Origin of the sequence: Furfurilactobacillus siliginis (assembly GCF_001437435.1) — a bacterium.
In the GTDB taxonomy this organism is placed as follows: domain Bacteria; phylum Bacillota; class Bacilli; order Lactobacillales; family Lactobacillaceae; genus Furfurilactobacillus; species Furfurilactobacillus siliginis.
The window spans coordinates 222624-280294 of record NZ_JQCB01000002.1 but is presented as its reverse complement, the minus strand read 5'-3'; the positions used below and the strand labels follow the sequence as shown (position 1 = coordinate 280294).

The 57671-nt window shown below is 45.3% G+C and carries 34 protein-coding genes (1 of these 34 only partly in view); 32 read left to right on the top strand and 2 right to left on the bottom strand.

Annotation, left to right across the window (positions count from 1 at the left end; genetic code table 11):
- From IV55_RS02655 to dtd, 12 genes are all read left to right on the top strand, one after another.
- Nucleotides 1–5306, top strand: the 3' portion of a protein-coding gene (locus IV55_RS02655; protein WP_057809066.1) for an MBG domain-containing protein. The gene continues 3094 nt to the left of window position 1, outside the view; the window shows 5306 of its 8400 coding nt (coding positions 3095–8400); its start codon lies off the left edge, out of view; its stop codon occupies nucleotides 5304–5306.
- Entirely contained in the window at nucleotides 5245–12012 is a 6768-nt protein-coding gene (locus IV55_RS02650; protein WP_162260725.1) for an MBG domain-containing protein, read from the top strand. The genes IV55_RS02655 and IV55_RS02650 overlap by 62 nt, the downstream gene beginning before the upstream one ends.
- Nucleotides 12013–12160: 148 nt before the next feature.
- Entirely contained in the window at nucleotides 12161–24124 is an 11964-nt protein-coding gene (locus tag IV55_RS02645; protein WP_057809062.1) for an MBG domain-containing protein, read from the top strand.
- A gap of 14 nt (nucleotides 24125–24138) precedes the next feature.
- A complete protein-coding gene (locus IV55_RS02640) occupies nucleotides 24139–24378 on the top strand; it encodes a hypothetical protein (RefSeq protein ID WP_057809060.1) in 240 nt (79 codons plus the stop codon).
- A gap of 230 nt (nucleotides 24379–24608) precedes the next feature.
- Nucleotides 24609–26450 carry a translation elongation factor 4 gene (gene lepA, locus IV55_RS02635; protein ID WP_057809057.1) on the top strand — a complete coding sequence of 614 codons (1842 nt, stop codon included), beginning with the start codon at nucleotides 24609–24611 and terminating at the stop codon, nucleotides 26448–26450.
- An 18-nt stretch (nucleotides 26451–26468) separates the two neighbouring features.
- The gene (locus IV55_RS02630; protein ID WP_225425818.1) at nucleotides 26469–26804 is read left to right on the top strand and encodes a hypothetical protein; all 336 of its coding nucleotides are present in this window, start codon (nucleotides 26469–26471) and stop codon (nucleotides 26802–26804) included.
- Nucleotides 26805–27059: 255 nt separating this feature from the next.
- Nucleotides 27060–28103, top strand: a complete 1044-nt coding sequence (locus IV55_RS02625; RefSeq protein WP_057809053.1) for a zinc-binding alcohol dehydrogenase family protein — start codon at nucleotides 27060–27062, stop codon at nucleotides 28101–28103.
- 1 nt (nucleotide 28104) lies between these two features.
- Complete coding sequence (gene prmA, locus IV55_RS02620; protein WP_057809051.1) at nucleotides 28105–29055, top strand: 50S ribosomal protein L11 methyltransferase; 951 nt, start codon at nucleotides 28105–28107, stop codon at nucleotides 29053–29055.
- Entirely contained in the window at nucleotides 29055–29816 is a 762-nt protein-coding gene (locus tag IV55_RS02615) for an RsmE family RNA methyltransferase (RefSeq protein ID WP_057809049.1), read from the top strand. Before prmA ends, IV55_RS02615 begins: the two co-directional genes overlap by 1 nt.
- A gap of 101 nt (nucleotides 29817–29917) precedes the next feature.
- Nucleotides 29918–30304 (top strand): hypothetical protein, encoded by a 387-nt coding sequence (locus IV55_RS02610; RefSeq protein WP_057809047.1) that lies wholly within the window; start codon nucleotides 29918–29920, stop codon nucleotides 30302–30304.
- Between the two features lie 486 nt (nucleotides 30305–30790).
- The gene (locus IV55_RS02605) at nucleotides 30791–33031 is read left to right on the top strand and encodes a RelA/SpoT family protein (protein WP_057809045.1); all 2241 of its coding nucleotides are present in this window, start codon (nucleotides 30791–30793) and stop codon (nucleotides 33029–33031) included.
- A gap of 14 nt (nucleotides 33032–33045) precedes the next feature.
- The gene (gene dtd, locus IV55_RS02600) at nucleotides 33046–33480 is read left to right on the top strand and encodes a D-aminoacyl-tRNA deacylase (RefSeq protein WP_057809043.1); all 435 of its coding nucleotides are present in this window, start codon (nucleotides 33046–33048) and stop codon (nucleotides 33478–33480) included.
- Between the two features lie 158 nt (nucleotides 33481–33638).
- On the opposite strand, the gene IV55_RS02595 is transcribed toward dtd, so the two are convergent.
- Nucleotides 33639–34523 (bottom strand): N-acetylmuramoyl-L-alanine amidase family protein, encoded by an 885-nt coding sequence (locus IV55_RS02595; protein WP_057809041.1) that lies wholly within the window; start codon nucleotides 34521–34523, stop codon nucleotides 33639–33641.
- Nucleotides 34524–34905: 382 nt separating this feature from the next.
- On the opposite strand from IV55_RS02595, the gene hisS reads away from it, so the two are divergent.
- The 6 genes from hisS to IV55_RS02565 all read left to right on the top strand — a co-directional run bounded on the left by hisS (nucleotide 34906) and on the right by IV55_RS02565 (nucleotide 42325).
- The gene (hisS, locus tag IV55_RS02590; protein WP_057809039.1) at nucleotides 34906–36201 is read left to right on the top strand and encodes a histidine--tRNA ligase; all 1296 of its coding nucleotides are present in this window, start codon (nucleotides 34906–34908) and stop codon (nucleotides 36199–36201) included.
- 20 nt (nucleotides 36202–36221) lie between these two features.
- The gene (aspS, locus tag IV55_RS02585; RefSeq protein WP_057809038.1) at nucleotides 36222–37991 is read left to right on the top strand and encodes an aspartate--tRNA ligase; all 1770 of its coding nucleotides are present in this window, start codon (nucleotides 36222–36224) and stop codon (nucleotides 37989–37991) included.
- A gap of 360 nt (nucleotides 37992–38351) precedes the next feature.
- A complete protein-coding gene (locus IV55_RS02580; RefSeq protein ID WP_057809036.1) occupies nucleotides 38352–38963 on the top strand; it encodes an NADPH-dependent FMN reductase in 612 nt (203 codons plus the stop codon).
- A gap of 23 nt (nucleotides 38964–38986) precedes the next feature.
- Nucleotides 38987–40330, top strand: a complete 1344-nt coding sequence (locus IV55_RS02575) for an NADPH-dependent oxidoreductase (protein ID WP_057809034.1) — start codon at nucleotides 38987–38989, stop codon at nucleotides 40328–40330.
- 268 nt (nucleotides 40331–40598) lie between these two features.
- On the top strand, nucleotides 40599–41648 hold the full coding sequence (locus tag IV55_RS02570; RefSeq protein WP_057809032.1) for an LLM class flavin-dependent oxidoreductase: 1050 nt from the start codon (nucleotides 40599–40601) through the stop codon (nucleotides 41646–41648).
- Entirely contained in the window at nucleotides 41648–42325 is a 678-nt protein-coding gene (locus IV55_RS02565; protein ID WP_057809030.1) for an NADPH-dependent F420 reductase, read from the top strand. Before IV55_RS02570 ends, IV55_RS02565 begins: the two co-directional genes overlap by 1 nt.
- Before the next feature lie 85 nt (nucleotides 42326–42410).
- On the opposite strand, the gene IV55_RS02560 is transcribed toward IV55_RS02565, so the two are convergent.
- Nucleotides 42411–43019, bottom strand: a complete 609-nt coding sequence (locus IV55_RS02560) for a hypothetical protein (RefSeq protein ID WP_057809028.1) — start codon at nucleotides 43017–43019, stop codon at nucleotides 42411–42413.
- Nucleotides 43020–43182: 163 nt separating this feature from the next.
- Here IV55_RS02560 and IV55_RS02555 point away from each other — a divergent pair, with 163 nt between their 5' ends.
- From IV55_RS02555 to rpoD, 14 genes are all read left to right on the top strand, one after another.
- Nucleotides 43183–44058 carry a YitT family protein gene (locus tag IV55_RS02555; RefSeq protein ID WP_057809026.1) on the top strand — a complete coding sequence of 292 codons (876 nt, stop codon included), beginning with the start codon at nucleotides 43183–43185 and terminating at the stop codon, nucleotides 44056–44058.
- 11 nt (nucleotides 44059–44069) lie between these two features.
- Nucleotides 44070–44999 carry a deoxyribonuclease IV gene (locus tag IV55_RS02550; RefSeq protein ID WP_057809024.1) on the top strand — a complete coding sequence of 310 codons (930 nt, stop codon included), beginning with the start codon at nucleotides 44070–44072 and terminating at the stop codon, nucleotides 44997–44999.
- 130 nt (nucleotides 45000–45129) lie between these two features.
- Nucleotides 45130–45318, top strand: coding sequence for a 30S ribosomal protein S21 (gene rpsU / locus IV55_RS02545; RefSeq protein ID WP_017261952.1), 189 nt, complete (start codon nucleotides 45130–45132; stop codon nucleotides 45316–45318).
- Nucleotides 45319–45479: 161 nt separating this feature from the next.
- Nucleotides 45480–45923 carry a GatB/YqeY domain-containing protein gene (locus IV55_RS02540; protein ID WP_057809022.1) on the top strand — a complete coding sequence of 148 codons (444 nt, stop codon included), beginning with the start codon at nucleotides 45480–45482 and terminating at the stop codon, nucleotides 45921–45923.
- Nucleotides 45924–46572: 649 nt separating this feature from the next.
- Entirely contained in the window at nucleotides 46573–47556 is a 984-nt protein-coding gene (locus IV55_RS02535) for a PhoH family protein (RefSeq protein ID WP_225425817.1), read from the top strand.
- Nucleotides 47557–47579: 23 nt separating this feature from the next.
- Nucleotides 47580–48062, top strand: a complete 483-nt coding sequence (gene ybeY, locus IV55_RS02530; protein ID WP_057809017.1) for an rRNA maturation RNase YbeY — start codon at nucleotides 47580–47582, stop codon at nucleotides 48060–48062.
- A complete protein-coding gene (locus tag IV55_RS02525) occupies nucleotides 48046–48441 on the top strand; it encodes a diacylglycerol kinase family protein (RefSeq protein WP_057809093.1) in 396 nt (131 codons plus the stop codon). Before ybeY ends, IV55_RS02525 begins: the two co-directional genes overlap by 17 nt.
- 22 nt (nucleotides 48442–48463) lie before the next feature.
- Nucleotides 48464–49402, top strand: a complete 939-nt coding sequence (gene era, locus IV55_RS02520; protein WP_057809015.1) for a GTPase Era — start codon at nucleotides 48464–48466, stop codon at nucleotides 49400–49402.
- Between the two features lie 69 nt (nucleotides 49403–49471).
- Nucleotides 49472–50320: a DNA repair protein RecO gene (gene recO, locus IV55_RS02515; protein ID WP_083483906.1), complete on the top strand. Its 849-nt coding sequence runs from the start codon at nucleotides 49472–49474 to the stop codon at nucleotides 50318–50320.
- 268 nt (nucleotides 50321–50588) lie between these two features.
- Nucleotides 50589–51563, top strand: coding sequence for a glycine--tRNA ligase subunit alpha (gene glyQ, locus IV55_RS02510; RefSeq protein WP_057809013.1), 975 nt, complete (start codon nucleotides 50589–50591; stop codon nucleotides 51561–51563).
- Entirely contained in the window at nucleotides 51563–53653 is a 2091-nt protein-coding gene (gene glyS, locus IV55_RS02505; RefSeq protein ID WP_057809012.1) for a glycine--tRNA ligase subunit beta, read from the top strand. Before glyQ ends, glyS begins: the two co-directional genes overlap by 1 nt.
- A gap of 416 nt (nucleotides 53654–54069) precedes the next feature.
- Nucleotides 54070–54432, top strand: a complete 363-nt coding sequence (locus IV55_RS02500; protein WP_057809010.1) for a DUF488 domain-containing protein — start codon at nucleotides 54070–54072, stop codon at nucleotides 54430–54432.
- Nucleotides 54433–54619: 187 nt separating this feature from the next.
- Nucleotides 54620–56455: a DNA primase gene (dnaG, locus tag IV55_RS02495; protein WP_057809008.1), complete on the top strand. Its 1836-nt coding sequence runs from the start codon at nucleotides 54620–54622 to the stop codon at nucleotides 56453–56455.
- Nucleotides 56456–56519: 64 nt separating this feature from the next.
- Complete coding sequence (gene rpoD / locus IV55_RS02490) at nucleotides 56520–57653, top strand: RNA polymerase sigma factor RpoD (RefSeq protein WP_057809006.1); 1134 nt, start codon at nucleotides 56520–56522, stop codon at nucleotides 57651–57653.
- The last annotated feature ends 18 nt before the right edge of the window (nucleotides 57654–57671 follow it).

Below are 57671 nucleotides of genomic sequence, written 5' to 3'. Positions count from 1 at the left end.
CTAACTACACGGTTACGTCCACCGATGGTAAGTTAACCATTACGGCACAACCACTAGCAGCGAATGTCACCATTAAGACGGCAACGAAGGTCTATGATGGCGATGTTACAACGGATCCAACGACCTTCACGGTTGAAGGACCAACTGGTGTGACCGACTTTGACACGACAGGTTTAACTGCCAGTGACTTTGATGTAACTGGTATCACCAGTCAAAATGTTGGTAACTACACCATTAAGTTGACCGCCGCTGGATTGGCGAAGTTGCAAGCTAACAATAAGAACTATTCATTTACAAGTGACAAGGTAACCAATGGATCATTTACCATTACCCAAGCACCTGTAACAATTACGGCACCAACACTAACTAAATCCTATGATGGTAAGCCTTATGATATTACTGCCGAAGCCTTGAAAGCGCAGGCAACGGTAGCTGGTAAACCTACTAAGGGTGATGCTTTGAACTTCACCTTGACGGATATCAGCAAGGATATTAACAAAGCTACTTACCCAATCGTCGTGACTGCGGCCGATGCGGACAACAGTAACTACAAGCTCACCAAGGTTGACGGTAACTTAATGATCGGGGTTCACCCATTAACACCTGCAACACCAAATACACCGGATACACCTGTCAATCCTAATGAACCTAACGAGAATCCACAGTTAGAGACTTCACTTGTCGTCTCAGGGAAGATGAAGACCTACGATGGCGATAAGTCTACGGATCCAACGACATTTAATGTGCTTGGTCCAAAGCAATACACTGACTTTACGATTCCTGCATTAACAGCTGACGACTTTGATGTATCTGGTATTACTAGCCAAGATGTTGGTTTGTACACGGTGAAGTTAAGTGCTAGCGGTTTGAAGAAGATTCAAGATGCTAACACCAACTATGATTTGAAGGCCGAAGATGTGCAAGATGGCCTGTTCAATATCGTTAAACGCGACATCGGCGCACAAGGGCCACATCTAACGAAAGTTTATGATGGCAAAGCTTATAGTGAACCAGATCCTAAGAATCCGAAGGCAATTATCACGTATGTAGGTGTTCCGAAGTTAGGAACGACGCCTGTTGTAACAATTGACGACTTCAGTGCTGATATCTATGCCGGCGGAACTTATGTCTTACCACTAACGGTCAGTGATAAAGGCATCGACAACAAGAACTACCACATTGTGCCAACTGATGGGTCGTTGACGATCACTGTTAAACCATTGGATCCAGCTACGCCAAACACACCGGATACACCAATTAACCCGAAGACACCAAATGATAACCCAGCATTAGAAACGGCTTTGGTTATCAAAGGGGCAACTAAGGTCTACGACGGCGATGTGACAAGTGATCCAACAACATTTACCGTGTTGAAACCAGCTAAGTATCCTGACTTTGTGCTACCTGAACTTGAAGCCACTGACTTTGATGTCACAGGTATCACGAGTCAAAATGTTGGCAACTACACCGTTAAGTTAACCACCGATGGCTTGAAGAAGATTCAAGATGCTAATAAGAACTACAGTTTGACTGCCGATGATATTCAAGATGGGTTATTCGTGATTACGAAGGCGCCAATTACTATGACGGCACCAACTTTGACCAAAGTCTTTGATGGCAAAGCCTATGATGACAGTCAAAATGCACAGCCACAAAATGTGGTCACTGTCACGGGTGTACCTGCAAAAGGGATCGCACCGGTTAAGTCATTAACGGACATTAGTAAAGATACTAATGTTGGTAACTACCCAATGACCGTTACTGCATCTGACGCTGACAATCCTAACTACACGATTACCAAGGGTGCCGGTTCATTGAAAATTTCAGTTAAGCCACTTGATCCAGCTACGCCAAACACACCGGATACACCAGTTAACCCGAAGACACCAAATGATAACCCAGCATTAGAAACGGCTTTGGTTATCAAAGGGGCAACCAAGGTCTACGACGGCGATGTGACAAGTGATCCAACCAAATTTACAGTGTTGAAACCAGCTAAGTATCCTGACTTTGTGCTACCTGAACTTGAAGCCACTGACTTTGATGTCACAGGTATCACGAGTCAAAACGTTGGTAACTACACCGTTAAGCTAACTGCTGATGGCTTGAAGAAGATTCAAGATGCTAATAAGAACTACAGCTTGACTGCCAATGATATTCAAGATGGGTTGTTCGTTATCACGAGAGCAACTGTTACCATCACGGCACCATCTGGTACCAAAGTTTATGACGGTAAGCCATTTACTGCTAAGGAATTAACCGAAACAGTCACTGGTCAGCCTGCTAAAGGTGACGCTGTGGTTTACACGATGGCCGATTTAAGTAGCACGGTTAACGTTGGTATATATACTGACACCATCACATTGCAGTTGGGCGATAACCTGAACTATGTAATTGTTCCAATTACGGGCACGTTCACCATCACTGCTAAACCATTGGATCCAGCAACGCCAAACACGCCAGATACACCGGTTAACCCGAAGACACCAAATGATAATCCACAATTGGAAACATCAGTTGTTATTCAAGGGGCAACTAAGGCCTACGACGGGGATGCAACGACTGATCCAACGACGTTTACGGTGCAAAAACCAAGTAAGTACACTGACTTCACGATTCCTACCTTTGACGCAAGTGACTTTGATGTTACTGGCATCACGAGTCAAGATGTTGGTAACTACACGGTTAAATTGAGTAAAGCTGGCTTTGAAAAGCTTCAAGCAGCCAACAAGAACTACGACTTTACTGCCGCAGATGTGCAAGACGGATTATTCGTCATTACCAAAGCACCCGTTACCATCACCGCACCATCTGGTAGCAAGGTTTACGATGGCAAACCTTACGTCAATCCGAAGTTTGTGGAAACTGTCACTGGTAAGCCAGCTAAGGGTGACAAGCTTGTTTACAGTCTTACTGACATCAGCAAGATCGTTGACAAGGGCACTTACCCAGTTGTCGTTACTGCAACAGATGATGCAAACAAGAACTACACGATCACGAAGGTTGATGGAACGCTAGCAATTGGTGTCCAACCATTGACGCCAGCCACGCCAAATACACCAACGAACCCGGTTGATCCGAAGACACCACATGATAATCCAGCATTGGAAACATCAGTTGTTGTTCAAGGGGCAACCAAGGTCTACGACGGTGATGTAACGACCGATCCGACGACGTTTACAGTATTGGCACCAAGCAAGTACAACGACTTTGTGGTTCCAACTTTGACGAAGGATGACTTCGATATTTCAGGAATTACCAGTCAAAATGTTGGCCGCTATGTCGTTACCTTAAACGAATCGGGTTTGCATAAGGTACAACTGGCAAATGCTAACTACCAAATTGCTGCCGAAGATATTCAAAACGGGCTGTTTACGATTACGCCAGCACCTGTTTCCATTACCGCACCATCTGGCAGTAAGGTTTACGATGGCAAGCCTTACACTGACGACAAGTTCACCGAAACAGTTACTGGTGTACCTGCCAAAGGGACCAAGCTTGATTACAGCATCACGGATACTGCTAAAGACATCAATGTTGGTTCATATGATGTGAAGGTTACGACACCAACTGATGGCAATGGTAACTACACATTGACCACCACGGACGGTAAGTTGACGATTACAGCGCAACCATTAGATCCATCGACACCAAATACACCAACGACGCCGGTTAATCCGAAGACACCAAATGAGAATCCACAATTGGATGCTTCAGTTGTTGTTCAAGGGGCAATCAAAGTCTACGACGGTGATGTGACAACGGATCCAACAACCTTCACGGTATTGAAACCAAGCAAGTTTACGGACTTTACCATTCCAACCTTTGAAGCAAGTGACTTTGATGTTACTGGTATTACCAGTCAAAACGTTGGCAATTACACGGTTAAATTGAGCAGTACTGGTCTAGAAAAGCTTCAAGCAGCTAACAAGAACTACGATTTTACCGCTGCTGATGTGCAAGATGGTTTGTTTGTCATCACTAAAGCACCAGTTACGATCACCGCACCATCAGGTCACAAAGCATATGACGGTAAGCCATATAGTGATCCGAAATTTGTTGCGACGACATCAACTGTACCTGCTAAGGGTGACAAGTTGGTTTACACCATCACTGATATGAGTAAAGACGTCGACAAGGGAACATATCCAGTTGAGGTCTTAACAAACGACAGCGATAACGGTAACTACGACATTACCAAGGTTGCCGGCAACCTTACGATTGGTGCGCTGCCATTGGATCCAGCTACACCAAACACGCCAACGACCCCAGTTAATCCAAAGACACCAAATGATAATCCACAATTGGAAACATCAGTTGTTGTTCAAGGGGCAACCAAGGTCTACGACGGTGATGTAACCACTGATCCAACGACGTTCACGGTCTTAGCACCTAGCAAGTATGCGGACTTTGTAATGCCGACCTTTGAAGCAAGTGACTTCGATGTAACCGGAATCACCAGTCAAAACGTGGGCAATTACACCGTTAAGTTAACGGATGCTGGTTTGCAAAAACTACAAGCTGCTAACAAGAACTACACGTTGACTGCTGACGATGTGCAAGATGGACTGTTCGTGATTACGAAGGCACCAATTACGCTAACCGCACCAACGTTAACGAAAGTCTTTGATGGTAAGCCATACGCTGAAGCTGATGCAGAACACCCATTGAATGTGATGAAGATCGACGGCGTACCGACGAAGGGTGTTACACCTGTTGCATCATTGACTGACATCAGCAAGGATTTCCATGCTGGTAAGTACGCAATTGATGTTGACGCCGATGATGCTGCTAATGAAAACTACAGCATCACGAAGGTTGCTGGTTCATTAACAATCTCACCACGGCCATTAACACCAGCAACGCCTAACACACCTGACAAGCCTGTTAATCCTGATAATCCAAGTAACAACCCACAATTGGTCAGTTCCATGGTTATTCAAGGGGCTAACAAGGTTTACGACGGCGATGTAGCGACTGATCCAACGACTTATAAAGTCTTGGTACCTACTAAGTACAATGATTTCATCATTCCGACATTAGATGCTAAGGACTTCAATCTGGATGGGATTACCAGCCAAAACGTCGGTAATTACCCAATTCGATTGAGCCAAGCAGGGATTGATGCCATTAAAGCTGCTAACCCCGACTACACATTTAATGCTAATGATATTCAGGATGCCTTATTTGTTATCACCAAGGCACCTGTAACGATTACCGCACCATCTGCTTCGAAGGCTTATGATGGTAAACCTTATGTTGATGCCAGCTTTGTTGGCACACACAGTATTACCAACGAAGGGTGATGCGCTGGTCTACACGATTACTGATATCAGCAAGGATGTTGATAAGGGCACTTACCCAGTTGAAGTTCTGACAAATGATGGCGATAACGGGAACTACGCAATTACGAAGGTTGCCGGAACGTTGACAATCGGTGCGCAACCATTGACACCGGCGACACCAAATACCCCAGATAAACCCGTTGATCCAAAGACGCCAAATGATAATCCACAATTGGAAACGTCAGTTGTTGTCAAAGGGGCAACCAAGGTCTATGACGGTGATGCAACCACTGATCCAACAACCTTTACCGTATTGGCACCGAAGAACTACAGCGACTTTGTCATTCCAGAATTAACGAAGGATGACTTTACCACTGAAATTACGAGTCAAAACGTTGGTAATTACACCGTTAAGTTGAACGCCGCCGGTTTAGCTAAGTTACAAGCAGCTAATAAGAACTACGACGTGCAAGGTGAAGACATTCAAGATGGTTTGTTTGTAATTACCAAAGCGCCAATTACCTTAACGGCACCAACTTTGACAAAGGTCTTTGATGGTAAGCCATATGCTGAAACCGATGCCGAACACCCATTGAATGTGGTGACGCCAAGTGGTGTTCCAGCAAAGGGTGTCGCACCAGTCGCATCATTGACTGACATCAGTAAGGACTTCCATGCTGGTAAGTACGCCATTGATGTCACAGCTGATGAAGCTGTGAATGCAAACTATGAGATTACCAAGGTGGCCGGTTCATTGACCATCACGCCACGGCCATTGAATCCAGCCACACCAAATACACCTGGTCAGCCAGCTAACCCTGACAACCCAAGTAATAACCCACAATTGGTTAGTTCCATGGTTATCTTCGGGGCAACCAAGGTCTATGACGGTGATGTTACAACCGACCCAACGACTTATGAAGTTAAAGCACCAAGCAAGTACGGCGATTTCATTATCCCTGCATTAACAGCCGATGCATTTAACTTGGATGGGATTACGAGCCAAAACGTTGGTAAGTACCCAGTTCGTTTGAGCCAGGCAGGGATTGATGCCATTAAGGCAGCTAATCCGGATTACACCTTCAATGCAAATGACATTCAGGATGCACTGTTTGTTATTACGAAGGCACCAGTGACGATCACCGCACCATCTGCTTCGAAGACTTATGATGGTAAACCTTATGTGAATGCAAACTTTGTCGGCACGAACACAACCTTGCCAGCTAAGGGCGACGCGTTGGTTTACACGATTACTGATATTAGTAAGGACGTCGACAAGGGGAGTTATCCAGTTGAAGTACTGACTAACGACACTGACAACGGTAACTACGAAATCAGTAAAGTTGCTGGAGCGCTGACGATTGGTGCACAACCATTGACGCCAGTTACACCAAACACGCCAACGACCCCAGTTAATCCAAAGACACCAAATGATAATCCACAATTGGAAACGTCAGTTGTTGTTCAAGGGACAACCAAGGTCTACGACGGCGATGCAACCACTGATCCAACGACGTTCACAGTCTTAGCACCAAGTAAGTATGCAGACTTTGTAATGCCGACCTTTGAAGCAAGCGACTTCGATGTAACTGGAATCAGCAGTCAAAACGTGGGCAATTACACCGTTAAGTTAACGGCAGCTGGTTTGCAAAAGCTGCAAGCTGCTAACAAGAACTACACGTTAACTGCTGACGATGTGCAAGATGGACTGTTCGTGATTACGAAGGCGCCGATTACTTTGACGGCACCAACCGTTACCAAGGTCTTTGATGGCAAGCCATTCACTGATACTGCTGCGCTAGTTGTTTCACCAACTGGTGTGCCAGCAAAGGGAATTGCCCCAGTTGCAACCTTGACTGACATCAGTAAAGACTTCCACGCCGGTAAATACGGTATCAATGTTGTCGCTGATGAAGCCGCCAATGTTAATTACACGATTACCACTGTTGCCGGTTCATTGACCATCACACCACGGCCATTGAACCCAGCCACACCAAACACGCCGGATCAACCTGCTAACCCAGATAATCCAAGTGACAATCCACAATTGCTGAATTCGATGGTTATCCAAGGCGCAACGAAGGTTTACGACGGGGATGTTGCAACTGATCCAACAACTTACAAAGTGACTGCACCAAGTAAGTACACGGACTTCATCATTCCAAGTTTGACAGCTGCCGACTTTAACCTGGACGGGATTACGAGCCAAAATGTTGGTAACTACCCAGTTCGTTTGAGTCAATCAGGAATTGACCGGATTAAGGCTGCCAACCCTGACTACACCTTTAATGCAGGCGATATTCAAGACGCATTGTTCGTTATTACAAAGGCACCAGTGACGATCACCGCACCACAACTTGCTAAGACTTATGATGGCAAAGCGTACAACGGTATCGTTCGTGCACAAACGTCAATCATGCCAGCCAAGGGCGAAGCATTAGTCTACAAGCTCACTGACATTAGTAAGATTACGGATCAAGGGACCTACACGATCGATGTCTTAACTGCACCAAGTGATAATTTGAACTATCAAATTACTGATGTACCTGGTCAGTTGGTTATCAGTCGCCATAGCTTGGTACCAGTTGATCCGAACAAGCCAAATAAACCGGTTAACCCGATTACGCCAGATAAGAATCCACAATTAGATGCTTCTGTCGTCGTCAGTGGTGCAACCAAGGTTTATGACGGGGATGCGGCAACTGATCCAACCACATTCACGGTATTGGCACCTAAGAACTACAGCGACTTTGTTCTGCCAACCTTCACGAAGGATGACTTTACAACTGAAATCACCAGTCAAGATGTTGGTAACTACACCGTTAAGTTAAACGAAGCTGGTTTAGCTAAACTGCAAGCTGCTAACAAGAACTATGACGTGAAGGGTGAAGATGTTCAGGATGGTCTGTTCGTCATCACGAAAGCGCCACTTACGTTAACGGCACCAACGTTGACCAAAGTGTACGATGGGCTTCCATATCAAGATAAAGCGAAAGAAGTTGTCGCAGTTGCTGGCAAGCCTGCTAAGGGGATTGCACCAGTTGCAACATTATCTGACATCAGTGCTTTGTATCACGCAGGTAAGTACGACATCAACGTATTAGCAACGGATGCTGCTAACAAGAACTATCAGTTGACGTTGGTTAACGGGTTATTGACTATTTCAGCTAAACCGTTAACACCTGCTGAACCAAACAAACCTGGTAAACCAGTCAATCCAATAACACCAGATAAGAATCCACAACTGGAAGCATCTGTTGTCGTTGAAGGGGCAACCAAGGTTTACGACGGCGATAAGGCAACTGATCCAACGATCTTTACCGTATTGGCACCTAAGGCTGACCGTGACTTTATGATTCCACAGTTAACGGCGAGTGACTTCACTACTGAAATTACGAGTCAAAATGTTGGGAACTACACGGTTAAGTTAAGTGCTACTGGTTTTGCTAAGTTACAAGCTGCTAACCGTGATTACGATCTTAAGGAAGCTGATGTTCAAGACGGCTTGTTCGTCATTACAAAGGCGCCTGTCACCGTAACAGCTGGCAGTGTCACGAAGACTTATGATGGGAAACCTTATGCAGATAAAATTGCGACATCTGTGAGTGGTCAGCCTAAGTTGGGTGACGCAGTGGTCTACACGTTAAGTGATTTAAGTTCCTTCATTAATAAAGGAACTTACGCAGTTAATGTCATGACTAAGGCAACCGACAACGGTAACTATGTCTTAACGACTGTTCCAGGTACGTTAACCATTACTGCCCAAGGTCTAACACCAGTTGTGCCAAACAAGCCTGGCAAGCCAGTTAACCCAGGCACGCCAACTAAGAATCCTCAATTGGAAACTTCCGTGGTCGTACAAGGGGCAACGAAGCTTTACGATGGCGATTCTGCTACGGATCCAACAACCTTTACAGTCTTAGCACCAAGCAAGTACCCAGATTTCGTTATTCCAACATTATTGAAGGATGACTTTGATACGACTGGGATTACCAGCCAAAACGTTGGTCAGTATGCGGTTACGTTGAGCAAGACTGGGTTAGCTAAGTTACAGGCAGCTAATAAGAACTACGACTTCACTAGTGAAGATGTTCAAAATGGCCTGTTCATTATCAATCCAGCGCCTGTCACAATCACGGCACCATCTGGTTCAAAGGCCTACGATGGACAACCATATCCAAGCGCTAAGTTAGTTGCCAATGAACAAGGTGTACCAGCCAAGGGCGACAAGCTTCAGTACACGTTGACGGATGTTAGTCATGACATCAACAAGGGGACGTATCCTGTTGAGGTTCTGACGAAGACTTCTGACAACTTGAACTATGTTGTGAAGACTGTTGCCGGAACTGTAACGATTACCGCTCAAGGCTTAACACCAGTTGTGCCAAACAAACCGGGCAAGCCAGTTAACCCAGGTACGCCAACCAAGAATCCTCAATTGGAAACTTCCGTTGTCGTACAAGGGGCAACCAAGGTTTATGACGGTGATAAGTTAACTGATCCAACAACGTTTACAGTCTTAGCACCAAGTAAGTACCCAGACTTTGTTGTGCCAACCTTGACAAAGGATGACTTTGATACGACTGGCATCACCAGCCAAAACGTTGGTCAATATGCGGTTACGTTGAGTAAGACTGGGTTAGCTAAGCTACAGGCAGCTAATAAGAACTACGACTTCACCAGTGAAGATGTTCAAAATGGGCTGTTTGTAATTACGCCAGCCACCATCACGATTGCGGCACCAACTTTGACGAAGACGTATGATGGACAACCATATGCCGGTACTAAACAGGCCACCTTAACAGGTATTCCTGCCAAGGGAACACAGCCGGTTTACACCATGACTGATATTAGTAGGGATAGTGCAATTGGAACGTATCCAATTACGATCACTGCCAATGCAACGGCTAATGGTAACTACGTTGTGAAGACTGCTAACGGCCAATTGACCATTACCGGTGATCAATATAGCTTGACTGCTAATTACGTTGACGGTGCTGGCAAGACAGTCGCACCAAGTGAAACAAAGACTGACTTGAACTTCGACGATGACTACACAACAACAGCCAAGGTTGTTTCCGGTTACGTCTTGATCAAGACACCAGCTAACGCGAAGGGTGTTATGCCAAAAGGTAATGTGACGGTTACTTATGTTTACGACAAGGTCGGTAATTACGTTGTGACACCACCAGCTGGTGGTAAAACGACCACGCCTTATCCAAACGATCCGCACAACCCAGGTAAGGTTGTGACACCAACGACACCGATTATTCCAGGTGTCCCAGGTTACACACCAAATGATCCAAATGGTAAGCCGTTGGTTCCCGTTGATCCGAAGAATCCGAATAAGGGTTACTTCCCACCAACACCAGGTAATCCAACGACTGACACGCACATCACGTACACGGCTGACAAACAGACGGTTGTTGTTCTGTTAGTTGATAGTAAGGGACAAGCAGTTGTGAACGCAGCTGGTCAATCTTCTTACACCTTAACTGGTAAGAGCGACACGGTCGTTGACTTCAGCACTGTTAACAAGTTGGTTAATGGGTACGTTGTTGCCAGCGATGGTACAACACAGTCATTGAAGTTCGATCATGACGATAACGTCAATCAAACGGTTCGCGTTGTTTACGACAAGGTTGGTAATTACATTGTGACGCCACCAACTGGTGGTCATCAGACAATTACCCCTTATCCAAACGATCCGAATAATCCGGGTAAGGTTGTGACACCAACGACACCGATTGTTCCAGGTGTCCCAGGTTACACACCAAATGATCCAAACGGAAAACCATTGGTTCCTGTTGATCCAAATGATCCAAACAAAGGTTACTTGCCACCTGTAGTTCCGGGTAATCCAACGACTGACACGCACATCACCTACACGGCTGATGATCAAACGGTCATTGTTAAGTTAGTTGATGTAAACGGCAGCTCAGTGACAAACGCAGCGGGCGTTGTCGGCTACAGTATTTCTGGTAAGACTGGTGCGAACGTCGACTTTACCCAAGTCAACAAGTTAGTTCCAGGGTATGTCCTAAAGACTGATGGCACGTTAACGGGGTTGAAGTTTGATAACGATGATAAGACGAACCAGGTTGTTACCATTACGTATGCCCGGGTCGGTAATTACATCGTGACGCCGCCAACCGGTGGTCAAACGAAGACACCATATCCAAATGATCCAAACAACCCAGCGAAGATTGTGACACCAACGACACCAATCGTGCCGAATGTGCCAGGATTTAAGCCTTACGGACCAGATGGGAAACCATTACAACCGGCTGATCCAAATGATCCAAACAAGGGTTACTTACCACCAGATGTTCCAAGTGATCCAACCATTGATACACACATTACGTATGTTCCAAATCCAAAGAAACCAGTAACACCTGTGACGCCGCCAGTTAAACCTGGTCAGCCAACGACACCGGTTGTTCCTAGCAAGCCAGTGACACCAACTGATACGAACCAACCGCATGTACCTGCCAATACACCGGTTGAAGTAAACACACCAGTTGTCACACCAAATGTTGGTCAACCACAACGATTGATGACGATCAGTCGACATGGTAAAGCAACACCAGTGGCCAAAGCTGTTGCACAAACATTGCCAGAGACAGGCGAACAAGATAGCCTTTCGATTGCAATTGCTGGCTTAGGCATGATGATTAGTGGGCTTGCATTCTTAGGACTCAGACGTAAGAAGCACGAACTAGACTAATTTGAATCACTAATTAGTCGATGATCACGCATGATGACAGGTCATGCGTGACCTACATAGGAATTCACTTAAAAAGTCCCATTGGGCACACATAATATAAATCATCAAAAAATAATTAATCAGTATTGTGAAGAGCAGGAGGGGTATTGTGAAGCGTTATAAATATGATGAAGTGAGTGACATGGCGCCAGATAAAACCCACTTTAAAATGTACAAAGCAGGGAAACAATGGTTGGTCGCAGGGCTATCCTCAATGACTGTTTTACTTGGGGGCTTAGGGCTATTTAGTCATGACACAGCCTTTGCGGATACCACTGAACCGACCACCAATAATCAAGACAGTGGTGCAGGTCAAACCATTACTGAACAAACCCATGTCTTGACGGCTGTTTCTGAAGCTAGCCAAGCTGCCAGTCAGGCAACTAGTGCAAAGACTGTGACCAGTGTGGCTGCAGTTAGTGCTGCAACACCTAGTTCACTGGCAGAAACAACGGCTCTAAGCGCTGCTAGTCAGGCCAATAGTGCACAATCGCAAGCACCCGTTATTAGTAACGCGGCTGTTACGGCTACCTCTGCTGTTGCACCAGATGCACAGGCAGAAGCTGCGACATTGGCAACCGTTGAACCAGAGCTACAACAACTTGAAGGTCGGGCAACCTCTGCCGTTCAGGCAATTCAAGAAGTTGCAGCTAAGGACCAACAACAAGCTGCGGCCAGTGATACCGATACGGTTGTTCCCGATGGCGCGATGGATGCTTTACAAACCCATGCTGTTCAAGAAACTAGCGATTTAGCGAATGCAGCTAGCCTAGTTCGTCAAGCGACTGCGAGTCAAAATTTAGCGAGTGCACAGCTACACCTGAGCACCGTGGCGAATATTACCAATAATTTGGTGGCTGAATTGACTGTGGCACAGCAGCTCTATGTGGAAGACCAAAAAGGTGTTTCCAATCGTTTAGTTGGTCAGTCACAGACAGCGTTGAACCAACTTGTTTTAGGTAGCAACAGTCATGCTTTTGTTGACGCCTACGGTGATTTAGTTATCAGCACTGCCGATGAGAGTAACTATCAGACGTTGCTCAAGCAAATTAATGGCCGTGGACTGATGGCTTCATTTAGAGCCGTGGTTGACCCAAGTACGTATAATGACGGGACCGGCTCGATATCTCCGGCTGCTGTATTATCTTCTGCTAGAATTGCTGCAAATGGTGTTTTACAGCAGGCTGGAATCACTGACATAAAAGCGGATTTGAGTAAATCTACGGCCCCGATATTTGGATCTTCTAATGTGACTTTTTATAATTTAGTGTTACCGTACGCACTGAATTTGCAGAAAGTTTACAACAATTCACAAAGCACGGCTCAAGAGATTATTAATGCAACGAATTTATTTGCTGCTGCCGTGAATATGCAGGCCGTTTTGACCAATGATTCCTTTAGCAATGGTAGCGATCAGTCTTCAACGAATAGTGATCCGAATAAAGCTAAGGTTCAGTCAAAGGCGATGATTGTTAACGTTGATATGCATGGTAACCCATTGATGGTGATTGCTGATGATAATAACGGTGTTTCAGCCGGAGCAATTATCAATCCAGCTGGGAATATGGTTAATCCAGTAACGGGTCAAGTTCAGAATGCAAGCTTCGAGACTAACGCTGGGGATGCATCGTGGAGTCAAGATGGTACCGCTGAATACGGTAAGGTCGGTGATGTAATTCCAAACACCACTGTCGGATTGAAAATTCCTGGCTACACTTTTGATCACACCGAATACTCAACAGGTAGTAATAAGTTTGTTTCACTAGTTGGCGGGCAAACGATGCAAGTTGTTTATAACTACTGGCGGTTTAACGGCGATAGTGTCAAACCAACGACTACTGCGTTGAAGGCAACGATCGGGAATGTTACGCGTGATTATGATGGTACTGATGGCTTTACATTACCAAGCGTGACGCTTAGTGGTTTGACCGGTGTTAAAGTGCCAACTAACTTTGCGAGTGGTGACTTTAACTGGGGCGGAGCTACTGCCAACGTTGGGACGCATACACTGACGCTTAGTGATAGTGGTCTTAAGAAAATCACTGACCTAAACCCGAATACGACGCTTGCACTAAGCGATGTTACAGCGGGGAAAGTGACCGTTAACCCAGTTAAGTTAACAGCCAAGATTGGCGATTTAAGTAAGACATATGATGCTAAAGGCAATACCGCAATTCCATCGGTGACATTGAGTGGGGTTGCTGGTTTGACACAGCCAACATTTGCATGGTCAGACTTTGAATTGTTTGATTCTAGTACTAAAGCAACTGAACCAAATAATAGTTCTGATGCAGGTCCTTACAGTATTCGTTTGAGTGCAGCTGGTCTTGCTAAAGTGGTTACTGCTAATCCGAATGCGACGTTAACAGCTGATAAAGTGACCGGTGGAACGTTGACCATTGCTAAAGCAACGATTACCGTTACGATGGACGATGCCTCAAAGAACGCTGGTGATCCAGACCCAGTCTTCACAAAAACTTTTACTGGTGTTCCGACCGGTGCCCCAGAGCCAGTCTTTAAACCTGCAACCGTAACCGGTGGTGGTGGGGTTAATACTGAAAAGCCAGGTGTGCCTGGCGTCATTTCAATCGCGTTAGATAATAGCAACCCAATTAATGCAAACTATGACTTGATAGTTATTACAGGTACCTTAACCGTTAAAGCAACGTCAATTGCTGTTGTTGCTGGTGGGAAGACTTACGATAATGATCCAAGTACAGATCCAACAGTGTTTAGCGTGACTGCACCGCCTGCTTATGGTATGACAATGCCGACTTGGGAAGCTAGCGACTTTGATACCAGCGGTATTACGAGTCAAGATGTCGGGAATTATACTGTAAAGTTATCTGATGCTGGTGTTAAAAAGCTAGCTAACGCCAACCCTGACTATGGAATTACTGCTGACAATGTTCAGTCTGGTATTTTCAATATTAGTCAGGCAAAAATTACGCTGACAATTCCAGATCAACAGAAGATATATAAACAGCCAGATCCTGTCCATTTCATCGTGAACTATGTCAAACCTGCTATGGGGCCAGATGTTGAATATACTGATGGTCGTGATGGTGGTGATGATGTTAATGGTGGAAAAGCTTACCAGATAAAAGCTGCTGGGAAAAAGGGCGCTAATGCTAACTATAACGTGATTCCCGCAACTGGTAATTTCTACATTTTACCATTGGCATTGAGCGCAACTGTGTCAGATTTGACCAAAGACGCTGATGGTACTACGGACTTTTCGACGATGCCAACGGTTACTTTATCAGCCGGGCAAACGACGCCTGGGTTGGTAAAGGGCGACTTTAATTGGGATCAGGTTAAGCCTGCTGCTGGAACGTACAGTGTTACATTAAGTGATGCTGGTATCACTAAAATCAAGGGCTGGGTTCGTGAAGACTACGATTTAAAGCTTGCTAATGTAACTGCTGGGAAAGTGACGATTAAGCCAGTTGTCGCACCAAAGGCACAATTGACCATTAGCATCCCCCAAATCAACAAAACCTATGATGGTACGATTCCGACTATTAATCCAACGATTACAGTAACGGACGTTAATGGGAAGACCATGTCAGTACCAACTGATTTAGCTGCTAGCGACTTTGATTTAAGCGCAGTTAAGGCTGATGCGGGTACGTACACAATTTCTTTGAAGTCATCTGGCCAGACGAAGGTTCAAAATGCGAATGCTAATAGCAACATTGCCACGGTGAATACCGGTTCTGTTGTGGTCAACAAAGCAAACGTCACATTGACGATTGCACCAAATCAAACTAAGACGTTTAACCAAACTGACTTTTCGTTGCAAGTAACAGATAACAAACCAGCTAACGGTGTCAAAGTTAACTGGACGGCTACAGGATTAGATCAGGCGACTACCGTTAATGGTGGCAGCCCTTACACAATTTCCGTTGCTGGTGTCGCTAACGGAAATCCAAACTATAACGTGACTGGTGCAACTGGTTCAATTACCGTGACACCATTAGCAATCAAAGCAACGGTCGGTAGTAATGCAGCTAAAGTTGCGGATGGGAATAAGACGTTTACGCAGATGCCAACGGTTACATTGAGTAACGGACTCACAGCACCGTCAACCCTCACAGTTAGTGACTTTGACTGGAGTAAGGTACAAGCTGCTGCCGGTTCCTACGACGTCACTCTGTTACAAACTGGAATTAATAAAATCAATACTGCTGTTGGCGGTAATTACACGTTAGCCTTGGCAAATGTGACCAAGGGAACAGCAACAGTTACGCCAGCACCTGAAAAGACACAATTAACGGTGACCATTATAACAACACCAAAGGCTTATGATGGCAAACCGACGATTACATTACCAACTGTTACAGTAGTTGACGCCGCTAATAAGGCGATGATCGTACCAACGTTAACGATGGACAGCTTTGATTTAAGTGCTGTTAAGGCTGATGCCGGTACGTATGCGGTTAAGTTATCATTGACTGGTCGGCAGACAATTATTGCGGCAAACGCAAACAGTGTGATCAAAGCTGCTGGCGACACAACAGTCACAGTGACACCGTTAGCAATCAAGGCAACTGTCGGTAATAACGTGACCAAAGTTGCCGATGGAACTAAGACGTTCACTGAGCTACCAGCTGTTACATTATCAAATGGTTTAACTGCACCTGGGTTACAAAATGCCGACTTCGACTGGAGCGGTGTAACGGCTGCCACGCAAGGTACTTATAACGTAACGTTGAACGATTCTGGTTTAACCAAGATCAATAAAGCTATCGGTGGTAATTATCATTTAACCTTGACCGATGTAGCGGCAGGTAAGGCGACAATTTCTGCTAAACCAATCGATACAGTTAAATTAACGGTGACGATTAAACCCGTCACTAAGGATTATGATGGCAAGACGGCCATTAAGACACCAACGGTTACGGTCGTTGATGCAAATGGTCAAAAGATGTCAGCACCACTTCTCACAAATGATGACTTTGATTTGACAGGTGTCGGAGCAAACGCTGGCACGTACAGCATTACCCTAAGGGATACTGGACGCACGAAGATCTTAGCCAACAACGCGAATAGTGTCATTGCAAATACGCAACCAATTACAGGCAGTGTTGTCGTAAATGCACTAGCAATCAAGGCAACGGTTGGTAGTAATGCATCTAAAATTGCGGACGGCACGACCACATTTACGCAGGTACCAACGGTTACGTTGAGTAATGGACTTATAGCACCATCAACTCTCACAGTCGATGACTTTGATTGGAGCAAGGTGCAAGCTGCTGTCGGTCCTTACGACGTTACTTTGAACCAAGGTGGTATTGATAAAATCAATACCGCAGTTGGCGGCAATTACACGTTGATCTTGGCAAATGTAACCAAAGGTACTGCGACGATTACAGCGGTTCCTGTGAAGACATTACAAGTAACGATTCAGGCACCTGATAAGACTTACGATGGTACAACAACGATTGCCGTTCCAACGGTTACGGTCAGCGATGCTGCTAAAGACACACTGATCGCACCGAAATTGACGCTAGCTGATTTTGATTTATCGAATGTGAAAGCAGATGCAGGCACTTACAGTATTTCTTTGAAGACAAGCGGTAAAGATAAGATCACTAATGCCAATGTGAATACCAAGATTACCGGTGACGTCACTGGCAATATCAAGATTAACCAAGCCACGGTAACTTTGAAGATTGACGATCAACACAAGTTATTTAATCAAACTGATTTCAAACTCGTTGTTACTGATGACAAGCCACAAGCTGGGGTAGCGGTTAACTATACGACGACCGGTGATGATGCAAATGCGGTCAACGGAGGCAAAGCCTACACGGTTACGGCCGATGGTACGACTAATCCGAACTACATCGTCAAGAGCGCAACCGGTAAACTGTTTGTTGATCCAATTAAGATCACGGCGACGCTTGGTCAAGTGACTAAGTTTGCAGATGGCAACATCGACTTTAAGGATGTCCCAACAGTGACCTTGTCAGATGGTCAAACAGTAGGCACGCTACCAAAGGCTGACTTTGACTGGCGCAACGTAAAACCTGCCGCCGGTTCTTATGACGTAACGCTAAATGGTGCCGGAATCGCTGCTGTTAATACTGCGGTTGGTGATAACTACTTGCTAACGGCTGCTAACGTTAAAGCAGGTAAGGCAACCATCAATGACGAAGCAAAATTAGCGGTCACCATGACTGATCTTTCAAAGACGTATGACGGCTCAACAACCTTTAGTGACCTTCCCAAGGTTACTGTTAAGGATGCCACTGGCAAAACGATGGTGACGCCTACGTTAACCAATGCTGATTTTGATATGACAGCGATTAAAGCTGACGCTGGCACATATACGATCAGTTTGAACGGTGCTGGACGTGCTGCCATTGAAGTAGCTAATCCAAACACGCAAGTAGATGCTGGCGCGATCACTAGCACGGCTAAGATTAGTCAGGCGACATTGAAAATCACTTTGAAGACAGACGGTAACAAGCTCGCCAATGCCGCTGACCCTGATTTCACGACTTATGTTTCTGATAACTGGAATGGTCAAGGAAACAAACCGGTTTACGTGGTCACACGTAATGATGCTGCTAACAATGCGGTCGGTTCTTACACGATTACAGCTGCTTTAGATGCTGCCAGTGCAAAGAACTATCAAATCGATGCAACTTCAACAACCTCAGCGCCGTTCACGATTAAAGCTGTCCCTGCGACACCAGTTAACGTCACCGTCGGAACTACGACTAAGACGTATGACGGCACAACTGATGGCTTTACGATACCAACAGTAACGTTGGCAGATGGCCGTGTTGCGACTGGTTTAACGCTAACTGACTTTGATTGGTCAGGAGTGAAAGCAGATGCCGGTAGCTATAACATCACCTTAAAGGACGCTGGTAAGCAACAAATCGAAGGCCAATTTGCCAACATCAAAGTGGCTGATGTAACGACTGGTTCAGCAGTGGTCAAGCAAGCAACTCTGGCGGTTAGCGTCAAAGCAGATAGTAAGCTTACCAACCAAGCTGATCCAGACTTTAGCAAGGATGTTTCAGATAACTGGAATGGTAAGGGGACCAAGCCAACCTATGTTGTTAGCCGTAACGATGCGAAGAACAATGCAGTTGGTAGTTATATGATTACAGCAACCCTTGATGCCGCTAGTGCGAAGAACTATCTGATTGATCCGGTCAAACCAGCAACGGCAGCCTTTATCATTAAGGATGTTCCAGTAACGGATATTGATTTAACACTTGGTCAGATTAGCAAAACCTATGATGGCGCAGTTCAAACAGGTTTCACAGCAATGCCAGTGGTTACTTTGGCAGATGGTCGTGTTGCAACTGGCCTAACAGCAGCTGACTTTGATTGGTCAGCCGTTAAAGCTGATGCTGGAACCTACACCATTACTTTAAATGACGCAGGTAAAGCCAACGTTGAAAAACAATTTGCTAATACCAAGGTCGCACAAATTAAGGCTGGAACGGTCGGCATTGATAAGGCGAAGTTGACTGCTACTGTGGCGTCTTCGCAGAAAGTCACCAATGAAGCAGACCCTGATTTTACCGGGGCTGTGACCGATAACTGGAATCAAAAGGGATCAAAACCTTCCTATATGATTACGCGCAGTGATGCAAGTAATAATACGGTTGGCAAATACACCTTGACGGCTGTGCTAGATGCCGCTAGTGCTAAGAACTATATTGCAGATGTGACATCTGGAACATTCGCGATTTTGCCACAAGCAGTTACTGCTTCATTGGGCAAGGTCACGAAGACTTATGATGGCACACAGACATTTAAGAATGTTCCTTCAGTGATGTTAAGTAACGGCGTCATCGTCAGTGGATTACCTGCTGCTGACTTTGACTGGACTGCAGTTAAAGCAGACGCTGGTGCGTACAAGGTTTCATTGAACGATGCCGGGAAACAACAGATCGTTAAGCAGTATCCGAATGTGACGATTGCAAGTGCCACAGATGGTATCGCAACGATTTCCAAAGCGAACGTTGCTATTTCATTGAAAGATGGTAGCAAGGTTTACGGTGATAAAAACGTTGAAAACTTGAGTCAATATGCAACAACTGACTGGTCAGATAAGGCAACGCAGCCAACCCTGTCAGTCACACGAGACGCTGGTGAAGATGCTGGTACCTATGTGATGACGGCAAGCTTATCAGCGGACAGTGCCAAAAACTTTACTGCTGCCGATCAAAAAGCAAAATTTGTGATCAGTCCAGTTGGTGTGACAGCCACTGTGGGCAAAGTAACAAAAGTTTACGACGGCAAGACGACAGGATTTACTTTGCCAACCGTATCCTTGAGTGATGGAACGAAAGCTACTGGCTTAGACTTGGCAGACTTTGATTGGTCAAAGGTGACGCGTGCTGACGCAGGTAACTATGCAGTTACGCTGTTAGATGCTGGTAAGCAAAAGCTAGCTGGGAATCATGTTGTTGCGACTGTAATCGCCGGCTTAGCAACGATTACTAAGGCACCTGTCTCCATCATAGTAAAGGGTGATAGCAAACTTGTTGGTCAAAGCGATCCAGATCTACAACAAGACATTATCGATAATAGTTGGACCAACACCACGGTTAAACCAGTGATCAACGTTACCCGTGCTGCTGGCGAAAATGCTGGGAGTTACGCTTTGAGCGCTAAGCTAGATGCTGACAGCGACAAGAATTACACGTTGACTGCCAATACGAATGCCACCTTTGTGATCAAGCCAGTCGCAGTTACCGCAACAGTTGAACCAATCAGTAAAGATTACGACGGAACAAACGCCTTTACGACTGTGCCAACCGTGACATTAGCTACAGGCTACGTCGTACCAACGCTGTCAGCTGCTGATTTTGACTGGTCACAAGTTGGCACGGCTGCTGGAACGTATCAAGTTAGTTTGAATGCGACTGGGCAAAACAAGTTGCTTGAAGCTAATCATGGCAACATTACTTTAGCCAAGACACCAACGACGACAGCGACGATCAATCAAGCTACCTTTAGCATTACCTTGAAAGACGACGGTAAAGTTGCTGGTCAAACTGACCCTGATTTAAACGCCGATGTTACGAAGAACACGTGGAATGGTAAGGGTGACATGCCGGTCATTACTGTGACTCGTGTATCCGGTGAAGATGCCAAGACGTATCAAATGACTGCAGCACTTGATCAAAAGAGTGCGGTTAATTACAAGCTGACCGGAGTAACTACCGCGGACTTCACGATTAGTCCAGTTCAGTTAACAGCAACGGTTAAGACAGTTACCAAACAATACGATGGCACCAAAGACTTTAAGACTTTGCCAGCAGTTACGTTGACTGGTAATGCGAAAGTGCCAACACTAACGGCAGCTGATTTTGATTGGTCAACCGTCAACACCACGGTTGGTTCTTACAACGTCACATTAAGTGAGGCTGGTAAACAAGCCATCACTACGGCCAATAAGAACAGTCAGCTTGCGTCAGTGATTGGCGGTAAAGTAACCATTACGAAAGCGCCTGTGATGGTGACGATTGATACGCCAACTGCTAAATATGCTGACGAAGCCGATCCTCAATTTACGGCCGCTGTAACTGGTGTCCCCAGTGGTGAAACCTTTAAGCCAACGATTGTTCGGACTAATACAAGTAACCAACCTGGTAGTTATGCCTTGCAGGCCAACTTTAATGCAGCTGACTATCCAAACTACGACATCACCGTGAAACCAGCTTCACTAGTTGTGAAAGCCTTGATCGACATCACGGCGACAGCGGATGCTGCTAAGTTATCAAAGACCTACGATGGTACTGTTGCTGGCTTCCCATTGCCAACTGTTACCTTGAGTGATGGTGCGGTTATGCCAGCGTTATCAGCGGATGACTTTGACTGGTCAAACGTCAAAGCAGCTGCTGGCAGCTATACGGTTACGTTAAATCAGTCTGGACTGAACGCAATTGCTCAGGCTAATGCGCACAGTCAGGTTGCTTTGAAGACAATCGGACAAGCGGTGATTAACAAGGCTGATGTGAACGTTCAAGTGGCTAGCGCAACGAAATTTGCAGATGAAACCGATCCTGATTTTACTGCCAAGATTACTGGTGTGCCGGCGGGTGAAACGTTTGTACCAACGATTACGCGGACTGACTCAAGTAACCAACCTGGGTCGTATGCGTTGACAGCTAACGTTGATCAATCAGCTTATCAAAACTACAACGTGACAGTTGAACCTGGTACGTTGACCGTTAAAGCACTGTTACCATTAACTGTTCAGTTAGGCGCATTATCGAAGACGTATGATGGCACGACTAACTTTGCTGATCCGACTGTCACAACGGCAATCGATATTGTAAGTGCCAAGTTAACCCATGACGATTTCGATTGGTCAGCGGTTAAGTCAGATGCTGGTCAGTACGTGATTAAGTTGAATGCTGCTGGTAAGGCAAAACTTGCCGCAGTCAATCCACATCATGATGTACGTGATGCAGCAGCGACGGTAACCATTGCCAAGGCTGATGTTTCAGTTGCCGCAGCAGATGTTACGAAATTTGTTGATGACACAACTGACCCAGATTTGACCTGGACGACCAGCGGTGTGCCAGCTGATGGCGTACCTGTGAAGGTTACAATCAGTCGACAAGCTGGTGAGACGACTGGTCAATACGCGATTAAGGTCGTTGCAGATGACAACAGCAACTACAACGTTAAAACGACAAATGGTACTTTCACCATCAAACCGTTGCAGCAGTTAGCTGTTTCCATGACACCTGTTGATAAGACTTACGACGGTTTAACGACGGCAACGATGCCAGTTGTTAGCGTTGATGGTCAAAAAGTTGCCTTGGCTGCAACAGACTTTGATTGGTCGGCAGTTAAGTCTGATGTTGGTCAGTACACAGTTTCCTTAACGGACGCTGCGCAACAGACATTGCTGGGCAAAAAATTACACACGAAGTTAGTCGGTTCGTTTGCCACAACGGTTAACGTGACGCCAGCGGCAGTTTCGATCACGCCACAAGTGGCCGCCAAAGAAATCGGCACCGCTGATCCACAATTTGAGGCAACACTTGTCGGTGTACCGCAAAATGGTCGTCAACTGAATTATCAAATCGTTCGTGAACCAGGCGAAGCTGTTGGTAAATACACATTGCGTGTGAAGGCTGCAGCTGATCAAAATGCCGATTATGTCATTACCACTGGCACAAATGAATTTACGATTACCCCGGAACCTGTTCGCCAAATTACCGCGACGGTTGGGGATGTTGCAAAGAACTATGACGGTTTGACAACTGGTTTTGATTTACCGAGTGTTAAATTGAGTGGCGATGCTGTTGTGCCAACTTTGACTGCTGAAGACTTTAACTGGTCAGGCGTTAAAGCTGATGCTGGCAAGTACGCGGTTTCTCTGAGTGATGCTGGTATTAAGGCAATTACTGCCGCTAACAAGAACATTAACTTACAAGTTAGTGCAGGCACTGCAACGGTTACACCAGTTAAAGTGAGTGTCACTGCTAATGACGTTGAGATGACGGCTGGCGATGCAGAGCCAACGTTGACGGCAACTGTTTTGGGGCAACCTGATGCTGGTGTTGCACCGGTATATACGTTGACGCAAAGTAGCCATGGTCAGGCTGGTACGTACACGATTAAAGTTGTTGCTGATTCGGCAGCTAACGCTAACTATCTACTAGCATTAGTTGATGGCACGTTGACGGTTAAACCTGCTAAGCAGACGACACCAACCACACCAACGAAGCCAACTGACAAACCAACAGCGCCGGACAACCATTCAAGTAAACCCGTGACGCAAGATGACCAAGAAGCAAAATCGAGCGTCGACGCAACTGGCAAGACGACATCCACGACCAGTCATTTAGTTGATCAGGGTGCAGCTGCACAAGCTGGGCAAACACAGACAACTAAACTGGCAGCTAGTCAGGCTGCGACAACATCTGCTGTTGCAAAGAAGACAACCTCAACAACAGCTAATGGGCAAAAGCAATTGCCACAAACTGATGAAGAAAGTGGTTTGTTAGCTGCAATCGGTACTGGTTTGTTTGGACTACTTGGTTTAGCCGGTATTCGTAAGCGCCACGATGACAATTAGGAGGAAACTGCAGAATGAACCCAAATGCAATTGATCTAAGTGACTTTACGCTTAAAGATCAAAAGGTGATTAAGGACGATGCTAAAGAACATATCGTCCGTGCTGAATTTAATGAAGGCTTGATTGTGATCACTTCTGAAGATAAGGCCAATAATGCACTGAAACTTCATGCTAACTTTGCGTGGAAGAAAGATGGCGACAGCTGGGTTCCTAATCTAGATGAAGCTAACAAAGCATTTACCGATGTTATCTAATCGATAGGTGTCGTCTTAAATAGGCGAAAAACAGAAGGTTCGATTCATGGGTTAATCATGAGTCGAACCTTTTGTGCATAAACAGCTACTTATCAATTGTTTGTTAGCCCATTCATTGCTATAATTAGTGTTTAGAATTTCACATGAACGACGTAAAGTGCGTCTGTCAGTGACGACAGTTGATCAGCTACAGCAAGGTTGCCTTGGGTAGCTGCAAAGGAGGAATTGCCATGGATCTTGCCCAGATGCAAGAGCGGCAACGGCACATTCGAAACTTTTCGATTGTGGCCCATATTGACCACGGTAAATCGACGTTGGCCGACCGGATTTTAGAGTTGACCGATACGATTTCTAAACGCGAAATGCAGGCGCAGGTCTTAGATGACATGCCTTTGGAACGCGAACGTGGTATTACGATTAAGTTAAATGCAGTTGAGTTACACTACCATGCTAAAGATGGCGAAACGTATATTTTCCATTTGATCGATACACCAGGACACGTGGACTTCTCCTATGAAGTCTCACGGTCGCTAGCGGCCTGTGAAGGTGCGTTATTGGTGGTTGATGCAGCTCAAGGTGTGGAAGCACAAACCTTGGCAAATACGTACTTAGCGATTGATAACAACCTGGCAATTTTACCAGTCATCAACAAGATTGATTTGCCATCGGCACAGCCTGAAGTGGTACGGCAAGAGATTGAAGAAGACATCGGGATTGATGCTTCTAATGCCGTGCTAGCTAGTGCCAAAAGTGGGATTGGGATTGAAGAGATTCTGGAACAGATCGTTAAAGATGTGCCGGCACCAACCGGAGATTTAGATAAACCACTTAAGGCACTGATTTTTGACTCCATCTATGATGATTACCGTGGGGTTGTATTGAGCCTGCGTATTATGGAAGGAACCGTTCAGCCTGGTGATCACATCAAGTTGATGAATTCAGGGACTGAATACGAAGTCACTGAAGTGGGCGTCAACTCACCTAAGCCAATCAAGCGTGATGTGCTGATGGCCGGGGATGTTGGTTATATCACCGCCTCAATCAAGGATATTGGTGATACGCGAGTGGGTGACACGGTGACTAATGCCGTACACCCAACACAGACGGCTTTGCCAGGTTACCGGACCATGAATCCGATGGTGTTTGCAGGGCTGTACCCAACCGATAACGCGAAGTATAACGATTTGCGTGAGGCACTGGAAAAATTGCAGTTAAACGATGCTGCACTGGTTTTTGAACCAGAAATGTCGCAAGCGTTAGGCTCAGGATTCCGTTGTGGCTTCTTAGGAATGCTGCATATGGATGTTGTGCAAGAACGGTTGGAGCGTGAATTTAACCTTGATTTGATTACGACGGCACCGTCCGTTACCTATCATGTTGACCTAACGGATGGTAGTAAGGTGATCGTGGAAAATCCGTCTGAAATGCCGGAACCGGTCGCCATTAAAGCCATTAATGAACCTTACGTGAAAGCGACAATTATGGTGCCAAATGACTATGTTGGTGCCGTGATGGAGCTTTGTCAGCGCAAACGTGGTGACTTTGATACGATGGAATATCTTGATGATAACCGGGTGAACGTGATATACTACATCCCATTATCTGAGATCATCTTTGATTTCTTTGACCGTTTGAAGAGCAGCACGCGCGGCTATGCATCGCTTGATTACGAGCTGGATGATTATCGTCCAGGGGACCTGGTTAAGATTGATATCTTATTAAATGGTGACAAGGTTGATGCGTTGAGTTTCATTGTTGCCCGCGAGTTTTCAGCTAATCGGGGACGCGTGATCGTTGGTCGTTTAAAGAACATCATTCCACGACAAAACTTTGAGATTCCGGTACAGGCAGCGATTGGTTCAAAGGTCGTCGCTCGTTCAGATATCAAGGCTTACCGAAAGGACGTGACGGCGCACCTGTATGGTGGTGACCGCACTCGTCGAATGAAGCTGTTAGAGAAACAAAAAGTCGGGAAGAAGCGCATGAAGGCCGTCGGAATTGTGGATGTACCACAAGATGCCTTCATGGCCGTGCTTCAGACTGACGAAGAAGAAAGTCACAAGACAAAATAAAGTATGGGAGGTGAGCGTGTGCTAGCACGGACCAAGACGTTTTTAAAAGCAAACCAATTTCATTATGAAAAGACGTATATTCGGCCGATGATGGTGCCGCAACATGTCTACGTCCTCCGGTTTGGCAAGAAGAAGTTAAATAATCGTTTAATTGCGAAGTACAGTCACAGTTTACTGGGACGGTTGAAGATCGACGAGTTTGACCTACGTTTGCACGGTCAACATAACCCACGGGTCTTCCAAACGGAAAATGAGTTATTGGACTACTTGGCCAGCCACGTCTTAACAGACGAAGGCCGGGAACGGTATGAACATGTGCGCAAGTCATTACAACATGAAGAAACGCACGAATAGGGTCGGCTGAAGATAGGTTGAAGACAAAGTGATTTTGTCTTTAGCCTATTTTTGATTTGGGGATTGAAATAGTGGAAATGCGATGAAACAGTCAAGTTGCTGTGCCGACGACGCCCGACCTACCGGGTTAGGCCACCCGTGCGGTCGAGCTAGGTCGTGCTCGCAACTTAACCGGCTGTTTAATCGCTCTGTTATAATTGGCATTTACGCGACTTGTCTGGGACAATAAGGGTATTACAAAACGGAGGTGGCATGATGAAAGTTATTAGATCATTTGCTGCAAGTGGCATTGAAGACGCACCAGCGATGGTGGATGCAACCATGGCGGCACCGATTGCAGGTGTACAAGATGTTGTCGTCAACGTGGTGGCAGTGTCGGTCAATCCAGTGGACACGAAGTTGCGCCAAAATGTAACCGATCCTGCTGGTAAGGTTTTTGGTTACGATGCGGTTGGAACAATCGCACAAGTTGGCCAGGACGTAACGGACTTTAAAGTCGGCGACCGGGTGTTTTATGCTGGTACCACCAAACGCGATGGGGCTAACGCTGAACAACAAGTTGTGGATGCACGTTTGATTGCTAAGGCACCAGCCACGTTAAGCGACGCTGAGGCGGCCGCAATGCCATTAACCTCGTTGTCGGCCGGTGAAGTACTGTTTGAAAAAATGGGCTTCCTATTTGGTGAAGGTGCCAATGAAGGACGTGAACTGTTGATTGTGAACGGTGCCGGTGGCGTTGGCTCCATGGCCATTCAATTGGCTAAATGGGCTGGCTTAACGGTGACAGCAACGGCTTCACGGCCAGAAACGATTGCTTGGGTTAAACAATTAGGCGCCGATCGCGTCTTTAACCACCGTGAGGACTTGATTGCGCAAGCAAAAGCTGCTGCTGTGGATGCGTTTGATGGTATTTTGATTTTGCATTCAACGGATCAATATTTCGCTGCCGCTGCACAATTGGTAACGGCCTTTGGTCATGTGGCGTCCATTGTTGAAAATGTTTCACCACTACCAATGGGATTACTGAAAAACAAAGCGGCTAGTTTTGACTGGGAGTACATGTTTGCTAAGTCTGATTATGCTGTTGATATGGCTGGACAAGGCGTCCTGCTGGCTGATATTGCGAAGCTGGTGGATGCAGGTGTCATCAAGACAACATTGACGAAAACGTTGGCTGATGGCATCAATGCGGATTCATTACGGGCTGCCCATCAACTTGTTGAAGCAAACAAAATGATTGGTAAGGTCGTTGTGACCGGACCCTTTAACGGAAATGTGAACGACCAAGGAGATAAGTAACGTGCAGTGGACTGAAATAGCAGTAACAACAACGAATGAAGCGGTGGAAGCCGTCAGTAATATTTTGATGGAAGCCGGCGCAACGGGAACGAAAATTGACGATGCCGCTGATTTTGCCGCATTACAACCAACGTTTCCAGGTGAATTGTTAGATAAAAGTAGTGTGCCGCATCAAGAAAGCGGTGCTGTGGTGACCGCGTATTATCCAGCGACGGTGGCAATCACGGAACTTGTGCCTGATATCACGCAACGAGTGCAAATGTTGACACAGTTTGGCCTTAACATCGGTAGCGGTGCCGTTTTGACCAAACCGGTAGCCGAGACGGATTGGGCAACCGCATGGAAAAAGTATTATCATCCGGTTCGCGTGACCCGATATCTGACGGTTGTTCCTAGCTGGGAAGATTATCAACCAACTGATGACGCCGAAAAGCTACTGGTGTTAGATCCTGGCATGGCATTTGGAACAGGCACACATCCGACCACGGCACTAATGCTGCAAGCACTAGAAATGACGGTGCGCGGTGGTGAAACGATTTTAGATGTTGGTACGGGCTCAGGGGTGTTGTCAATCGCGGCAAAGCAACTAGGTGCCGGGGACATTTATGCCTATGACGTGGATCAAATTGCCGTTGATGCAGCTAAAGCGAATCTTGATTTGAATCCAATTGCGAAAGATGTTCATGTAGCGCCAAATGATTTGCTGAAAGGAATTAATCAATCAGCGGATATTATCGTCGCGAACATCCTGGCAGAAATTTTAGTACCGTTGATTCCGCAAACGTGGCCGTTGTTACCTGAACATGGGCTGTTTTTAAGCAGCGGCATTATTGCTGATAAGTATCCATTGATTCGTGACAACTTAGTCAAAACGGGCTTTAAAATTATTCAAACGCTCAAGCGCGGTGATTGGTACGGGATTATTGCTGAAAAGCCGGGGGCTGATGACTGATGCAACACTACTTTTTACCTGCGGAATGGCAGCCTGGTGAGACATTTACATTGGTGCCCGCAACCTACAAACATTTTGTACAAGTTCTGCGCGCCGAGATTGGCACGCAAGCTGAGTTTGTGACGCCCGAACATGGATTACTAGTCGCGCATGTTGCAGAACTGGATAAAGATGCTAAAAAGGCGCTGATGCAAGTGGATGAGACGATTACAAAACCTGTGGAACTACCAGTACAAGCACGCATTGTTTGTGGTGTGCCCAAAGGCGACAAGGCTGAATTAATCGTTCAAAAGGCAACCGAACTAGGCGTCCATGAAGTTGTGTTTGTTAAAACGCAATGGGCAGTGGCTGATTGGCAGAAAAAGGCGGGCAAGAAAATTGCTCGTTTGCAGGACATTGCCTTAAATGCAGCGCAGCAATCTCATCGACTGCAAGTGCCCACAATAAGTTATGCAAGCAGTTTGAGCGAGATTGCCACCATGCCGACAACTGCAGGCATCGTGGCATGGGAAGAATCTGCGAAGCAGGGTGAACAGCATCAGTTAGCAACTACTTTTGCAGGCTTGTCAGCAGGCGATACGGTCACCGCTGTGTTCGGCCCTGAAGGTGGCTTGACGCCGGCAGAAGTGACGACATTGACGGATGCAGGCTATGTTGCAGCAGGTTTAGGACCACGAATTTTGCGAACGGAAACGGCGCCATTTTACTTTTTGGGTGCGCTTTCGTACGCATTAGAATTGCAGCCGTCCTTTGGTGAATAGTTAAAAAAAGTTAAGGTGACCAAAATAATCGTGACGCTGGTCGTTAAATTGGCTATAATTGACCGCATAATTAAATTTTGATGAAAAGGCGTGGCGATAACATGACATTTTTGAAAACACTCACCGGTTGGTGGTTATGGTTACTTGGCTTGTTCTTCGGTGCACTGTTGCCATGGATTGCCAACATGAGCAGTATGACGGTGTATCACAAAATTTTATGGGTTTTACTGATTATCAACGGCCTGTATGCGGCAATCAGTGGTCGGATAATTGGCAAAGAGGGTACGGGTGCTTGGCGATTACTGGTTTTCCCACTTGTCTTTGCGGTCGCAACGTTTTTACTGCGTGATGTTGCCCATCAATACGCCTATTATTTAGCCATCGGTTATCTATGTGTGAGTTACTTTGCTTACGGCCGGCAAGTTGGTTTAGCTGGTGAGCAACGTGGCACGAAGCAGTCGATTGTGGGTAAGAAAACGGCTGTGTAGTTGTTGTATCCGAAATTTGAGTAGTGTTACTAAACTAACGTCAAATTAAATACGTGCACAAAAATGTAAACCGACCATAGACCAGCTGAAGTAGTTAGCTGATCTATGGTCGGTTTTTTTCGTTGCTGATTACGTACATGGTTGAGGTTTATATCTCTATTCAGTCACCACGAATGTTACTTTACTTAACTGTTGTCGGTTCTTGCGTCGTTGACTGCGCGTGAACTTCGCACAGTCAACGCACTCCACCAACGCCAAGCCATTAGTGACAGAGGCCAGATGTAACACCGTTAGCGAAGGGCTGCGAAGAATTCGCAAAGCCCGTAGCGGTAAGGTGTCACATCTGGCCGACGGTGAGCGGAGCGAACTCACTAATGACTTGGCGTTGGTGGACACCGCTCCCTTGTTGTATAAGTCGGGACTATTGTTTAATTTATGTTTTCGGTTACAATAAAGTATCATAAAAGATTAATGAGGGGTGAGACGATGTCAAAGGAACACATTTGGACCGCCGATGAAGTGATGCACCAAGTTGGCACATACATGAATGCTGAACACGTGGCAAAAGTCCAAGAGGCTTATGACTTTGCTGCGCGTGTTCACGCGGAGCAAAAGCGTCAGTCTGGTGAACCTTACATTATGCACCCGATTCAAGTTGCGGCTATTTTGGCGGACTTGAAAATGGATCCAGAGACGGTTTCGGCTGGCTTTTTACATGATGTTGTTGAAGATACGGTGGCAACGCTTGATGATTTGCGCGATGAATTCGGTGATGACGTTGCTGAGATCGTCGATGGTGTCACCAAAATTGGGAAGATTAAATATCGTTCTAATAAGGAACAATTGGCTGAAAACCATCGTAAGCTACTGTTAGCTATGTCCCATGATATTCGGGTCATCATTGTGAAGCTGGCTGACCGGCTGCATAACATGCGCACATTGCAGCATTTGCGTCCTGATAAACAGCGGCGCATTGCCAATGAAACGCTTGAAATTTATGCACCGTTGGCTGACCGTTTAGGGATTAGCACCATTAAATGGGAGCTAGAGGATTTAAGTCTTCGTTATTTGAACCCAGAACAGTACTACCGCATCGTTCATTTAATGAACTCCAAGCGGAATCAACGGATTGAGATTATTAATGAAGCAATTGCTGATTTGAAGCAAGCAATTAGCGATCTCGATATTGAAACAGAAGTGTACGGACGGCCGAAGCACCTGTATTCTGTGTACCGGAAAATGGTTGATAAGCATAAGCAGTTTGACCAGATTTATGACTTGCTGGCGATTCGGGTCATCGTCAAGTCGATTCGGGATTGTTATGCCGTATTAGGAGCCATTCATACGCACTGGACCCCAATGCCCGGGCGGTTTAAGGACTATATTGCCATGCCTAAGGCAAACATGTACCAATCGCTGCATACAACAGTTATTGGACCTGAAGGGAAGCCTTTGGAGATTCAGATTCGGACGGAAGAAATGCATCGTGTCGCCGAATTTGGGGTTGCTGCCCACTGGGCTTATAAAGAAGGCCAAACCGGTGAGGTTGAAGAAACCAGTAATGGGGATCGGCTGAATTGGTTCAAACAGATTATCGAACTCCAGAATAACGCAACCAATGCCGATGACTTTATGGAAGGCGTTAAGGGCGATTTATTCACGGATTCTGTCTATGCATTTACACCTAAGGGCGATGTGCTCGAATTGCCTAAAGGCGCAGGCCCATTGGATATGGCGTACATTATCCATACCCAAGTGGGGAACCACACCACAGGAGCCAAGGTAAATGGCAAGATTGTGCCGCTTGATTCTGAAATCAAGACGGGTGATATCGTTGACATCATGACGTCGCAGAACTCCAGCGGCCCTAGTCGTGACTGGGTTAACCTGGTTCACACGCGTCGTGCTCGGAATAAGATCAAGCAGTATTTCAGAAAGCTTGATCGAGACGATAACATTGATGCCGGTAAAGATATTCTGGTTCATCAGCTGCATGAATTGAATTTTGATCCGAAGGAAATTTTAACGGATGCAAATATTGAAAATGTTGCTGAACGTATGAATTACCGTTCGGCCGATGACTTGTTGTCGGCAATTGGCTTTGGTGATGCGGCACCAATGGGCGTTGCGAACCGGTTGACCTCAGAAAAACGGGCAGCAAAAGAAGCTGAACGCCAAGCAGAGGCTGAACGTGAAATTTTGTCCGAGAATGGTGATAAACAAGACGAACCACAAGATGCGGCAACAGCGAAGGAAAACGCCAAACGGTCGTCTTCTGACGGGGTCATTATTGAAGGTGTCGACAACTTACTCGTTCGCTTGAGTCATTGTTGTTCACCAGTTCCAGGTGATGAAATCGTTGGTTACATTACCAAAGGTCGTGGTGTCTCAGTACACCGGAAAAATTGTCCTAACGTTCGTGCTGCCGAGGAACATGGTGAGCGGATCGTTGATGTCGAATGGGACGATCCTGAAAATAACCACACAAACTACAATGCCGATATTGAAGTGCGTGGGTATAATCGCAACGGCATGTTAAATGATGTTTTGCGGATGATTAACAACACCACTAAGAATCTTTCGTCTGTGACTGGTAAGGTTGATCATAATAAGATGGTCGTTATTTCAGCGACGATTGGTGTTCGTAACATGGAAGTGCTAGATCACATTATGGATAATTTGAAGAATGTGCCAGATGTTTATGAAGTGCTCCGGGCCATTCATTAGTTGGAGGATAGGTCATGCGTGTTTTATTACAACGAGTCAAGCAAGCTAGTGTGACCATTGAGCAACAAGTTGTTGGTGAAATTGATGATGGATTGTTGCTACTAGTTGGCATTGGACCTGATGATAACGAAGAAACGGTCGCTAAATTAGCGAAGAAAGTGTTGAACTGTCGAATCTTTAGTGACGAAGATGGCAAGATGAATCGCAGTGTCATTGACATCTCTGGACAGATTTTATCAGTCTCACAATTCACGCTTTATGCAGATACCAAAAAGGGAAATCGTCCCGGATTCAGTAATGCGGCAGCACCGGATCTTGCTAAACCACTATGGGAACATTTCAATAGGCTGTTAGCTGAGCAGGTTCCTGTGGCAACCGGTGAATTTGGTGCGGATATGCAGGTAGCATTGGTGAATGATGGACCAGTGACGCTGTGGTTTGAAGCTTAATGAGCGGTCAACGGCGACTGGAAGTTTGAATCACGTTTTCGTAGTTTAACAAGTATCAAAAAGGGTCTGGGACATTATGTCCACAGACCCTTTGTTGTCTTCTCAGTTTCAATAGCGGAAACGTGCGCCAAAAGTTAAGCCGTTCTAGGCCTTGCTCGCTACTTCCCGACTTTTGTTCCACTCTCGTCTTCTGCGAAGTAATTGTTTAATCCTTTAGTGACAGAATTTGCAACGCGTAATGGATAAGTAACGCCACTGATTGTTTTAAAATCATGACTGTCGTTGATGTAACCCATTTCCAAAAGGACTGCCGGACGTTGGTTATCTCGAATCACTTGGAAGTTACCGAACTCAATGCCTTTATTTGGCATCGGATAATTGTTCAGCTGCTTGTTTAATGACGTGGCTAAACCATAGGAAAGTTCTTTGTGATAATAATACGTGGTTAAACCAGACGACTGATTTTGTTCAGGTGAGGAGTCGAAGTGAATGCTGACAAAAGCATCGGCATCGATTTTGTTGGCCAACGCAGGTCGTGGTGCTAGGCCTACATAGGTATCATCATCGCGCGTCATTAGCACATGGGCACCATGCGCACGCAAATCAGCCGCGATGGCCTTGGTCACTTTTAACGTGTAGGTCTTTTCCATCTGACTTGGCTTGGTGGCGTCCAATGTGTGCAAGGCACCGGAATCATTACCGCCATGACCAGGGTCTAACACAATGGTGGCTTCTGATAGGTTCGTGGCGCGCTTTAAATTGGTTCGACGATTAACAAGCCAGCTGGCGACCCAACCGGTGTGTTCGTCATCATAACGTACGTGATACCACAGGTTCTTTTCGCCAATCTTAACCAGACGACTATTTAATTTTGCTTTATGCACGGTTTTTGACCGTAGCGTTGGCGCTGAGCGAATGTTCAATTGATCGACACTCACCTTGACGGTTTGTTCGCGGGTCAGCATGAACATCAAAATGCCCAGGGTCACCGTGACCGCGATGGTGATGATCAGTTGCAGCCAACGATGTTGCAAAAATTTCATCAATGCGTAATCCTTCTTAATAGTAAAGTAAGTCAATTATAGCAAACTAATTGAGTTCCAGTTGGGAAAATACCTGTTTCACCTTGACATATGGGGAAATCTAAACTAAGTTTTAAACACACACTAACAAAATAACAGCCAATGATGAAAGATTAGTAGTTACGTAATTGAGCACAGCGAGCAAGTGGTCGGTGGAAACTTGCGTCAAGAACGAACGAAGACACTTTCTAGGTGGATGAAAATCCCGTCGCAAATGACGTTACCCCTGAGAAACAAACAAGGTGGTACCGTGCGCAAAGCACCCTTAGAAAATTATTTTTTAAGGGTGCTTTTTCTTTTTTCATAATGTGTGATAACAGTGATTATATTTTGGAGGTAAACCATGAAGTATCAACGACCAAAAGGAACCGCCGACATTTTGCCTGGCGAATCAGAAAAGTGGAGCTACGTAGAGGACACCGCGCGGCTACTGTTTGATGATTATCAGTTCCACGAAATTCGGACACCATTATTTGAAAACTTCGAAGTGTTCTCTCGTTCTGCTGGTGACACCAGTGATGTTGTGACCAAGGAAATGTACGATTTTCATGATAAGGGTGATCGTCACATTGCCTTGCGTCCTGAAGGAACTGCCGGCGTTGTGCGGGCATACGTTGAAAATAAGTTATATGCGCCAGAGCAAGAAAAACCTTATAAGGTCTTTTACATGGGGCAAATGTACCGTTATGAACGGCCACAATCTGGCCGGATGCGTGAATTTCATCAGATTGGTGTTGAAGCCTTTGGTAGTGATTCACCAGCAGTCGATGTTGAAGTCATGGCAATGGCGATGGATTTCTTCAAACAGTTGGGCGTGACAAACTTAAAGTTGGCCATTAATTCCTTAGGCGACAAAGAAACACGTGCTGCTTATCATCAGGCGTTGGTTGATTATTTGGAACCACACATGGCTGAACTAAGTGAAGATTCACAGGCCCGTTTGCACAAGAACCCATTGCGGGTATTGGACAGTAAAGATAAACATGATCAAGAAATCGTTGCCGACGCACCGTCGATTTTAGATTTCTTAACGCCAACGGCTCAAAATCACTTGGATTCAGTTACCAGTATGTTAACAGCACTGGCCATTCCGTTTGAAGTGGATGCCACGATGGTTCGTGGGTTGGACTACTATAACCACACGATTTTTGAAATCGAAAGTCAGTCGCCTGCATTAGGTCGTGGCTGGACGACAATCTGTGGTGGTGGTCGCTACAATGGCCTAGTTGAAGAACTTGGTGGACCAGAAACACCTGGTTTTGGTTTCGGAATTGGGATGGAACGGCTGTTATTATTGCTGCAGGACCAAGATATCACTGCACCAATCGATAATCCGCTTGATGTCTATGTTGTTGGGATTGGTGAAGCCACTAATGTTGAAAGTTTGAAATTAGTTCAAGCTATTCGTGGTGCCGGCTTTAGTGCCGACCGTGACTATATGGATCGTAAGCCGAAAGCACAGTTTAAGACGGCTGACCGGCGGCATGCGCGGATGACCATGACGATTGGTGAGCAAGAATTAACTGATCAAACAGTCAATGTGAAAAACATGGCGACTGGTGATCAAACAACCGTTCCATTAAGTGAAGTATACACAGACTTTGCGGGAATGTTTGACAAGTATTTTGACGAAGACTAACGAGAGAAAGTAGGGATTTGATGGAACGCACACAATATGCAGGTTTAATTGACGAAAGTTATGAAGGCCAAACAGTAACGTTATTTGGTTGGGTCCAAAAGCGTCGTGATTTAGGTAAGTTGATTTTTATCGACTTACGTGATCGCGAAGGCTTAGTTCAGTTGGTTTTTAGTGCCACGAATAGTGAACGCGCATTGGCTGCTGCCGAAGACATGCGGAGTGAATATGTTATCAAAGTGAGTGGCTTAGTTAAGGCGCGCAGTGCTAAAGAAGTGAACCCTGACATGAAGACTGGGAAGGTTGAAGTGGAAGTCACAGACGCCGAAATCTTGAACAAGTCGAAAGTGCCACCGTTTGACATCAGTGATGGTGTGGAAGCAGCTGAAGACTTGAAGCTAAAGTATCGCTACCTAGATTTACGTCGCCCAGAAATGCAACGCGGCTTGATTTTACGTAGCAAGATTACACAAGCTGTGCACAGTTACTTTGACGAAAATGGTTTTATCGATATCGAAACACCAGATTTGACAAAATCAACGCCTGAAGGTGCTCGTGACTATCTGGTGCCAAGCCGGATCTATCCTGGACATTTCTATGCCTTGCCACAATCACCACAATTGTTCAAACAATTGTTGATGGGTGCTGGCTTTGATCGGTACTACCAATTGGCACGTTGTTTCCGTGATGAAGATTTGCGTGGGGATCGTCAACCTGAATTTACACAAATCGATATGGAAACGAGTTTCATGAGTCAACATGACATCATGGACATGACGGAAGGTTTGATTCAACGGGTCATGAAGAACACGTTGAACTACGACGTCACGCTGCCATTTGACCGGATCACATGGCAAGAATCCATGGACCGTTTCGGAACCGACCAACCAGACTTACGGTTTGGGATGGAATTAAAAGACTTGTCAGATGTTATGAAAGACAGTTCCTTTAAGGTATTCAGTGGCGCAATTGAAAACGGTGGTCAGGTTAAAGCGATTGCCGTTCCTGGTGGGGCAGATCATTATTCCCGTAAGCAAATCGATGCCTTTACCGAATACATCAAGCGGTTCGGTGCGAAGGGCTTGGCCTGGGTCAAAGTCGTTGATGGTGCTTTTAACGGACCAGTTGCGAAGTTCTTGGGTGACCAGTTTGATGATGTGACTGCTGCGACAGAAGCTCACGATGGCGACTTGATCCTGTTTGTTGCTGACCGGAGCAAAGTGGTTGCTGACAGCTTGGGCTACTTGCGGGTAACAATCGCCAAGGAATTGGACATGATCGATCCTGATAAATTTGCCTTCCTATGGGTTGTTGACTGGCCATTGTTTGAATTTGATGAAGGGGCAGAACGTTGGGTACCAGCGCATCACCCATTCACGATGCCAAATGAAGGAGACGAACACTTCTTAAACGAAGGTGAAGATCCATACAAGGCACACGCTCAAAGTTACGACATTATCTTGAATGGCCTGGAACTTGGTGGTGGTTCAATTCGTATCCACACCCGTGACCTACAAGAAAAGATGTTGAAGGCATTAGGCTTCACCCCTGAACGGGCCAATGCACAGTTTGGCTTCCTCTTGAATGCCTTAGAATTTGGTTTCCCACCGCATGGCGGTTTGGCCATTGGTTTGGATCGTTTCGCCCGCTTATTGGCTGGCTCAGAAAACATCCGTGAAGTGATCGCGTTCCCAAAGAACTCGAAAGCCACAGAACCAATGACAGAAGCCCCAAGCCCAGTTGCCGAAAAGCAATTGGAAGAACTGTATTTAGAAACAAAGGAAAAAGAATAGAAGTGCAAAAACACCCCGGGTAGATACCGAGCAAGAACAAGGACGGTGGTAGGAGCAAAGCTCCGGACAGCGGCCAGGTTCTGCACAGGTATTTGGGGTGTTTTTGCACGTTACCGCTATGTAACAGCAAAACTTCTCGATCCAAAACAAAAGGCGCATTCAGACTGTCAGTCCGAATGCGTCTTTTTCACTGCAATTTTTCAAATTGTGAAAATAATCACCACATATTCGCCATTTTACCAGACTTTCCTTTGCTAAATTGTGTGAAATTATTTACAATAAGTGAGTAGAAAGCGAATTGATGACTACATGCACCAGACCTTGCATCATTAAATCGATTCATGGAGAGGACAGACAAAAATGACGAAATTTATTGCGATTGTTGGAACAAACTCAGATCAGTCAACCAACCGTAAGTTGTTACAATTTATGCAACAACACTTTGCTGACAAAGCAGATATTGAGTTAGCTGAAATCAAAGGCTGGCCAATTTTTAACAAACCTGAGGACAAGCATGTTCCTGCCGAAGCATTGGCTTTAGCAGACAAGATTGACCAAGCAGACGGTGTGATTATCAGTACACCTGAGTACGATCACTCAGTCCCAGCATCACTGATGAACGCATTGGAATGGTTATCTTATGGGATTCATCCATTTGTTGACAAACCAGTGATGATCACAGGAACATCTTATGGGACATTGGGTTCGTCACGCGCCCAAGCACATTTGCGCATTATTTTGGATTCACCAGAATTGCGTGCGCGCATCATGCCAAGTTCAGAATTCCTTTTGGGTCATTCATTACAGGCGTTTGATGAAGATGGTGATTTAACGGATACAGAAAAGGTCGACAAGCTGGATGGCCTGTTCGCTGATTTTGAAACGTTCGTCGATTTAACCAAGCAGTTAAATAATGCTTCTGGTATTAATAAGCAGGAAGCAACCGATTTTTCCTGGGATAACCTAGGTTAATTTGTGGAAGGGAGTATACGTAAATGAAATTAGTTGGAATTGCAGGATCCACTGAGGATCATTCATATAACCGCACATTACTGAAGTTTATGGCGAGTCATTATGGTGAAGAAGCTGATATTGAATTATTAGACATCAATGATGTACCGATGTTCAATCAAAGTGACGATCAGACTGACAGTGACGCCGTTCAATATCTAAATCGTAAAATCTTGGCTGCTGATGGGGTCATTATTGCAACACCAGAACATAACCACACGTTAACTGCTAGCCTAAAGAGTGTGATCGAATGGTTGTCCTTTAACATTCATCCATTCAACGACAAGCCAGTCATGATCGTTGGTGCGTCATACTACGACCAAGGGTCATCACGTGCCCAATTAATGCTACGCCAGATTTTGGAATCACCTGGTGTGAACGCCATCGTGATGCCTGGTAACGAATTCTTATTGGCAAACGTTAAGGATGCCTTTGATGAAAACAACAACCTGAAAGACGCTCGGACGGTTGATTTCTTAGGTAGCACTTTACAAAAATTTGTGAAATTCGTGAAGGTCATCAACACCTTAAACGAACCAACAACCGCTGAAGAAGAGGATTTGTCCGCTTCGGGTAAGATTGATACAACTGTTGAAGGCGTGGACATGAACGCTGACGACTGGGTTGAACAAGCAGCTGCGAAGACCCATGCAGCTGAAGGTGACGATTACATCAAGTTGGACCGTGGTTTATTAACGGTTAACCAATTGAACATGTTCTTGAACACCATGCCAATGGAATTGACATATGCCGACAGCAACAACCAGTTCATCTACTACAACAAGATGCTGCCAACTGAAAAGATGTTAGCACCACGTCGTCCTGGTCAAACAGGGGATCCAATGTCTTCTGTTCACCCAGGCCGTGCCGTTAAACACGTAAAGCAAGTTATTAATGCTTTGCGGACTGGTAAGACTGACTTGGTTAAGATGCCAGTTCCTGGTAATACCCCTGACCGATTCATCATGCACTACTACAAAGCCATGCGTGATGCAGATAACCAATACAAGGGGATCAACGAATGGGTATTGGATTTAGCCCCAATCGTTAAATACTACTTGGAAGCAACTGGCCAACAATTAGTTGCTGATCCAAACGCTAAGGTTGACGCAACTTCTGGTGCATCTGCTAAGGGTGCTGAAAAGCCAGATGCTACGGCTAGCGCTTCTGTCGAAGAGGCTAAGCCCGAAGAAACTGCCACCGATGCAACCACGAGTGCCTCAGTTGATGAAGCTGACACACCAGCAACTCCAGCTGCACCCGTTGCACCAGCAGAACCGGAGCCAGCTGCTGAAGTGGACGGGACATCCGGTGCTTCTGAAAGCTAAAGTGAATTAAGACAGTGTGGGACAAAAGCCTTGTACAGCAACCTGGCTTTTGACACACGCTTTCACTATTTAAGCGCGTAAATCGAAAAAGCGTTTGAGACAAGATGACTTGTCCCAAACGCTTTTTTGATTAGTGCGGATTTTGCTTTGACGGTCACAGGTTCTGTGCTGCTCGCAGAAAAGTCAACACAAATACTTGCCTAATATTGACAAGTGGGGTACCTTATCATTAAATACTTACTAAAAGTAAGTGGACGGAGGAAAGCCCATGACAAACGTAGATGACTTGCAATTTGGTTTAGAGACATTTGGTGACATTTTAGGTGATGACAATGGTGGGACACTTTCTGGTGCTGCATCAATTCGACAAATTGTAAAAGAAGGTATTTTAGCGGATAAACTAGGCATCGATGTAATTGGGATTGGTGAACATCATCGTCCTGATTATAGTGTCTCTAGTCCAGAAACTGTGTTGGCTGCAATTGCCACGGCAACAGATAAAATTAAGTTGGCGACAGCTGTTACGGTATTAAGTTCTGATGACCCAGTGCGGGTTTATGAACGCTTTGCGACACTTGATGCCTTATCAAATGGGCGTGCACAGGTAATGCTAGGCCGTGGCTCATTTACAGAATCATTTCCTTTGTTTGGCTATGACTTGAAAAACTATGACGATTTATTTGAAGAAAAACTAGATCTTTATGAACAGCTTCGACAAGAAAAGCCAGTTACCTGGTCAGGCAACTTCCGTGCGTCATTAAAGGATGCAGATGTCTTTCCGAAGACGGAACATGGTTTATTGGATACGTATATTGGTATCGGTGGCTCACCTGAATCAATTATCCGGACAGCTCGTTATGGGTACAAGGTTGTTTTGGCGATTATCGGTGGTCAAGCGGACCGCTTTGCGCCATACATTAAACTATATAAGCAAGCAGCTGAAAAGTATAATAACCCGGTACTACCAATTACAGTGCATTCACATGGATTTATTGCTGATGATGAAAACGAAGCGATTGAGGTTGCTTTTAAGAATATCAAAGCCAACTTTGATCGTATTGGACAGACACGTGGCTGGGCACCAATGAGTCGCGAACAGTTTGATGGCGAAACTAAAACAGGCTCATTTTATGTTGGAGACCCTGAAACTGTTGCTAAACGGATTGCACGGACAATTAAAGTGCTGGATCTCGGCCGGTTTGACCTTGTTTACGGGGCTGGTAACCAAACAGCTGCGCAACGTGAACGCATGATCGAACTTTATGGATCAAAGGTTATTCCACGTGTCAAAGAAATTTTGGCGGAGGAGCAAGCATAATGACAGACATTAAACGGGTTGGTATCTTAGGTGCCGGCAAAGTTGGAATTGTGTTGGCAGAGCTTGCCTTGAAAGCCGGTTATGAAGTCCGCATCTCAGGTTCTGGTGAGATCGCTAAAATTGCCATGACCATCGATACATTGGTTCCCGGTGCCATTGCTGCAACCAATGAGGTGGTTGTCCAAAATAGTGATATTGTGTTGCTAGCCATGCCACTGAGTCGATTTAAAAACAATCTAGCAACATTGTTGGACGGTAAACTTGTCATTGATGCCATGAACTATTGGTGGGAAACAGATGGTATTCGTGAAGAAGTGCTGGATTCAACAACTTCCTCCAGTGAACAGGTGCAAGCGTATTTTAAAGGTGCGACCGTCGTTAAGACCTTTAATCATATGGGTTATCATAATTTGCAGGAGGATGCGCGACCTGCAGGTGATGCCAAACGTAAAGCGTTATTAGTAGCAGGGGATGATTCTGCAGCCGTGGCCACAGTCGCGAACTTTGTCGACACGATGGGCTTTGATACTTTGATTGCTTCCAACTTGGCAGCAGGGATTATGGCTGAACCAGGTGCTGATATGTTTGGTGCAAGCGTTGGGAAAGCAGTATTGCAACAGCTGGTTGATGATTTTCCTGAATCAACGTTAGGCAAACAGATTTCTGCACAAAAATAAGCTAGACCAAAAGCAGTGTCCAGGACAAGATGACTTGTCCTGGACACTGCTTTTGGTTTGCGCACTTTAAAATTGCGAGCTAGATTTAGGGGGTATATGTGACATCGCGGCGAACGTCGATGTGATGTTTAGTGACTTCTTTACCGCGCAAATGTTGGCCGGCTTCACCGAGTCGTTTAGTAACGGCGGCAGGCTGTTTAGACCAAGCGGCTTGCGTCAGGTGAACTGAGTAAGTACCTGGTTTCAATGGCTTGCCGGAAACTTTAAGCGCATGTGACTTAAAATGGCCATTGTTCACGGTCAAGTCATCACCGACAACAGTTTCATCTTGACTGACAGTGGCATTCAACTTCATGCCAGTTGGTAAATTCGTGCTGCCGTGCAATTGAACTTGACCATCATGGGTCACGGTTAGCTGCATTTTATTGTCAGCCGTAACCGGTTTGATTGCTTTAGGGTTGTCTGTTGTGAGCCACGTTTTGCCAACACCTGGGTTGCTCGATTGCGGCATTGAGCCGGCGATGCCCCAAACTGCGATACAGGCGATCGATAAACAAGTGGCTAAAATTAGTTTCGTTTTCTTTTGCCAAGGTCCAAAATGGTACAAAACGAAAATACCAGCCGGAAAGAAAATTAGGGTAAGTACGATTCCAAACCAGGGTTCTTTATAAAATTCATTTGCTTGAAAATTCATGACAACCTCCGCCTTCAATTGTTTTAGTATAGCATGTTTGAAAAATGCAAGCGCCACCAATGAGAAAAACAGCGTCATGACAGTCTGTTGGTAAAAGACTTTGTTATAATCAATGGAGAACAAAGTTATGTTAACCACGAATGACTAAAAGGACTTATCATACATGAATGATCTTCAGCAATTAATTGAAAAACATCAGTATACTGGACGCGTTGGGACAGCATTTATCTATTCGATTTGTGTGTCCATCGCCTTGAACTTCTTCTGGAATCCCGGACATATCTATTCGTCTGGGATTACCGGGGCGGCGCAGTTGGTACATACATTATCGAACCGTTACTTTGGCTTTGATTTAGGTATTGGCGAATTATTATTTCTATTAAATATTCCCTTATTTATCTTAGCCTGGGTAAAAATCAGTCATCGCTTCACATTCTTTACGGTTGTGGCTGTCGGTTTATCGACAATCATGATTCGGGTGCTGCACCCAGTAACGCTAACGACTGATCCCATCATCTGTGCAATTTTTGGTGGGGCTGTTAATGGTTTTGGAACTGGGCTTGCGTTGCGCTACGGCATTTCGACCGGTGGATTAGATATTTTGGGTATCGTTATTCGTCGGGCAACAGGTCGTAAGATTGGGCAAATTAACATGATGTTCAATGCTTTTATTATCATCGCGGCTGGATTCGTCTTTGGTTGGCCATACGCATTTTATTCTGCGATTGGGATCTTTGTGAACGCCCGGGTGATGGACATGGTCTACACGCGTCAGCAACGGATGCAGGTGATGATTATTACGGACCGTCCGAAAACAGTCATTGATTCTGTGCAGCATCACATTCGCCGTGGGATTACCATTGTGCATGGCGCAGAAGGTGCTTATAAACACAATAAAAAGGCTATCTTATTTACCGTCATTTCAGGATATGAAGTGGGTGAGCTACAGGAGGCCATCAATGAATCGGACCCTAACTCATTTGTTTCATTGAGTAATATCGTTAGAATTCTCGGAAACTTTTACGAGCCACGCTTATAGGAGGATAAAGCATGTTGATTGGATCACACGTAAGTATGAGTGGTAAGAAAATGTTACTCGGATCCGCTGAGGAAGCGGCTAGTTATAATTCTGAAACATTTATGATTTATACCGGTGCCCCACAAAACACGCGTCGTAAAGCAATCGACGAACTCAATATTGATGCTGGTCATGCATTTATGAAGGCACACAGCCTTGATCACATTGTGGTTCATGCACCATATATTGTGAACCTGGGGAACACTTACAAGCCTGAAAACTATGCCTTTGCTGTTGAATTTCTACGTGAGGAAGTTCGCCGTGCAGATGCATTAGGCGCAGAACAAATTGTGCTGCATCCAGGCGCTCATGTTGGAGCTGGCGCAGATGCGGCATTAGCATCAATTATCAAAGGGCTAAATGAAATTTTAACGCCTGAACAGCATGCCCAGATTGCCGTGGAAACCATGGCTGGCAAAGGGACTGAGGTTGGCACGACCTTTGAACAGTTAGCAACTATTATTGATGGTGTTACGTTAAATGATAAATTGTCTGTCTGTTTTGATACCTGTCATACAAGCGATGCAGGTTATGCGATTCGTGATGATTTTGATGGTGTGATGCAACATTTTGATGACGTTGTTGGCTTGGACCGAATTAAAGTGATCCATCTGAATGATTCTAAGAACGAACAAGGCGCACATAAAGATCGGCACGCGAACCTTGGCTATGGCACGATTGGTTTTGATCGACTCAATGCCATTGCACACGACGAGCGTTTTGCAACTGTTCCAAAAATCATGGAAACACCGTACGTGGCCGTTGATCCGGAAAATAATCCAAAGGACAAACGGAGTCCGTATGGATATGAAGTTGCCGAACTACACGCTGGCAAGTTTAATGATCATTTAACTGCTGATATTGCGGCAGAAAACGCGTTTGATGCATTTCTAAAAGACTAATGAACAACTTTTTGAATTTTTTTGGATGAGTAATTGACGACGGTTAGTTATTTCTGTATAATTCTTTAAGGACAGTTAGGTGCGAATCGTACAGAACCGTTACTAAACGCTCGAAGGGAGGGGATTTCAAATGGCAAAGACAGTTGTTCGCAAAAACGAATCCTTAGATGATGCTCTCCGGCGTTTCAAACGGACCGTTTCAAAGAACGGAACCCTTCAAGAATACCGTAAACGGGAATTCTATGAAAAGCCAAGCGTAAAACGTAAGCTTAAGTCAGAAGCTGCGCGGAAGCGTAAGAACAAGAAGAGCCGCTTCTAAAGTGAGTCTCTTTCGATAAAACTTAACTTCGTTTTTAGGCCACCATCAGGTTTCCTGATGGTGGCCTTTTTCTGTGATCAAACAAAAGTTGCAGGTCGCCATGAATGAGAATTTAGCGGTATACTAAAACCATTACGTATTCAAGAGAGGATGGATTTACTATGTCATTACTTACCCAATTGAACGAAGATTTAAAGACAGCCATGAAGGCGCGCAATAAGATGGATTTAACCGTTGTGCGGTCATTGAAGGCAGCTGTGATGAATGAACAGATCGAACTCGGCCATGATTTGACACCTGACGAAGAAGTCGCTGTTGTTTCTCGTGGCTTGAAGCAACGTCGTGAATCCCTATCAGAATTTGAAAATGCCGGTCGTGAAGATTTGATTGCAGATACGAAGGCCGAAATCGAAGTTGTTAGCCGGTACATGCCTGAACAGATGAGTGCAGAAGAAGTTACCAAGGTTGTCAAGGAAACTGCCGAGGCCGTTGGCGCAACCAGCAAAGGGGATTTCGGTAAGCTAATGGGTGCAGTGATGCCTAAGGTCAAAGGTAAAGCTGACGGTAAGCTAGTGAACCAAGCGGTCAAGGATCTCTTAGCCTAGCCAGGCTCTTTTGGGGCGGTGTCCGTCAGCGTCAGGTCATTAGCGAGCTCGTTATACTCGCCGTCGGGCAAATGTAGCGCCTTACCGCGTTAGCTTCGCGCAATTCTTGCGCAGCCAACGCTCTCGGCACGACATTTGCCCTCTATCGCTAATGACCTGACGCTGACGGAGTGCGTTGCCCACGCGTACCGCGAGGGCAACGACACAAGTACAGTGACTACCCAAGTAAACTTGGTACAGCGATAACTTCAACATTGAGCTTTCGCTATACGGTAAAATAACACAAGAAAATTAAACGTCCATCGTTGCAATTTACATTAACGTAAACTGTAATGGTGGATGTTTTAGTTTTACTTTGGTGGTAACTGGGCCTGTGACGCACGCAACGCGTGCGTCACTCCTTGGCAAAACAGTGTAACAACGATGGTAACTGGGTGGCGTCCCGAAAGTGAGGGCTGCACAAGAATTGTGCGAAGCTCGAACGGTAAGGGGCTCCATTCAGTTGCCGACGAGCGAAGCGAGTTCGTTGTTACACTGTTTTGCCAAGGACATTAGTGGATGCAGCTTTGTGGTTACACCGCTTTATGCTAAAATAAGGGGTAAATTAAGCCGGTTATAACTGATGACATGGCAAAGGAGCGACGAATTTTTGGCAACTAATCAAGACGCATTTGAACGTCAATTTCGTTTATCAAGTTCTGATCTAGAAGTAGCGCTGGTAGGTGCTAACGATAGTAACCTTGGCTTGCTGGAAGAAGGACTACATGTTAGCATTCATCCCTTTGGGGACCTGCTGACCGTGTCTGGTAATGACGAACAACAAGTGGAAACCACCATCAAGATCATTGATAACTTGGTGCAGTTGGTTAAACAAGGAATCACGCTAAACAGTACCGATATTGTTTCAGCAATGAAGATGGCTGAACGCGGAACACTGGAGTATTTTCAGGATTTGTACAAACAAGTACTGTTAAAAGATGATCGTGGTCGCAGTGTCCGGGTTAAAAATTACGGGCAACGGCAATATGTACAGTCAATTACGCATAATGACATCACATTTGGAATCGGGCCTGCTGGGACGGGGAAGACTTTTCTAGCCGTCGTGATGGCGGTGGCGTCATTAAAGCGCGGGGACGTTGAAAAGATTATCCTGACGCGTCCTGCCGTAGAAGCTGGGGAAAGCCTTGGATTTTTGCCAGGCGATCTGAAAGAAAAGGTTGATCCTTATCTACGACCAATCTACGATGCTTTATATCAAATTTTAGGCGCTGAACATACGCAGCGGTTGATCGACCGTGGCGTCATCGAAATTGCGCCGCTGGCGTACATGCGGGGACGGACACTGGACACAGCCTTTGTTATCTTAGATGAAGCCCAAAACACTACGGGCGCACAAATGAAGATGTTCTTAACGCGGCTCGGATTCGGTTCGAAAATGATTGTGAACGGGGATATTTCTCAAATCGATTTACCTCGTGGTAGCCGCTCAGGTTTAATCGATGCGCGCGATCGGCTGCAAAATATTGATCACATCGACTTTGTGACGTTTAACGCGGATGATGTTGTTCGCCACCCAGTTGTTGCCAGCATCATTAATGCTTATGACCGTGTTGATGATCAACAAAATCAGTAGTCTTAGTGGAGAAGGAAGTAAACATGGATTTAGAAGTATTTGACCAAACTGAAGCTGGTGTATCAGCGGAACACATGACGTTGATCAACGGTGTCTTAGAATGTGCAGGTAAAGAGATCAAGCTACCAGAAAACACTGAAATGTCAGTTACTTTGATGAATAATCCGGCCATGCGTAAGTTAAATAAAGAATATCGTGGTGTGGACAAGGCAACGGATGTGATGAGTTTTGCGATTGAGGAAGATCCTGATGACGAAGACGCCATTATTATGGATGATGAATTGCGCGCTGAAATTCCTTTGAACATTGGCGATATCATGATTTCAGTCGATAAAGTGACGGATCAGGCTGCGTATTTAGGCCATTCATATGAGCGTGAACTAGGCTTTTTGTTAGTCCATGGCTTTCTGCATTTAAACGGCTACGATCACATGGAACCAGCTGATGAAAAAGTGATGTTTGACCTTCAAAGAAAGATTTTGGATGATTATGGACTCACAAGATAAGCATCAGACGACGAAAAATCATCATTTTACGCAGGCTTTTAAACATGCGTTAGATGGGATTTTGGACATTATTCATAATGAACCAAACATGCGCTACCACATGATTTTTGCACTTGGGGCACTACTGTGTGGCATTATTTTGCGGATTAGTCGAATGGATTGGTTATGGATCACATTAGCCATTTTTACAGTTATTTTGAGCGAATTTGCCAACACGATTGCCGAATCACTCAGCGACTTAGTGACCCACGGGCGTTTTGATCCATTGGTCAAGCGGGTCAAGGACGTTGCGGCCGGTGCCGTGGTTGTGGCAGCATTGTTTGCAGTTATTACCGGTGGCTTAGTTTTTGTGCCCCGGGTATGGACTTTATTATTTTAAACATTGAGGGAGTTAAATAAATATGCAGGAACAACCAGCATTTCATTCAGGGTTCATCGCCATTGTTGGCCGGCCAAACGTCGGTAAATCAACCTTCTTAAACCGAGTTGTCGGTCAAAAGGTCGCAATCATGAGCAGCACTGCCCAAACGACGCGAAATAAGATCCAAGGAATTTATACAACTAATCAAGAACAAATTGTGTTTATTGATACACCAGGGATCTTTAAGCCAAGTAGTAAGCTGGACGAGTTCATGGTGAACTCCGCCATTTCAACGTTAAATGAAGTTGATGCGGTACTCTTTATGGTGAATGCAACCCAAACGCGTGGTGCAGGTGATAACTACATTATTGAGCGTTTGAAGGCAATTCATAAACCAATCTACTTGGTTATCAATAAGATTGACCAGATTCATCCTGACAAGATCATGACAATTCTTGCGCAATACAAAGATGCATTGAAGTGGCAGGAAGTTTATCCAATTTCTGCATTGCAGGGAAATAACGTCGATGAATTCTTGGGGCAATTATCAAAAGACTTGCCTGAAGGGCCGCAGTATTACCCTGAAGATCAAATCACTGATCACCCTGAACGGTTCGTGGTGGCGGAACTTGTTCGTGAAAAGGTGCTTCAACTTACTCGCGATGAAGTACCCCATTCAGTTGCAGTCGAAGTTGAGTCCATGAAGCGGGAAACGCGTCCTGGCACACGTGCCGATGGGGCACCTAATGAATTAGTGCACATTGCTGCCACGATTGTTGTCGATCGGACGTCACAAAAGGGAATTATCATCGGTAAAGGTGGTAAGATGCTGAAAGAAATTGGCTCCCGGGCACGTGCTGACATTGAACCGTTGTTAGGTGATCGCGTGTATCTTGAACTGTGGGTCAAGGTTGTTCAACACTGGCGCGATAAGCCATCTGCTTTGCGTGAATACGGTTATAAATCAAGAGACTATTAAACAATTAATGTAACCATGCCGTTTCAGTTTTGGAATGGGATGGTTTTTGTTTGAGGAAAGGAGGGCACTGTGGCAACTTATCAAAATGCGACATTTCATGGCATTATTATGTATGCCAATGATTATCGTGAACGAGACCAGCTGATCAAGATCTTTACCGGTGAGTTTGGTAAGAAGATGTTCTTTGTTAAAGATGGCAAACGTCGTGGCTTTCGCCTGCGCAGTGCTCTGTTGCCGTTTACGACGGGTGAATACGTCGGCAATCTGAATGATCAAGGGTTGAGCTTCATTAATGCAGCCAAGCAAACACATCAACTACAGACGATTAGTGCGGACATCAATAAGAATGCGTATGCAACTTATATCTTAAGCTTGGTCGATGCTGCCTTTCGTGATGGTCAAATGGTTCCGGATTGGTACATGAAGGTGCAGCAGGCACTGACGCTGATCGATAATGGCCTTGATGAGCAAATTATCACGAACATTATTGAGATTCAGCTGTTGACGGCATTTGGTGTGGCACCACAACTGCAACAATGTGCAATTTGTGGCCGGACGGATCTGCCATTTGATTATTCAGAAAAGTTTGGTGGGCTGATTTGTCAAAACCACTTTGATCAAGATAGTCATCGGTTACATTTGGATGCGAGGACGATTTTTTATTTACGTCAGTTTTCGGTGATTGACCTCATGAAAATCACGACTATCAGTGTGTCGCCTAAAACAAAGCGCGGGTTGCGGCGGCTGATTGATTTAATTTATGACAATAGTGTTGGCCTGCATTTACGCGCCAAACGGTTTATTGATCAGATGTCGTCTTGGGAGGATCAATTAGCGCAACAAGGAGAGCAGTTGCGTAAAAGAAAAGCCCAATCAGCAGCCGATGATGCGAAGAAAGATTTACCGGCTGACGATTGACAATTAATTTATCAATGACTATGATAAAAAAGTTAAGTAATTGAATATCTGTTAACAGTGATCGAAAAGGGTCGTGGGAGACATTGCCAGCGAATCAGGGACCGTGGAAGCCTGATGAATGTGTCGCACAGATTGGCATTTCGTGAGTTAACGTTAATTAAGCTGCCTGGGTTAACCAGGAAGTAGGGTGGAACCGCGTCGATTAAACAATTACGTCCCTACATCAATGAATTTCATTGGTGTAGGGATTTTTATTTTGGAGGAAGCTATGGAAAACAAAGTCGATCAGAAACTTTCCGTGCAACAAATCATTCTCACGTTACAACAATATTGGGCAGCGCAAGGCTGCATGGTGATGCAGGCGTATGATACTGAAAAAGGTGCCGGGACGATGAGTCCTTATACCTTTTTGCGTGCCATCGGACCAGAACCTTGGAACGCGGCCTATGTTGAACCAAGTCGCCGGCCTGCTGATGGCCGTTATGGTGAAAACCCCAACCGGTTGTACCAACATCATCAGTTCCAAGTATTGATGAAGCCAGCGCCTGAAAACATTCAGGATTTATATCTGAACAGTTTGCGGGAATTGGGGATCGACCCACTGGAACACGATATTCGTTTCGTTGAAGATAACTGGGAAAACCCGTCAATGGGTTGTGCCGGTGTTGGTTGGGAAGTTTGGCTAGACGGGATGGAAATTACGCAGTTTACGTACTTCCAAATTGTCGGTGGCCAAGAAATGGACCCAGTTGCCTCTGAAGTGACTTATGGTTTGGAACGGCTATCTTCATACATTCAAAACGTTAACTCTGTGTTTGATTTGGAATGGAGTGACGGCGTTTTGTATGGTGATATTTTCAAGGAACCTGAATTTGAACACAGTCAGTATTCCTTTGAAGAAAGCGACCAAGACATGTTGCTGCGGCACTTTGATGACTTTGAAAAAGAAGCTAAGGCAAACCTTGCTAAGGGCTTGGTGCACCCAGCCTATGATTACATTTTGAAGTGTTCACATACCTTTAATTTGTTGGATGCACGAGGTGCTGTGTCTGTTACGGAACGTGCTGGTTACCTGAGCCGCATTCGGAACATGGCCCGTACCGTTGCCAAAACCTTCATTGACGAACGTGCTAAACGTGGCTTCCCTTTGATGAAAGATGATGCAAAGCGACAAGAACTACTAGCTACCTGGGAAAAGAAGCAAGCTAAAAAGGCTGCTAAGAACGCAAAGGGGGCAAAATAATGGCACATGAATTTTTATTAGAAATTGGGTTAGAGGAAATCCCCGCCCATGTGGTCACACCAAGCATCAATCAGTTGGTGGAACGAACAACTAACTACTTAAACGAACAACGAATTACCTTTAGCAACATCAAGCCATTCTCTACACCACGGCGGCTGGCAATGTTGATTTCAGGTTTGGCTGATCAACAACCCGATGTTGAAGAAGAAGTTAAAGGGCCTGCCAAGAAAATCGCGCAAGATGCTGATGGTAATTGGACCAAGGCTGCACAGGGATTCGTTCGCGGTCAAGGCGCAAGTGTCGACGATATTACCTTTAAGGAATTAAAGGGTGAAGAATATGTTTATGTAAATAAGCATGAAACTGGTAAGCCAGTTGCTGAAGTCTTGGTTGGGATGAAAGACGTTATCATGGCAATGACATTTCCAACGATGATGAAGTGGGGTAGCTACAAGTTCCAATATGTACGACCAATTCGTTGGATCGTGGCCTTGTTGGATGACCAGGTACTACCGTTTGAAATCTTAGATGTGACCACTGGACGTACGACGCAAGGGCACCGTTTCTTAGGCCGTGAAGTTGAGTTGACGACACCAGCTGATTATGAAGAAGCACTGACAAGTCAATTTGTGATTGTAGATGCTGACAAACGGAAGGCCCGCATCCGCAAACAAATCGAACAACTGGCAGCTGATCGTAGCTGGACCATTACAGTTGATGAAGATTTATTGGAAGAAGTTAATAACTTGGTTGAATGGCCAACGACCTTTGCTGGACACTTCGATGAAAAATACTTAACGATTCCTGATGAAGTGTTGATCACCTCTATGCGAGACCACCAACGGTTCTTCTACGTCACTGATAGCAAGGGCGATTTATTACCAAACTTTGTGTCAGTGCGAAATGGAAACGCAGAACATTTGGATAACGTTATCGCTGGGAACGAAAAAGTTCTGACTGCCCGGTTGGAAGATGCGATGTTCTTCTATCAGGAAGATCAAAAGCATGATATCGACTTCTACGTTAACAAGTTAAAAGATGTTAGCTTCCATGACAAAATTGGATCCATGACTGAACACATGAAGCGGACAGGAATTATTGCTAACTTAATCGGACAACGAGTTGGATTAAGTGATACTGAGTTAGCAGACCTGCAACGCGCTAGTGAAATTTATAAATTTGATCTCGTGACTGGTATGGTTGGTGAATTCTCTGAGTTACAAGGTGTCATGGGTGAAAAGTACGCGCTACTGTTTGGTGAAAAGCCAGCTGTTGCACAGGCTATCCGGGAACACTACATGCCAATTTCTGCGGAAGGCGCTTTACCACAGTCTAAGATTGGTGCAGCATTAGCGATTGCTGATAAGTATGACAGCATCACGGCCTTCTTTGCTGCCGACATGATTCCAAGTGGTTCTAACGACCCTTACGCATTACGTCGTCAGGCCTTCGGAATTGTTAGAATTTTGCGTGACAAGCAATGGCATTTACCATTGATGCGGATGGGGCAAGACTTTGAAATTGCCTTATCCAACAAGCACGCGGCATTTAATCCTGATTTACAGGCGAACTTGGCTGCCGGCCGGACACGGATTCAATCATTCATGAACGATCGTGTTCGCCAATGGTTTAACACACAAGATGTTCGTCATGATATTGTGGACGCCGTTACCAATGCAGCAACGACGGATGTGCTAACGATGTTAGAGGATGCCGTTACGCTGACAAGCCATGCAAGTGACAATGACTTCCGCGACGCAATCGAAGCGCTGACACGGGTTGCTCGTTTAACAAAGGATGACTTACTAGCTGCTAGTGAACTACCTGTTGAACCAAAATTATTTGAAAATGATACGGAACAACGGTTGTATGATGCAGTGAATAAGGTGGATGAACACTTTGCTGAGCAAACACCAGATGAAAACTACCACTCATTGGCAGCATTGCGTCCATTGATTGAAGATTACTTTGAAGCAAACATGGTCATGGCCGATGATGACGCGGTTCGTACAAACCGTTTGAATCAATTGGCACAGCTGACTAAGTTGACATTACAGTTAGGTGATTTGAAACAGTTGATTGTTAAGTAAAAATAAAAGAGTGCGACCAAGTCCGGTTTAACCTCGAGCAATTGCAAGAGCGGCGGTAGTGGGCGTCTTTGGCCCACGGACGGCGGTCAGGCAATGCACAGAGGTCAGGACTTGGTCGCACGTTTCAGCTAGAGTGAAAGCAAGTCCGCTTAAACCTCGAGCAATTGCAAGCAGGGCGGTAGATGCCGTGAAACGACATCGGACGGTCGGCAGGCAATGCACAGGGGTTTGGACTTGGTCGCACGTTTCCACCAGAGTGAAAGCACCAAGACAGAGAGTTTGGGACATGAATCATCATGTCACCAAGCTCTTTTTCCTTTTCGAATTTAAATCGTAAAAGCGTATGCCAAAAGGCGTCCTCATAGAATTTTTCACGCACTCGCAGTACACTTATCCACGAACAAGGGGATGAAGCTATGTTAAAAATAAAACGCATCTATGAAGCACCGGCTGCTGATGATGGTCAACGAATATTCGTCGATCGTTTATGGGCACGCGGTATTAGCAAAGAAAAGGCGGTCTTAACAGAGTGGACGAAGGAAATCGCGCCGACGACTGAGTTACGCAAATGGTTTGGTCATGATGCAAATGAGTTTAGTGAATTCGAAGCGAAATATATCGCGGAATTGAATGCCAATCCGGAAACGCCTGCTTTTGTAGCGGATATCAAACAGCGTCTCGCAGATGGGGATGTCACATTACTGTTTGGTGCTAAGGATGAGGCACATAATAATGCGGTTGTTTTGAGGGCCTACCTGAAGGAGCGCTTGACAAATTAATTTAATAACCCTAACTTACAAGGCATAATTTTAATTACTGTACATTGCGTTAAAACCGTGTATAATATTTTATGTGTGTAAATGGGTACTTTTTTAGAGTCGCATTTTTTGTTTCGCGTAACTTAACGTTCACGAAGTCGGAAGGTGCGCCTTTTTATGTTTAGGATTTGGGACTGGAGGTGGTGTAATGGCAACCAGAATTCCTGAGGAAATCATTGAATCAGTGAGGACCTCAGTCAATATTGCCGATGTCGTCGGACAATACGTCCAGTTAAAAAAATCTGGTCGTAACTTGTTTGGATTATGTCCGTTTCACGAAGAAAAGACAGCATCATTTTCGGTGAATGAAGAAAAACAGATCTTTCACTGTTTCAGTTGTGGTCGCGGTGGTAATGTTTTTAAGTTTTTGATGGAGCTTAATGATGTTAGTTTTCCAGAGGCTGTCATTCAGGTGGCCGATGATGCTAACATTACGATTCCGGACACTTATAAGCAGGTAGACCAGCCTAACGTTGACTCTGACTTTGCACGCTTGATTGGGTTACATGAAAATGCTGCTAAGCTATACCACCATGTGTTGATGAACACGCAGGTGGGTGAGGCGGCACTGACTTATCTACACGACCGCGGTCTCGATGATGAAACGATTGCCACTTTTAATATCGGATTTGCACCTGGCGACGGTTTATTAAAGCCGTTGTTTGAAGAACGTAAGGTTGATTATCAGCTGTTGAGAAGTTCTGGTCTGTTCATTGAAAGCCAAGATGGTCAATTGCGGGATCGCTTTACGAATCGGATTATGTTTACCATCCGTAATGCGAGTGGCAAGGTGATTGCTTTTTCCGGACGGATCTTGCATAAAGACCCTGATTCGCCGAAATATTTGAACAGTCCTGAAACAAAAATCTTCCATAAAAGTGACACGTTGTTCAACTTTGATTTAGCGCGCAAAGAAATTCGTAAAGAGAACGCAGTGGTTTTGTTCGAAGGCTTTATGGACGTAATTGCTGCTTACTCGGCGGGCGTTAAGAATGGGATTGCTTCCATGGGAACTAGCTTAACAACTGACCAAATCGGGATTCTACAGCGCGTCGCGGAGACGCTATATGTTTCATATGATGGCGATGATGCTGGGCAAAATGCGACTCATCGGGCCTTGTCTCTAATTGGTGAGCATAGCAATATGAGTTTGGGTGTCATTCAAATGCCTGAAGGGCTCGACCCAGATGAGTATTTACGTAAGTATGATGCCGAGCATTTCCGGGCTGTTTACGAAGGTGCCAAGGAAACGCCAGTCGGGTTTGCGCTGCGCTACTTGGCTCGTGGACGAAACCTAAATAACCAAAGTGAGCAGCTGAGTTACATTGAGGAAGTGTTGAAGATTGTGGCGGGCGTTCCTTCACCTGTTGAACAAGATTTGTACCTCAATCAGTTGGCCGATCGTTTTCAAATTGACAAAGCCAGTTTGAAGGAACAACTTAGCGGGTTGCGGCAGTCAAAAAAGACAACCGTTGTGCCTGGTGAGCAACAGACTGGACAAATGGCACCACCGTTAAAGCAGGTTGAACAAGAACAACCGCATTTTGATCGGGTTGAGCGGGCGGAACGACTATTGTTGCACCGTATGATTACGGATCAAAATGTGTGGTTGCATGTGACCGCCAATCAAGATTTTCACTTTGTACATGAGCATTACCAAACGTTATTTTTCTTGGCGCAAGGGTACAAACAAACGCATCCTGAACTACAGATTGCTGGTTTTCTTGATTATGTCAACGATGATGATTTACAGCGACAACTGATCAATTTGACGGAACAACCGGTGGTCTCAAGAGATGATATGAGCGATGTTGACGATTGCATGCACATCATCATGAACCAGGCGCCAGTGGATGAAACAATCCGTCAAAAGAACCTGGAAATGATCGAAGCAAAGCGATTGAATAACCGTGATTTACAGAATCAATTAACACTGGAATTAGTGGCGCTATACAAACAAAAGCAGGACATGCGGCGGGCTTGATTATTTTAAAAATCAGCGTAAACTTGTTGTTCTGTCAGATTGTGAATACTAAGGGGGATCTTGCATGGCTGAAAAGCAAGCAGCATCAACAAAGGATTTTGACGAAAAGAAATTTACAAAGGCCGTTAACGCCTTGATCAAAGATCACAAGAAGGCCAAGGAAGTTAAGTATGACGACCTACAAAGTGATTTGGTAACACCCTTTAAACTGGATGCCGACCGCATTGATGACTTAATGCAAAAGGTTGAAGACGCCGGTATCAGTATCGTTGATGAAAACGGTGATCCATCTGAACATGCCTTAAAGAATAAAAAAAGTAGCGTTACAAAAAAGGAACTAAAGGCCAGCGATGCTGCACCATCTGGTGTTAAGATCAATGACCCAGTCCGGATGTACCTGAAGGAAATCGGACGTGTTTCATTATTAACTGGGGAACAAGAAGTTGCCTTGGCTTTACGAATCGAGCAAGGTGACGAATCAGCTAAGCAAGAATTAGCTGAAGCTAACTTACGATTAGTTGTTTCTATTGCCAAACGTTATGTCGGTCGTGGTATGCAATTCTTGGACTTGATTCAAGAAGGTAACATGGGGCTGATGAAGGCCGTTGAAAAGTTTGATTACCGTAAGGGATTCAAGTTTTCAACGTATGCCACTTGGTGGATTCGCCAGGCGATTACCCGTGCGATTGCTGACCAAGCGCGGACCATTCGGATTCCTGTGCACATGGTGGAAACCATTAACAAGTTGATACGGATTCAACGTCAATTACTCCAAGATTTGGGTCGCGAACCCATTCCTGAAGAAATTGGTGCTGAAATGGAAATGCCAACAGAAAAGGTTCGCGAAATCTTGAAGATTGCGCAAGAACCTGTCTCATTGGAAACGCCAATCGGTGAAGAAGATGACTCTCATTTAGGTGATTTCATTGAAGATCAGGATGCAACTTCACCTGCTGATCACGCAGCCTACGAATTACTAAAGGAACAGTTGGAAAGTGTCCTAGACACCCTGACTGATCGTGAGGAAAACGTATTGCGTCTGCGTTTCGGTTTGGATGATGGTCGGACACGCACTTTGGAAGAAGTTGGGAAAGTGTTCGGTGTTACGCGTGAACGGATTCGTCAAATCGAAGCCAAAGCACTGCGGAAGTTACGCCACCCAAGTCGTTCAAAGCAATTAAAAGATTTCCTAGAATAAGCTTATGCAAGAGAGTGG

What these genes read in the sequence shown, in the direction of transcription:
- IV55_RS02650 (WP_162260725.1), top strand. Translation starts at nt 5,245, where the DNA reads ATGGTAAACCTTATGTTGATGCCAGCTTTGTTGGCACACACAGTATTA.
- IV55_RS02640 (WP_057809060.1), top strand. Translation starts at nt 24,139, where the DNA reads ATGAACCCAAATGCAATTGATCTAAGTGACTTTACGCTTAAAGATCAA.
- lepA (WP_057809057.1), top strand. Translation starts at nt 24,609, where the DNA reads ATGGATCTTGCCCAGATGCAAGAGCGGCAACGGCACATTCGAAACTTT.
- IV55_RS02625 (WP_057809053.1), top strand. Translation starts at nt 27,060, where the DNA reads ATGAAAGTTATTAGATCATTTGCTGCAAGTGGCATTGAAGACGCACCA.
- IV55_RS02615 (WP_057809049.1), top strand. Translation starts at nt 29,055, where the DNA reads ATGCAACACTACTTTTTACCTGCGGAATGGCAGCCTGGTGAGACATTT.
- IV55_RS02610 (WP_057809047.1), top strand. Translation starts at nt 29,918, where the DNA reads ATGACATTTTTGAAAACACTCACCGGTTGGTGGTTATGGTTACTTGGC.
- IV55_RS02605 (WP_057809045.1), top strand. Translation starts at nt 30,791, where the DNA reads ATGTCAAAGGAACACATTTGGACCGCCGATGAAGTGATGCACCAAGTT.
- dtd (WP_057809043.1), top strand. Translation starts at nt 33,046, where the DNA reads ATGCGTGTTTTATTACAACGAGTCAAGCAAGCTAGTGTGACCATTGAG.
- IV55_RS02595 (WP_057809041.1), bottom strand. Translation starts at nt 34,523, where the DNA reads ATGAAATTTTTGCAACATCGTTGGCTGCAACTGATCATCACCATCGCG.
- hisS (WP_057809039.1), top strand. Translation starts at nt 34,906, where the DNA reads ATGAAGTATCAACGACCAAAAGGAACCGCCGACATTTTGCCTGGCGAA.
- aspS (WP_057809038.1), top strand. Translation starts at nt 36,222, where the DNA reads ATGGAACGCACACAATATGCAGGTTTAATTGACGAAAGTTATGAAGGC.
- IV55_RS02580 (WP_057809036.1), top strand. Translation starts at nt 38,352, where the DNA reads ATGACGAAATTTATTGCGATTGTTGGAACAAACTCAGATCAGTCAACC.
- IV55_RS02575 (WP_057809034.1), top strand. Translation starts at nt 38,987, where the DNA reads ATGAAATTAGTTGGAATTGCAGGATCCACTGAGGATCATTCATATAAC.
- IV55_RS02570 (WP_057809032.1), top strand. Translation starts at nt 40,599, where the DNA reads ATGACAAACGTAGATGACTTGCAATTTGGTTTAGAGACATTTGGTGAC.
- IV55_RS02565 (WP_057809030.1), top strand. Translation starts at nt 41,648, where the DNA reads ATGACAGACATTAAACGGGTTGGTATCTTAGGTGCCGGCAAAGTTGGA.
- IV55_RS02560 (WP_057809028.1), bottom strand. Translation starts at nt 43,019, where the DNA reads ATGAATTTTCAAGCAAATGAATTTTATAAAGAACCCTGGTTTGGAATC.
- IV55_RS02555 (WP_057809026.1), top strand. Translation starts at nt 43,183, where the DNA reads ATGAATGATCTTCAGCAATTAATTGAAAAACATCAGTATACTGGACGC.
- IV55_RS02550 (WP_057809024.1), top strand. Translation starts at nt 44,070, where the DNA reads ATGTTGATTGGATCACACGTAAGTATGAGTGGTAAGAAAATGTTACTC.
- rpsU (WP_017261952.1), top strand. Translation starts at nt 45,130, where the DNA reads ATGGCAAAGACAGTTGTTCGCAAAAACGAATCCTTAGATGATGCTCTC.
- IV55_RS02540 (WP_057809022.1), top strand. Translation starts at nt 45,480, where the DNA reads ATGTCATTACTTACCCAATTGAACGAAGATTTAAAGACAGCCATGAAG.
- ybeY (WP_057809017.1), top strand. Translation starts at nt 47,580, where the DNA reads ATGGATTTAGAAGTATTTGACCAAACTGAAGCTGGTGTATCAGCGGAA.
- IV55_RS02525 (WP_057809093.1), top strand. Translation starts at nt 48,046, where the DNA reads ATGGACTCACAAGATAAGCATCAGACGACGAAAAATCATCATTTTACG.
- era (WP_057809015.1), top strand. Translation starts at nt 48,464, where the DNA reads ATGCAGGAACAACCAGCATTTCATTCAGGGTTCATCGCCATTGTTGGC.
- glyQ (WP_057809013.1), top strand. Translation starts at nt 50,589, where the DNA reads ATGGAAAACAAAGTCGATCAGAAACTTTCCGTGCAACAAATCATTCTC.
- glyS (WP_057809012.1), top strand. Translation starts at nt 51,563, where the DNA reads ATGGCACATGAATTTTTATTAGAAATTGGGTTAGAGGAAATCCCCGCC.
- IV55_RS02500 (WP_057809010.1), top strand. Translation starts at nt 54,070, where the DNA reads ATGTTAAAAATAAAACGCATCTATGAAGCACCGGCTGCTGATGATGGT.
- dnaG (WP_057809008.1), top strand. Translation starts at nt 54,620, where the DNA reads ATGGCAACCAGAATTCCTGAGGAAATCATTGAATCAGTGAGGACCTCA.
- rpoD (WP_057809006.1), top strand. Translation starts at nt 56,520, where the DNA reads ATGGCTGAAAAGCAAGCAGCATCAACAAAGGATTTTGACGAAAAGAAA.